This is a genomic window from Secundilactobacillus pentosiphilus, from assembly GCF_002217985.1.
Classification (GTDB): domain Bacteria; phylum Bacillota; class Bacilli; order Lactobacillales; family Lactobacillaceae; genus Secundilactobacillus; species Secundilactobacillus pentosiphilus.
In genome coordinates this window covers 1-57,671 of the sequence record NZ_BCMI01000010.1, presented here as the reverse complement: position 1 = coordinate 57,671, position 57,671 = coordinate 1, and the positions used below count along the sequence as shown (strand labels likewise).

60 protein-coding genes (1 of these 60 running past the window's edge) are annotated in these 57,671 nt (G+C 45.1%); 18 read left to right on the top strand and 42 right to left on the bottom strand.

The genetic code is table 11. The annotated features are described in order from the left end of the window. From nusA to rpsB, 12 genes are all read right to left on the bottom strand, one after another. Window positions 1-776, bottom strand: partial view of a transcription termination factor NusA gene (gene nusA / locus CES81_RS06490; RefSeq protein ID WP_089121135.1) — the 5' portion only. It extends 442 nt beyond the left edge of the window; only the first 776 of its 1,218 coding nucleotides appear in the window; it begins with the start codon at window positions 774-776; its stop codon lies beyond the left edge, outside the window. Between the two features lie 22 nt (window positions 777-798). Continuing rightward, window positions 799-1,272, bottom strand: coding sequence for a ribosome maturation factor RimP (gene rimP, locus CES81_RS06485; protein WP_089087964.1), 474 nt, complete (start codon window positions 1,270-1,272; stop codon window positions 799-801). Between the two features lie 150 nt (window positions 1,273-1,422). Continuing rightward, window positions 1,423-5,751 (bottom strand): PolC-type DNA polymerase III, encoded by a 4,329-nt coding sequence (locus tag CES81_RS06480; protein WP_089121134.1) that lies wholly within the window; start codon window positions 5,749-5,751, stop codon window positions 1,423-1,425. A gap of 109 nt (window positions 5,752-5,860) precedes the next feature. Beyond that, window positions 5,861-7,603: a proline--tRNA ligase gene (locus tag CES81_RS06475; RefSeq protein ID WP_089087966.1), complete on the bottom strand. Its 1,743-nt coding sequence runs from the start codon at window positions 7,601-7,603 to the stop codon at window positions 5,861-5,863. Between the two features lie 37 nt (window positions 7,604-7,640). Further along, window positions 7,641-8,915: an RIP metalloprotease RseP gene (gene rseP / locus CES81_RS06470; RefSeq protein ID WP_089121133.1), complete on the bottom strand. Its 1,275-nt coding sequence runs from the start codon at window positions 8,913-8,915 to the stop codon at window positions 7,641-7,643. Between the two features lie 39 nt (window positions 8,916-8,954). Further along, window positions 8,955-9,743, bottom strand: a complete 789-nt coding sequence (locus tag CES81_RS06465; protein ID WP_089121132.1) for a phosphatidate cytidylyltransferase — start codon at window positions 9,741-9,743, stop codon at window positions 8,955-8,957. Window positions 9,744-9,766: 23 nt separating this feature from the next. After that, complete coding sequence (gene uppS / locus CES81_RS06460; RefSeq protein WP_089087969.1) at window positions 9,767-10,543, bottom strand: undecaprenyl pyrophosphate synthase; 777 nt, start codon at window positions 10,541-10,543, stop codon at window positions 9,767-9,769. Window positions 10,544-10,648: 105 nt separating this feature from the next. Then, window positions 10,649-11,059, bottom strand: coding sequence for a hypothetical protein (locus CES81_RS06455; protein ID WP_089087970.1), 411 nt, complete (start codon window positions 11,057-11,059; stop codon window positions 10,649-10,651). 27 nt (window positions 11,060-11,086) lie between these two features. Beyond that, complete coding sequence (gene frr, locus CES81_RS06450) at window positions 11,087-11,608, bottom strand: ribosome recycling factor (RefSeq protein WP_439951281.1); 522 nt, start codon at window positions 11,606-11,608, stop codon at window positions 11,087-11,089. 38 nt (window positions 11,609-11,646) lie between these two features. Beyond that, window positions 11,647-12,369 (bottom strand): UMP kinase, encoded by a 723-nt coding sequence (gene pyrH, locus CES81_RS06445; protein WP_089087972.1) that lies wholly within the window; start codon window positions 12,367-12,369, stop codon window positions 11,647-11,649. 125 nt (window positions 12,370-12,494) lie between these two features. Beyond that, complete coding sequence (gene tsf, locus CES81_RS06440; protein WP_089121131.1) at window positions 12,495-13,376, bottom strand: translation elongation factor Ts; 882 nt, start codon at window positions 13,374-13,376, stop codon at window positions 12,495-12,497. A gap of 127 nt (window positions 13,377-13,503) precedes the next feature. Next, window positions 13,504-14,268 carry a 30S ribosomal protein S2 gene (gene rpsB / locus CES81_RS06435; RefSeq protein ID WP_089121130.1) on the bottom strand — a complete coding sequence of 255 codons (765 nt, stop codon included), beginning with the start codon at window positions 14,266-14,268 and terminating at the stop codon, window positions 13,504-13,506. Window positions 14,269-14,504: 236 nt separating this feature from the next. Here rpsB and CES81_RS06430 point away from each other — a divergent pair, with 236 nt between their 5' ends. Next, window positions 14,505-15,215, top strand: a complete 711-nt coding sequence (locus tag CES81_RS06430; RefSeq protein WP_179211592.1) for an HAD family hydrolase — start codon at window positions 14,505-14,507, stop codon at window positions 15,213-15,215. A 282-nt stretch (window positions 15,216-15,497) separates the two neighbouring features. Here the strand turns inward: CES81_RS06430 and CES81_RS13515 are convergent, their stop codons facing one another. Continuing rightward, the gene (locus tag CES81_RS13515; protein WP_089087976.1) at window positions 15,498-15,659 is read right to left on the bottom strand and encodes a hypothetical protein; all 162 of its coding nucleotides are present in this window, start codon (window positions 15,657-15,659) and stop codon (window positions 15,498-15,500) included. A gap of 128 nt (window positions 15,660-15,787) precedes the next feature. Between CES81_RS13515 and CES81_RS06420 the strand changes: the two genes are divergently transcribed. Beyond that, complete coding sequence (locus CES81_RS06420; RefSeq protein ID WP_089121129.1) at window positions 15,788-17,326, top strand: multicopper oxidase family protein; 1,539 nt, start codon at window positions 15,788-15,790, stop codon at window positions 17,324-17,326. A 72-nt stretch (window positions 17,327-17,398) separates the two neighbouring features. Here the strand turns inward: CES81_RS06420 and CES81_RS06415 are convergent, their stop codons facing one another. The 5 genes from CES81_RS06415 to CES81_RS06390 form a co-directional block, all read right to left on the bottom strand. Next, window positions 17,399-18,007: a sugar O-acetyltransferase gene (locus tag CES81_RS06415; protein WP_089121128.1), complete on the bottom strand. Its 609-nt coding sequence runs from the start codon at window positions 18,005-18,007 to the stop codon at window positions 17,399-17,401. 248 nt (window positions 18,008-18,255) lie between these two features. Next, window positions 18,256-18,882: a GNAT family N-acetyltransferase gene (locus CES81_RS06410; protein WP_180949747.1), complete on the bottom strand. Its 627-nt coding sequence runs from the start codon at window positions 18,880-18,882 to the stop codon at window positions 18,256-18,258. Between the two features lie 287 nt (window positions 18,883-19,169). Then, window positions 19,170-20,978 (bottom strand): ABC transporter ATP-binding protein, encoded by a 1,809-nt coding sequence (locus tag CES81_RS06400; protein ID WP_089121125.1) that lies wholly within the window; start codon window positions 20,976-20,978, stop codon window positions 19,170-19,172. Further along, window positions 20,978-22,711, bottom strand: coding sequence for an ABC transporter ATP-binding protein (locus CES81_RS06395; protein WP_089121124.1), 1,734 nt, complete (start codon window positions 22,709-22,711; stop codon window positions 20,978-20,980). The genes CES81_RS06400 and CES81_RS06395 overlap by 1 nt, the downstream gene beginning before the upstream one ends. 30 nt (window positions 22,712-22,741) lie before the next feature. After that, window positions 22,742-23,194: a MarR family winged helix-turn-helix transcriptional regulator gene (locus CES81_RS06390; protein ID WP_089121123.1), complete on the bottom strand. Its 453-nt coding sequence runs from the start codon at window positions 23,192-23,194 to the stop codon at window positions 22,742-22,744. 138 nt (window positions 23,195-23,332) lie between these two features. On the opposite strand from CES81_RS06390, the gene CES81_RS06385 reads away from it, so the two are divergent. Further along, the gene (locus CES81_RS06385; RefSeq protein ID WP_089121122.1) at window positions 23,333-24,379 is read left to right on the top strand and encodes an AI-2E family transporter; all 1,047 of its coding nucleotides are present in this window, start codon (window positions 23,333-23,335) and stop codon (window positions 24,377-24,379) included. A gap of 89 nt (window positions 24,380-24,468) precedes the next feature. Here the strand turns inward: CES81_RS06385 and CES81_RS06380 are convergent, their stop codons facing one another. The 6 genes from CES81_RS06380 to sufC all read right to left on the bottom strand — a co-directional run bounded on the left by CES81_RS06380 (window position 24,469) and on the right by sufC (window position 30,304). Then, the gene (locus CES81_RS06380) at window positions 24,469-24,768 is read right to left on the bottom strand and encodes a cupin domain-containing protein (protein ID WP_089121121.1); all 300 of its coding nucleotides are present in this window, start codon (window positions 24,766-24,768) and stop codon (window positions 24,469-24,471) included. 315 nt (window positions 24,769-25,083) lie between these two features. After that, the gene (gene sufB / locus CES81_RS06375) at window positions 25,084-26,508 is read right to left on the bottom strand and encodes a Fe-S cluster assembly protein SufB (RefSeq protein WP_089121120.1); all 1,425 of its coding nucleotides are present in this window, start codon (window positions 26,506-26,508) and stop codon (window positions 25,084-25,086) included. A 2-nt stretch (window positions 26,509-26,510) separates the two neighbouring features. Beyond that, entirely contained in the window at window positions 26,511-26,984 is a 474-nt protein-coding gene (gene sufU, locus CES81_RS06370; RefSeq protein ID WP_089087987.1) for a Fe-S cluster assembly sulfur transfer protein SufU, read from the bottom strand. Further along, window positions 26,962-28,209 carry a cysteine desulfurase gene (locus CES81_RS06365; RefSeq protein ID WP_089121119.1) on the bottom strand — a complete coding sequence of 416 codons (1,248 nt, stop codon included), beginning with the start codon at window positions 28,207-28,209 and terminating at the stop codon, window positions 26,962-26,964. The genes sufU and CES81_RS06365 overlap by 23 nt, the downstream gene beginning before the upstream one ends. Next, a complete protein-coding gene (sufD, locus tag CES81_RS06360; protein WP_089121118.1) occupies window positions 28,190-29,494 on the bottom strand; it encodes a Fe-S cluster assembly protein SufD in 1,305 nt (434 codons plus the stop codon). Before sufD ends, CES81_RS06365 begins: the two co-directional genes overlap by 20 nt. A gap of 15 nt (window positions 29,495-29,509) precedes the next feature. Continuing rightward, window positions 29,510-30,304, bottom strand: a complete 795-nt coding sequence (sufC, locus tag CES81_RS06355) for a Fe-S cluster assembly ATPase SufC (protein WP_089121117.1) — start codon at window positions 30,302-30,304, stop codon at window positions 29,510-29,512. 248 nt (window positions 30,305-30,552) lie between these two features. Between sufC and CES81_RS06350 the strand changes: the two genes are divergently transcribed. From CES81_RS06350 to CES81_RS06330, 5 genes are all read left to right on the top strand, one after another. Next, window positions 30,553-30,765 (top strand): FeoA family protein, encoded by a 213-nt coding sequence (locus CES81_RS06350; protein ID WP_089087991.1) that lies wholly within the window; start codon window positions 30,553-30,555, stop codon window positions 30,763-30,765. Beyond that, on the top strand, window positions 30,762-32,756 hold the full coding sequence (feoB, locus tag CES81_RS06345; RefSeq protein WP_089121116.1) for a ferrous iron transport protein B: 1,995 nt from the start codon (window positions 30,762-30,764) through the stop codon (window positions 32,754-32,756). Before CES81_RS06350 ends, feoB begins: the two co-directional genes overlap by 4 nt. Before the next feature lie 15 nt (window positions 32,757-32,771). Next, window positions 32,772-32,936: a FeoB-associated Cys-rich membrane protein gene (locus CES81_RS06340; protein ID WP_089121115.1), complete on the top strand. Its 165-nt coding sequence runs from the start codon at window positions 32,772-32,774 to the stop codon at window positions 32,934-32,936. 127 nt (window positions 32,937-33,063) lie between these two features. After that, the gene (locus CES81_RS06335) at window positions 33,064-33,597 is read left to right on the top strand and encodes a TetR/AcrR family transcriptional regulator (protein ID WP_089121114.1); all 534 of its coding nucleotides are present in this window, start codon (window positions 33,064-33,066) and stop codon (window positions 33,595-33,597) included. An 89-nt stretch (window positions 33,598-33,686) separates the two neighbouring features. Beyond that, entirely contained in the window at window positions 33,687-34,715 is a 1,029-nt protein-coding gene (locus CES81_RS06330) for an amidohydrolase family protein (RefSeq protein WP_089121113.1), read from the top strand. A gap of 112 nt (window positions 34,716-34,827) precedes the next feature. Here the strand turns inward: CES81_RS06330 and CES81_RS06325 are convergent, their stop codons facing one another. The 3 genes from CES81_RS06325 to CES81_RS06315 all read right to left on the bottom strand — a co-directional run bounded on the left by CES81_RS06325 (window position 34,828) and on the right by CES81_RS06315 (window position 37,010). Next, window positions 34,828-35,823, bottom strand: coding sequence for a D-2-hydroxyacid dehydrogenase (locus tag CES81_RS06325; RefSeq protein WP_089087996.1), 996 nt, complete (start codon window positions 35,821-35,823; stop codon window positions 34,828-34,830). A 142-nt stretch (window positions 35,824-35,965) separates the two neighbouring features. Then, window positions 35,966-36,256, bottom strand: a complete 291-nt coding sequence (locus CES81_RS06320) for a GIY-YIG nuclease family protein (protein ID WP_089121112.1) — start codon at window positions 36,254-36,256, stop codon at window positions 35,966-35,968. Beyond that, complete coding sequence (locus CES81_RS06315; protein WP_089121111.1) at window positions 36,246-37,010, bottom strand: tRNA1(Val) (adenine(37)-N6)-methyltransferase; 765 nt, start codon at window positions 37,008-37,010, stop codon at window positions 36,246-36,248. The genes CES81_RS06320 and CES81_RS06315 overlap by 11 nt, the downstream gene beginning before the upstream one ends. A 258-nt stretch (window positions 37,011-37,268) precedes the next feature. On the opposite strand from CES81_RS06315, the gene CES81_RS06310 reads away from it, so the two are divergent. Beyond that, complete coding sequence (locus CES81_RS06310) at window positions 37,269-37,901, top strand: lysophospholipid acyltransferase family protein (protein ID WP_089121110.1); 633 nt, start codon at window positions 37,269-37,271, stop codon at window positions 37,899-37,901. Between the two features lie 96 nt (window positions 37,902-37,997). On the opposite strand, the gene CES81_RS06305 is transcribed toward CES81_RS06310, so the two are convergent. The 4 genes from CES81_RS06305 to CES81_RS06290 all read right to left on the bottom strand — a co-directional run bounded on the left by CES81_RS06305 (window position 37,998) and on the right by CES81_RS06290 (window position 42,188). Beyond that, window positions 37,998-39,734: an ABC transporter ATP-binding protein gene (locus CES81_RS06305; protein WP_089121162.1), complete on the bottom strand. Its 1,737-nt coding sequence runs from the start codon at window positions 39,732-39,734 to the stop codon at window positions 37,998-38,000. A 43-nt stretch (window positions 39,735-39,777) separates the two neighbouring features. After that, window positions 39,778-41,538: an ABC transporter ATP-binding protein gene (locus CES81_RS06300; RefSeq protein ID WP_089121109.1), complete on the bottom strand. Its 1,761-nt coding sequence runs from the start codon at window positions 41,536-41,538 to the stop codon at window positions 39,778-39,780. Window positions 41,539-41,624: 86 nt separating this feature from the next. Then, complete coding sequence (locus CES81_RS06295; protein ID WP_089089568.1) at window positions 41,625-41,852, bottom strand: YneF family protein; 228 nt, start codon at window positions 41,850-41,852, stop codon at window positions 41,625-41,627. A gap of 93 nt (window positions 41,853-41,945) precedes the next feature. Then, window positions 41,946-42,188, bottom strand: coding sequence for a DUF896 domain-containing protein (locus CES81_RS06290; RefSeq protein ID WP_089089569.1), 243 nt, complete (start codon window positions 42,186-42,188; stop codon window positions 41,946-41,948). A 217-nt stretch (window positions 42,189-42,405) separates the two neighbouring features. Here CES81_RS06290 and lexA point away from each other — a divergent pair, with 217 nt between their 5' ends. After that, entirely contained in the window at window positions 42,406-43,035 is a 630-nt protein-coding gene (gene lexA / locus CES81_RS06285; protein WP_089089570.1) for a transcriptional repressor LexA, read from the top strand. An 86-nt stretch (window positions 43,036-43,121) separates the two neighbouring features. On the opposite strand, the gene CES81_RS06280 is transcribed toward lexA, so the two are convergent. From CES81_RS06280 to CES81_RS06270, 3 genes are all read right to left on the bottom strand, one after another. Further along, a complete protein-coding gene (locus tag CES81_RS06280) occupies window positions 43,122-44,288 on the bottom strand; it encodes a hydroxymethylglutaryl-CoA synthase (RefSeq protein ID WP_089121108.1) in 1,167 nt (388 codons plus the stop codon). 150 nt (window positions 44,289-44,438) lie between these two features. Further along, window positions 44,439-45,617 carry an RNA-guided endonuclease InsQ/TnpB family protein gene (locus tag CES81_RS06275; RefSeq protein ID WP_225356358.1) on the bottom strand — a complete coding sequence of 393 codons (1,179 nt, stop codon included), beginning with the start codon at window positions 45,615-45,617 and terminating at the stop codon, window positions 44,439-44,441. 279 nt (window positions 45,618-45,896) lie between these two features. Further along, a complete protein-coding gene (locus CES81_RS06270; protein WP_089121107.1) occupies window positions 45,897-46,286 on the bottom strand; it encodes a hypothetical protein in 390 nt (129 codons plus the stop codon). A 187-nt stretch (window positions 46,287-46,473) separates the two neighbouring features. On the opposite strand from CES81_RS06270, the gene CES81_RS06265 reads away from it, so the two are divergent. From CES81_RS06265 to CES81_RS06250, 4 genes are all read left to right on the top strand, one after another. Further along, complete coding sequence (locus CES81_RS06265) at window positions 46,474-46,740, top strand: HPr family phosphocarrier protein (protein WP_089121106.1); 267 nt, start codon at window positions 46,474-46,476, stop codon at window positions 46,738-46,740. A 138-nt stretch (window positions 46,741-46,878) separates the two neighbouring features. Beyond that, a complete protein-coding gene (locus CES81_RS06260; RefSeq protein ID WP_089121105.1) occupies window positions 46,879-47,973 on the top strand; it encodes a GH25 family lysozyme in 1,095 nt (364 codons plus the stop codon). 188 nt (window positions 47,974-48,161) lie between these two features. Next, entirely contained in the window at window positions 48,162-48,323 is a 162-nt protein-coding gene (locus CES81_RS06255; RefSeq protein ID WP_089121104.1) for a 50S ribosomal protein L4, read from the top strand. A gap of 17 nt (window positions 48,324-48,340) precedes the next feature. Next, window positions 48,341-48,727: a DUF805 domain-containing protein gene (locus CES81_RS06250; protein WP_089121103.1), complete on the top strand. Its 387-nt coding sequence runs from the start codon at window positions 48,341-48,343 to the stop codon at window positions 48,725-48,727. Window positions 48,728-48,848: 121 nt separating this feature from the next. Here the strand turns inward: CES81_RS06250 and CES81_RS06245 are convergent, their stop codons facing one another. From CES81_RS06245 to CES81_RS06230, 4 genes are all read right to left on the bottom strand, one after another. After that, window positions 48,849-49,289 (bottom strand): universal stress protein, encoded by a 441-nt coding sequence (locus CES81_RS06245; RefSeq protein WP_089089577.1) that lies wholly within the window; start codon window positions 49,287-49,289, stop codon window positions 48,849-48,851. A 120-nt stretch (window positions 49,290-49,409) separates the two neighbouring features. Beyond that, the gene (locus tag CES81_RS06240; RefSeq protein WP_089089578.1) at window positions 49,410-49,820 is read right to left on the bottom strand and encodes a hypothetical protein; all 411 of its coding nucleotides are present in this window, start codon (window positions 49,818-49,820) and stop codon (window positions 49,410-49,412) included. Between the two features lie 272 nt (window positions 49,821-50,092). After that, window positions 50,093-50,440, bottom strand: coding sequence for an ArsR/SmtB family transcription factor (locus CES81_RS06235; protein WP_089121102.1), 348 nt, complete (start codon window positions 50,438-50,440; stop codon window positions 50,093-50,095). A gap of 46 nt (window positions 50,441-50,486) precedes the next feature. Then, the gene (locus CES81_RS06230; RefSeq protein ID WP_089121101.1) at window positions 50,487-51,044 is read right to left on the bottom strand and encodes a cadmium resistance transporter; all 558 of its coding nucleotides are present in this window, start codon (window positions 51,042-51,044) and stop codon (window positions 50,487-50,489) included. A 161-nt stretch (window positions 51,045-51,205) separates the two neighbouring features. Here CES81_RS06230 and CES81_RS13780 point away from each other — a divergent pair, with 161 nt between their 5' ends. Together CES81_RS13780 and CES81_RS06225 are read left to right on the top strand one after the other, a co-directional pair. Then, entirely contained in the window at window positions 51,206-51,340 is a 135-nt protein-coding gene (locus CES81_RS13780; protein WP_369688588.1) for a hypothetical protein, read from the top strand. 50 nt (window positions 51,341-51,390) lie between these two features. Continuing rightward, window positions 51,391-52,149 carry an aldo/keto reductase gene (locus tag CES81_RS06225; RefSeq protein WP_369688587.1) on the top strand — a complete coding sequence of 253 codons (759 nt, stop codon included), beginning with the start codon at window positions 51,391-51,393 and terminating at the stop codon, window positions 52,147-52,149. 71 nt (window positions 52,150-52,220) lie between these two features. On the opposite strand, the gene CES81_RS06220 is transcribed toward CES81_RS06225, so the two are convergent. Together CES81_RS06220 and CES81_RS06215 are read right to left on the bottom strand one after the other, a co-directional pair. Beyond that, a complete protein-coding gene (locus CES81_RS06220) occupies window positions 52,221-52,829 on the bottom strand; it encodes a TetR/AcrR family transcriptional regulator (protein WP_089121100.1) in 609 nt (202 codons plus the stop codon). 258 nt (window positions 52,830-53,087) lie between these two features. Further along, entirely contained in the window at window positions 53,088-54,125 is a 1,038-nt protein-coding gene (locus CES81_RS06215; RefSeq protein WP_089121099.1) for a zinc-dependent alcohol dehydrogenase family protein, read from the bottom strand. A gap of 165 nt (window positions 54,126-54,290) precedes the next feature. On the opposite strand from CES81_RS06215, the gene CES81_RS06210 reads away from it, so the two are divergent. Then, window positions 54,291-55,025, top strand: a complete 735-nt coding sequence (locus tag CES81_RS06210; RefSeq protein WP_089121098.1) for an SDR family oxidoreductase — start codon at window positions 54,291-54,293, stop codon at window positions 55,023-55,025. A 463-nt stretch (window positions 55,026-55,488) separates the two neighbouring features. On the opposite strand, the gene CES81_RS06205 is transcribed toward CES81_RS06210, so the two are convergent. Then, on the bottom strand, window positions 55,489-55,785 hold the full coding sequence (locus CES81_RS06205) for a terminase small subunit (RefSeq protein ID WP_089121097.1): 297 nt from the start codon (window positions 55,783-55,785) through the stop codon (window positions 55,489-55,491). Between the two features lie 63 nt (window positions 55,786-55,848). Continuing rightward, window positions 55,849-56,394, bottom strand: a complete 546-nt coding sequence (locus CES81_RS06200) for a hypothetical protein (RefSeq protein ID WP_089121096.1) — start codon at window positions 56,392-56,394, stop codon at window positions 55,849-55,851. A gap of 671 nt (window positions 56,395-57,065) precedes the next feature. On the opposite strand from CES81_RS06200, the gene CES81_RS13510 reads away from it, so the two are divergent. Continuing rightward, window positions 57,066-57,236 carry a hypothetical protein gene (locus CES81_RS13510; protein ID WP_180949746.1) on the top strand — a complete coding sequence of 57 codons (171 nt, stop codon included), beginning with the start codon at window positions 57,066-57,068 and terminating at the stop codon, window positions 57,234-57,236. Window positions 57,237-57,671 lie beyond the last annotated feature (435 nt).

Below are 57,671 nucleotides of genomic sequence, written 5' to 3'. Positions count from 1 at the left end.
TGAACTCGCTGACCACGGGGACCTACTGAGGTGCCGACCGGGTCAACATCGGGATTATTTGAACGAACAGCTACCTTGGCACGGTCACCCGCTTCTCTGGCAATCGACATGATTTCAACGGTGCCATCGTAGATTTCCGGAATTTCTTCTTCAAATAACCGCTTCAGCAGCCCTGAATCAGTCCGGCTAACGAACACTTGCGGGCCCTTAGCAGCGTTTTCAACCCGAGTCACGTAAACCTTAATTCGGTCGTGCATATGGTAAGTTTCGTTAGGCATTTGATCCTGACGGCTCATAACAGCTTCTACGTTACCTAAGTTAACGTAAACGAACCGGTTATCTTGACGCTCAACCTCACCAGTAATAATTTCATTTTCGTACTGGCTGTACTGGTCAAAGATCAATGACCGTTCAGCTTCACGGACCCGTTGCATGATAACCTGTTTAGCGGTTTGTGCCGCGATTCGGCCAAAGTTTTTAGGGGTAACTTCAAACTTGATGTCATCACCAATTTCATAGCCTCGACTGACCTGTAAGGCATCGTCTAAGCTGACTTCCAACCGGGAGTCGTAAACCTGATCGACAATTTTTTTAACCGCGAAAACGTGAACATCACCCTTTTTTTGGTCAAAGTTTACCTCAACGTTTTGGGCCTGACCGTAGTTCCGCTTGTAAGCAGAGGTCAATGCCGCTTCAATGGCATCAATCACAATTTCCTTTTTGATACCCTTTTCGGTTTCTAGTTGATCCAGAGCACCTATTAGTTCTTTACTCATTACGTATAGTCTCCTTTAGCTGTTAAAACTTAATTGCTAATCTTGCTTTGGCAACGTTTTTTCTTGGAATGACCAGTTCTTTCATCCGACCCTTTAGGTTGATTTTCAAGCCTAATTCGTCGTCACTCACAGAGGTCAATGTCCCTTCAAATGCTTTTTCACCGTTCATCTTTTGGTAAAGCGAAATGTGAACATAGTGATCGACCGCCCGTTTGTAGTCAGCTTCTTTTTTCAGCGGCCGTTCCGCACCTGGAGAGGATACTTCCAAGAAATACGCTTGGGGAATTGGATCAGGATCGATATTATCCAGCTTTTCACTTAACTCATCACTCACTAATGCACATTCATCAATCGTAATGCCACCAGGTTTGTCGATGAAGAGCCGCAAATACCAACTTTTACCCTCGCGAACAAACTCAACGTCCACCAGTTCAAAGTGATGGGCAGCCACAATCGGTTTCGCCAGAGCCGAAACAATGTCTACGACGTTATCCAATCTTTTACCTCCAATACCATTTTTCCAATAAAAAGAGCGAGCATCGCTGCTCACTCCTTTCCGAAATATCTACAACTCGTATGATAGCACAAAGGTGACACAATAGCAAACTTGAAAGCGCGCCGTTATGCCAACTCTGACGAATCCTGGTTACATCATGTCAAACAAACTCAGTTGATTCTCATCCGGCAAACCATCCAGAACCCCGTTATCAGTCATAAATTCAATCAGAGTTTTGGAAACTTTTCCGCGTTTAGCCAAGTCTTCCTTGGAGAGAAACGGTTTGTCTTCACGAGCGGCCACAATCTGCTTAGCCACGTTTAAGCCCAAGCCGGGCGCAGCATTGAACGGTGCAATTAACGAGTCACCATCAATCAGCCATTCACTGGCAGCCGACTTATTGATATCGATCATCTTAAAGTTAAAACCACGTTCCAGCATCTCGTTCGCCAGTTCCAGAACCGTCAGCAGGTTTTTCTCCTTAGCTGACGCGTCCATTCCCTCGTCGTTGATTTCCTTCATTTTGGCTTTAACGGAATCTTTTCCCCGAGACATTGCGACAACGTCAAAGTCATCAGCCCGCACGGAGAAGTATGCTGCGTAATAAACCAGTGGGAAGTACACCTTGAAGTACGCCACCCGCAGCGCCATCAAAATATAGGCGGCCGCGTGGGCCCGTGGGAACATGTACTTGATCTTCAAGCAAGACTGAATGTACCAGTCCGGTACGTCCGCTTCCTTCATCTTGTCCTGCCACTCGTCTGGAATACCGCGACCGTGACGGACGGATTCCATAATCTGAAATGAGGTTTCAGAATCCATCCCCCAGTTGATCAAGTCGGTCATGATGTTATCCCGACAACCGATAACGTTGGCGATAGTGGCAGTCCCGTTTTTGATCAGTTCTTCGGCGTTGCCCAACCACACGTCGGTCCCGTGAGACAGCCCAGAAATTTGCAGCAGCTGTGAATAGTTCTTCGGGTGAGTTTCTTCCAGCATCCCCCGAACGAACCGGGTCCCAAATTCAGGGACACCCAGCGTTCCGGTCTTGGACTGGATCTGTTCCGGGGTCACGTGTAAGGAATCGGTGCCGGAAAACAGCGCCATCACGCCCGGATCATCCATTGGAATCGTCTTTGGATCGACCCCGCTCAAATCTTGCAGCGTCCGGATCATGGTGGGATCATCATGCCCCAGAATATCGATCTTCAAAATATTGTCATGGATCGAATGGAAATCAAAGTGGGTCGTTTGCCACGCGGCGTTTTGATCGTCAGCGGGATACTGGATCGGCGTGAAATCATAGATGTCCATGTAATCGGGCACAACGATGATCCCGGCCGGATGTTGTCCGGTAGTTCGTTTCACACCAGTGGCACCCTTGGCTAACCGGTCGATCTCAGCGTTTCGTAAATGCAATTCTTTATCGCGTTCGTAAGCCTTCACGTAGCCGTAAGCGGTTTTGTCCGCCACGGTACCGATCGTTCCGGCCCGGTACACGTTTTTTTCACCGAACAACACCTTGGTGTAGTTATGAGCAATCGGTTGATAGTCCCCGGAGAAGTTCAAATCAATATCGGGGACCTTGTTTCCAGTAAACCCTAAGAAGGTTTCAAAGGGAATGTTATGGCCGTCACCGATCATCAAAGTCCCGCACTTTGGACAGTTCTTTTCGGGTAAGTCAAACCCGGAACTGTATTCACCCTTGGTATAGAAGTGAGAATACTGACAGTTAGGGCAGCGATAATGTGGCGGTAACGGGTTCACCTCGGTGATTCCGGTCATGGTCGCCACCAGACTGGAACCAACGGAACCCCGGGAACCAACCAAGTACCCGTCTTTATTACTCTTCGCCACCAGTCGTTGGGCAATTAAATAAATCACTGAGAACCCGTTACCAATGATACTTTTCAGTTCACGGTCAAGCCGGTGCTGAACCAGTTCTGGCAGCGGATCGCCGTACCATTCGTGGGCGGTATTCATGGTCCGCTCACGGATCTCGTCTTCGGCGCCCTCCATCCGCGGCGTATACAGTTTGTCCTTTAACGGGTGAACATCGTCAATTTTATCGGCAATCGCGTTGGTGTTCGTCACCACAATTTCTTTGGCCTTATCCTCGCCTAAGAAGCTGTAGTCATCTAATAATTCGTCAGTGGTTCGGAAATGCACGTCTGGCAGTTCTTGACGGTTTAACGGGTTGGCCCCGCCTTGCGAGTTGATCAAAATCTTCCGGTAAATGGCGTCTTCCGGATTCAAATAATGGGCATCACCAGTTACCGCAACAGGCTTATCTAATTCTTCACCCAGCTTGACCATGTTGGTTAAAATTTCCTCTAAGTTTTTCCGGTTTTGAATCAAACCAGAATCGATCAGCGGCTTGTAGGCGGCTAACGGCTGAACTTCGAGGTAATCGTAAAACTTCGCTTTGCTGCGGGCTTCAGCGTACCCCTTCTGCATCATCGCGGTGAAAACTTCACCGGAATCACAGGCAGAACCGATCAGCAGACCGTCCCGCAACTTCTCAATTTGACTCCGCGGCATCCGCGGCACCCGATAGAAGTAATCCACGTTAGACTTGGAAACTAATTTAAATAAGTTCTTCAAACCAGCCTGCGTCTGAGCCAAAATGATCGCGTGGGATGGCCGAGCGTGTTTATACGCATCGTTTTCGCTCATATGATCATTTAACTGATCGTGATACTGGATGTTGTAACGGTCTTCAGCGTCCTTTAAAAAGAGGTAGTTCAAATGTCCAGTTGACTCAGCATCATAAATGGCCCGGTGATGGTGTTCCAGTGAAACGTGGAACTTCTTGGCCAACGTGTTCAACCGGTAACCCTTTAGATTCGGGTACAGGAATCGCGCTAGCGTTAACGTGTCAATGATGGGGTTGGTAATGTCCGGTAAGTCGTGACGCTGGTAGCCGGCATTCATGAACCCGATATCGAAGGTCACGTTATGGCCGACAATGATTGCGTCGCCGTAAAATTGCCTGAATAGTTCAAACACTTCTTTTTCGGACTTTGAGCCGTGGACCATATCATCGGTAATACTGGTCAAATTAGTCGTTTGATCCGACAAATGAAATCCCGGATCAATAAACTCTTCAAACTGATCAATCACTTCTTTACCCTGCATCTTAACGGCGGATAATTCAATGACCCGGTCGTAAATGGCAGATAAACCCGTAGTTTCTGTATCAAAAACCACGTACGTTGCATCTTTAAGCGGTCGGTGTTCATTGTTATAACCAATCGGCACACCGTCATCAACGAGGTTAGCTTCAACCCCGTAGATCATCTTAATCTCGTTTTTAGAGGCCGCCCGAAAGGCTTCTGGAAAGCCTTGAACCCCGGCATGGTCAGTGATTGCAATGGCTTTATGACCCCACTTTTTAGCTTGCTTGACGTAGTCGGTGATTGAGTTAGTGGCATCCATGGTACTCATATTGGTGTGCAGGTGTAATTCCACCCGTTTTTCACCGTCAGGCGCTTTATCCTGTCTGCTTGGCACCGTAACTTGGTTAATGTCATAGGCGTTTAAGACCAAATCCCGCATGAAATTATCTTCTTGAACGCTGCCGCGGACCCTGATCCAGTCACCTTCGTTTAAACCTTCGAACTGGGCTTCATCGCCTTCATCACGGGAAAATTTTTTCACCGCAATCGAGGAACTGTAATCCGTAATTTCCAGGATCATCAGCTTCCGGCCAGAACGCAGATCACGAATCTCTTTGTTAAAAACATAACCTTGAACGATCACTGACTTTTCTTCATCTTCAATTGAAGACAATTGAACCGGTTCTTCATCAGCCTTGATTTTCCGGCCGATTACTGTAGGTCCGCTAGCAGCCGCTACGCCCTGTTTTTCACGCTTCTCGTTGGCCACTTTGATAGCAGCCACCGCTTTTTGCGCCAGTTCGGCATCCGACTGGGCCTTTTTTTGCTTGAACTCCTGTATCTTCGCCTGGGAAGCTGACTCGTCGATCATGGTATGAATCGCAAACTTCGGAAAACCGACCGATTCATACCGGTTTTCAATTGGACCCAATGCTTGGTCAACCAAGAAGTTCTTCACAACCTCGTTTTCGGCCATAAAGATCACCCGGTTATCCTCAAGTTTTGGCACTTGATCGCGACAAAGTTCCTGTATCAACGGCGACGTCACACCGCTATGCTGAACAACCCAATTCCAATAATCACCAATCAAACGATTATCTAACTCGTTTTGATCCGTATGAATTTCAAAGTCAACTTTAACAATTGACTGAAAAGCCTTTTCCAGTTGTCCCTGAAACGTGGTAAACGTTTCATACGGTAATACCGTTGGTAATTTAAAGTTAAAGTGCCAACGTTTAGACTTTTCGTGTACGGTTAATTTTTCCAGGGCTGCCCCCTTAAAGAATGGCTGGTCGGCCAAATCAGATAATTGCAGTTGCTGTAATAGTTTTTCAAATAATGCCTGATGATCTAAGGCCACACCAAACTGCCCCCTTTATTTTTGCTTAATGCCATTATTTTAACGTAAAACGGACTCGAGACAAAACAAAAATTGTTTTGTTTTCTCGAGTCCGTCCCACACATCATTATTAATCGTTAGCAGATTCAGAATCTGCTGGTTTTGGATCCGTTTCCTTCAATAAAATACCGACTGTATTGTCAACTTCATCAGCCTTGACTTCAACGGTTTCACCAGACTTGCGGATTTTAATCTCAACAATCCCGTCACTGGCTTTCTTCCCGACGGTAATCCGGATTGGAATCCCAATTAAGTCGGAATCAGCAAATTTAACACCAGCCCGTTCCTTACGGTCATCGATCAAAACCCGGTAACCAGCAGCCGTCAAGCTGTCCGTTAACTTGTTGGCTAAATCAACCTGCGTGTCGTTCTTCACGTTCACTGGAATGACGTGCAAGTCATATGGCGCAATTGCTCGTGGCCAAACTAAGCCGTGTTCGTCCGACTGCTGCTCGCTGATAGCGGATAACAGCCGGCTAACACCAATGCCGTACGAGCCCATAATGACGGGTACCGAACGCCCATTTTCGTCCAAAACTTTAGCGTCAAGGGCTTCGGAATAACGCGTCCCCAGTTTAAAGATGTGACCAATTTCAATGCCACGGGTAAACTTCAGTTTACCAGCACCATCAGGTGAAATATCGCCCTCTTTAACGGTACGGATATCGGTGAACTCATCAACTCGGAAATCACGTTCAACGTTGGCATTCATGTAGTGATAGCCATCTTCATCAGCGCCCACTACCGCATTGACCATATCCTGGACGTAACGGTCAGCCACAATCGTCACGTCTTCGCCAACGCCCACTGGACCTAAGGCGCCAAATGATGCCCCCAGGTATTTTTCAGCATCGTCATTGGTTGCTGGTGCCAAGAAGTCCGCGTGCAAGAAGTTCTTTAACTTGGTTTCGTTCAACTCATCATCACCGCGGAGTAAGGCCAATACTGGCTTTTCGTCAGCAATGTAAAGCATGCTCTTAATCAAATTATCAGCGTCTAAGTCTAACTTGGCAGCCACGTCATCAATGGTCTTAGCCTCACCAGTGGCCACCTTTTCCAGATCTTTTTGCGCAGCGTGTGACTTTTTAGGTGTATACAGGTTCGTTGCCATTTCAAGGTTTGCAGCATAATCAGATTCGTCAACGTAGACAATGGTATCTTCACCAATTGGTGCAATCGCAGAGAATTCCTTAGAGTCCTTGCCGCCCATGGCACCGGCGTCACCAATAATTGTCCGGTACTTCAAACCGATCCGATCAAAGATCCGCTTGTAGGCACCTTCCATTTGATGGTAAACCTGATCCAGGTCATCGTAGTTAGTCGAAAACGAATAAGCGTCTTTCATGATAAATTCCCGTCCACGCAGCAAACCATAACGAGGACGCTCTTCGTCACGGTACTTAGCCTGAATTTGATAGAGGGTCAGCGGTAATCGTTTATACGATTTAATGCTGTCACGAATCAATGTCGTGAACGTTTCTTCATGAGTTGGCCCGAGAATAAAGTCCGTATTGTGACGGTTCTTAAACTTGAACAAGGTCGGGCCGTATGTATCGTAACGACCTGAATCTTTCCAGAGCTGTGCTGGCAAAACAGTTGGAACCACCATTTCAACCGCATCAATCTTGTCCATTTCCTCCCGAATAATTTTTTCAATGTTGGTCAGAACTTGGAATGCGAGTGGTAAATAAGCATACATTCCTGCAGTCACTTGGCGAATGTAGCCGGCTCTAAGCATCATCTGATGGCTCAGTGCTTCTGCATCACTCGGCACCTCTTTCAGTGTTGGAATCAGCAATTTTGACTGTTTCATACTCAATTGAACTCCTTTTTAACCGATTTTATTTGATTTATTTAATGAAGTAACGCTCAATATCATTCCACGTTACTAACAGCATTAACACCACTAAGAAGGCCACTCCAGCGAGAGTGATAACCGTCTCGACGTTTTCTGAGAGCGGTTTTCGCCGAATACCCTCAATCACGTTAAGTAATATTTTACCACCATCAAGTGCCGGAATTGGCAATAAATTCACAATTCCCAAGTTAAGTGATAGAAATGCCAAGAAGCTTAGCACACCCAGGATCCCCTCAGAGGCTGCGGTGGATGTCGTCGCAAAGATTGCCACGGGACCGCCCAAATCATTCAGACTAAAGTGTCCGGAAACCATTGACCAGATTGCCTGCATTAAGCGCACCGTCATCTGCCAAGTTTGTGTGAAACCCGAAACCAGCATGGCGGAAATATCGTGGTTCCGATACTGAGTAATACCGATAGCGCCGATCGTCTTGTTGTTGATCTTAGTGGCCTCAGGAACCATCTGGATGGTCTTAGTCTGATCACCGCGCTTCACTTTAAAAGTGGTTTGTTTGTGTGCACGATTCTGAATTTGAAGCGCAATTTGGTTCCAATCCCTAACTTTTTTACCGTTTACAGCCGTAATATAATCGCCGTTCTTGATCCCTGCTGAACGGGCAACCGTTACGTCCGAGGTCGTGGGACTGACTCGGTTACTATTATTAGTCACACCACCGGCTACAAACGTTAAAATCGTGTAGACAATGATGGCTAAGAAAAAGTTATTCATCGGTCCCGCAAAGTTAGTCATCAAACGATGACCTAAACTAGCAGACTGAAACTGAACGTCTCGTGGCGCAATGCGAACTTCGGTACCATCACTTTCGATGATCGTGGCATCTTGTGCCACGTTATACCGTTTAACTGCACTTTCATCGCCGTTTTCGTAACCTTCGATCCAAAGCTCATCCTCTAGATCGGTAGCTGTCACCGCCATGGGAATCCCGTTAAACAGCGTGGATTTTTTGCTGGTATTAATCCGGGTCACCTGATCATTATCACCCACATACAGGCTTACGGGTGTCCCCGGTTTTAATTCATCTTCATCATCTTCAGCACCGGCCATCCGAACGTACCCGCCAACCGGCAGCAGCCGAATCGTGTAGGTGGTATCAGTAGTGCGGTAATTGAACAGTTTAGGACCCATGCCGATTGAAAATTCACGCACGAGGATCCCCGCCCGCTTGGCGAAGAAGAAGTGACCAAACTCGTGAATAAACACAATCAGGCCAAACACGATAATGAAGGTAATAATGGTCGTAATCACAGACGTCGATCCTTTCGTAATAGACTAGATTTACTGATGCTACATGAAGCCCAGCAAATGCAAAGCAGGTAATACTAACAAGAGGCTATCGAAACGGTCTAAAATACCGCCGTGTCCAGGCAGGATACGGCCAGAATCTTTAACACCGTAGTAACGCTTTAAAGCCGATTCTACTAAATCACCAATTTGACCGATTACTGACAGCACAACCGTAAATAAGACTGTTACTAACCAGCTGTAATCACCTTGGGGATAAAAATGCACGTAAATCGCAACGATGATCGTGGCAGCCACAGTACCGCCGACCGATCCCTCCCAAGTCTTGTTAGGACTAATGTGCGGTGCTAATTTATGCCGGCCTAATTTACGGCCAATCATGTAGGCACCACTATCCGTGATCCAAACAATAAACAAGGCGAAGAAAATCATCCAAACACTGGCTGCACGTGCCATGACGAAGTAGTGAAAGCCAAAGCCGATATAGATCGCACCAGTGGTCAAAACAGCTGCATCGTCAAATGAGAAACGGTTCTTCGAGAAAACCGTATACATTAACAGCAAGACAATGACCCCGTACACCACAAAGTTGATGTCGAGGTGTGCTGGTAAAATAGCCCGCCAAAAATCAGGCAGAATAATCAGTAACACGGCGATTCCAGATAACAATGCTTCCCAAGAGACGATCAACTTTTTACGCATCACTAAAATTTCGGAAAGTGCAATTAATCCAAGAACTGCAGCGGCAATGTCAACCCAGATGCCACCAGCAATAATAATTGGAATGAAGATAATTAAGGCGATCACCGCCGTAATAACCCTTTGTCTCATTTATAAACTCCTTTTCCCCTCAACTATTTCGATAATCCGCCGAAACGGCGTTTACGATGTTGGTATTCATAAACCGCCTGAACCAATAACTCAGCATTAAATTCAGGCCAGTGCGGTGCCATGAACACAAATTCTGAATAAGCAATCTGCCACAGCAAAAAGTTGGAAATCCGTTTTTCGCCTGAAGTTCTGATCACCACGTCCGGATCCTGATACTGTCCCAGCGACGCCGTCATGAGATGGGCGCTGATCATTTCTGGTGAAATCTCTTCAGGCTTTACGTTACCCCGTTGAACCGACTGGGCAATTTCTTGCACCGCGGTCGTAATTTCAGCGCGACTGCCGTAATTCAAAGCAAAGTTTAGAACCATGCCGTCACAGTCTTTAGTATCTTCAACCGCATCTTTGACGGCTTTTTGCGTTTTTTGCGGCAGTTGATCCGTATAGCCCATCACGTTGACCCGAACATTATTTTGAATTAATTCCGGAACAAATTTATCAAAAAAATCCACCGGCAACTTCATCAAATAGTTCACTTCATCCGCCGGCCGTTTCCAGTTTTCAGTTGAAAACGCATATAAGGTGAGGACTTTAATCCCCAGGTCACTCGCCGCTTTCGTAATGGTCTTAACCGTCTCCATACCTTGCTTGTGACCGGCTACTCTCGGCAAATGACGCTTTTGCGCCCAACGGCCATTACCATCCATGATAATGGCAACGTGAGCTGGAATATTATTAGGATCTAGTTCTATTTTGTCAGGGATTTCTGACTGATGGTTATTGTTGAGCCAAGAAAACAATGTGGCACCTCCAAATTAGCTTTCAAACCCTAATCATACCAAAAAACAGAGTTGTCGACTATCCCAACTCTGCTTAAAGCGATTATTTAACATAATCTAAATAAGCTACTGAAGTAAGCGCCATTCACCGCGGTTAGCGTCAGATAACGTATTAAAATACTGCAGTAAATTATTAGCATCATCCGGGCTCACTTCGCCAAGCTTATTTAATCCCTCGCCAGTTGGAATGGGTTCGCTTAGATCTGTGATTTCAGACCCGTTTTCGATGGTCGCCTTTGAAAAAGCAATGATCCAATCTTCTTCAATCAACTGAGTAATTACAAAGAATAAATTGAAGTCATCTTTTACAAAAGCTGGCTGAGCATAAACACCATCATCGATTTGAGTTAACTCATTGCCGTTATAATTTAAAACCGCTAGATTTTCGTCGGTCACTGCATCATTCAGTTTAAAAACCATTTTGGCAAATTGTGGTGTGCCAGGTGTGATTTCAACTGTTTCATCGTCACTTGCCATGTTTAACTTCCTTTCGTACAACCAAGACTAGCCAGAAATAATTTCCTGTTCTTTGTCGTCGGTCAGCTTATCAATTTGTTTAACAGCATCATCCGTCACGCTTTGAACCTGTTTTTCAAGGTCGTGAAGGTCATCATCAGTGAAATCACCATTTTTGTGGCCCTTTTTGACGGCGTCCATTGCTTCACGCCGAACGTTTCTAACGGCAACTTTACCTTCTTCGGAAACCGCCTTAACTTGCTTGGCAAGCTCTTTACGACGTTCTTCAGTTAACTGAGGAACCACCAAACGAAGTGCTGAACCGTCGTTTGCTGGTGTAATGCCAAGATCCGATTCCAAAATACCCTTTTCAACGTCTTCCAAGGAAGACTTATCGAACGGTGTTACCAAAATAACCCGTGGCTCCGGAACGGAGATCGATGCGACCTGATTGATCGGTGTTTCCACACCGTAATACTGAACCGTTACCCGGCTTAATAGACTAGCGTTAGCACGGCCGGCACGAATCGTACCGAACTCCCGGCTTAACGCATCTTCCGCCTTTTTCATTTTATCTTTTGCTTCATCAATAATTGGGTTTGCCAAAACTATTTCCCCCTTACCGTTGTCCCGATATTTTCACCAAGAACAACCTTCTTAATGTTACCTGGATGATTCAGATTAAAGACAACCAGCGGAATATCATTATCCATTGATAATGTGCTGGCCGTAGAATCCATGACATGGAGGCCCTTATTAATAATATCCATGTGGGTCAAGTGATCAAACTTAACCGCTTTAGGATCAATGTTAGGATCAGCAGAGTAAACACCGTCGACCCCGTTTTTAGCCATTAAAATAGCGTCAGCATTGATTTCCGCTGCCCGTAAAGCCGCGGTCGTATCAGTTGAAAAGTACGGGCTGCCAGTGCCACCAGCGAAGATAACGACCCGGTCTTTTTCCAAGTGACGGATTGCCTTCCGCCGAATATAAGGCTCTGCAATAGCCCGCATTTCAATCGAAGTTTGAACCCGAGTCGGCACACCGATGTCTTCGAGGTTATCCTGAAGGGCAAGGCCATTCATGATGGTTGCAAGCATGCCGATATAGTCGGCTTGCGCGCGTTCCATGCCCATCTGAGCACCTGATTCGCCTCGCCACATGTTACCGCCGCCAACGACGATCCCGATCTGAAGACCCAAATCAAAGACTTCTTTTACTTCTTTTGCCACCGTTCTAATAACTGGTGGGTGGATACCAAAACCTTGATCGCCTGCCAAAGCTTCACCACTCAGCTTCAAAACGACGCGTTTATACTTTAAATCCGACATCATGAGCCTCCTATTAGTTTCCTTTTGTAATTCTATCATAAACCGGTATCGACCAACAGTCGTATCCCGGCTAAATTGCATAAAAAAAGATGTACGCCACACGTACATCCCCTTTTAAAGTCAGTTTAGCCGTTAATTTGACTATTTACTTCATCTTCAAAGTTCTTCTTTTCAACTTCGATACCTTCACCGACTTCATAACGAACAAAGCTCTTCAATTTGCCGCCCTTTGAGGCAACGTATTGACTAACCGTTTGGTCAGAATCCATGATGAACTCTTGATCAGCAAGGCTGACTTCAGACAGGAACTTGCGGAGACGGCCTTCGACCATTTTTTCAACGATCTTTTCAGGCTTGCCTTCGTTTAATGCTTCCTTCTTCAAAACTTCCCGTTCGTGGTCCAACCGGTCGGCAGGAATTTCTTCACGAGACGTAAATTCTGGGTTAATGGCCGCAACGTGCATGGCAACGTTCTTGGCAACACTAGCGTCAGCACCATCAAGAACGACTAAAGCACCAATTTGACCACCATTATGCAAGTATGCGCCAAAGACTTCGTTATCAGACTTTTCAACAACTTTAAAGCGACGCAGTGTGGTGTGCTCTGAAGTAACTTGAGTCTGTTCGATGATCAGGTCCTTGATAGATTGGCCATCAGCATTCTTTAAAGCTAAAGCAGCATCCATATCAGCTGGTTTGTTAGCAGCAATCAGATCAGTGATGGTTTTAACCAAGTTTTTAAACCGATCGTTAGAAGCAACAAAGTCAGTTTCAGAGTTAACTTCAGCGATTGCAGCCACGTTGCCGTTTTCAGAAATGTGAGCTAAACCGTTAGCAGCCACGTTGCCGCTCTTCTTTTCCGCTTTAGCAATTCCCTTTTCACGCAGAAAATCGATTGCTTTGTCCATGTCGCCTTCAGTAGCAACAAGGGCTTTCTTTGCGTCCATCATACCAACGCTAGTCTTATCACGCAGTTCTTTAACCATTTTTGCAGTAATGCTTGCCATTATATGGCCTCCTTATAATTAAAAATGAGTCGCATAACACCAACACAAAAAGCTGGCCCGAAAATAATCAGGCCTCGCGGGTCCACATTTTCAAGCCAGCCTAAGCACTGATGGTTTTTAACAAATATTATTCAGCAGCGTTTTCTGAAGCGTCCTTGCTGTCAGCAGCATCTTTGCTAGCATCTGCTTTAGCAACTTCGGCTTCGTCTTGACCTTGACGGCCTTCGATGACGGCATCCGCCATCTTGCTGGTAATCAAGCGAACGGCACGAATGGCATCATCGTTAGAAGGAATGATAACGTCAACGTCGTCTGGGTCGGTGTTAGTATCAACCATAGCAACGATCGGAATGTTCAGCTTTTGAGCTTCCTTAACGGCAATCTGTTCCTTACGAGGGTCGACAACAAACATCACGTCAGGCAACTTAGGCATATCTTCGATACCGCCTAAGAAACGTTCCAACTTGTCAGTTGACTTCTTCAGTAAAGAAACTTCCTTCTTTGGCAGACGATCAAAAGTACCGTCAGTAGCCATCTTCTTAAGGTCTTTCAAACGCTTGATACGGGTTTGAATGGTTTCCCAGTTGGTTAAAGTTCCACCCAACCAACGGTGGTTAACGTAAAATTGACCAGCGCGGGTAGCTTCTTCTTCAATAGAATCTTGGGCTTGCTTCTTAGTACCAACGAAAAGCACTACGGCACCCTTAGATGCTTCATCCTTAACGAAGTTGTAGGCAACGTCGATTAATTTAACCGTCTTTTGTAAGTCGATAATGTAGATCCCGTTACGTTCAGTGAAGATGTAGTTCTTCATCTTTGGGTTCCAGCGACGAGTTTGGTGACCAAAGTGGACACCTGCTTCAAGTAATTGTTTCATTGTAATAACAGCCATGAAATAGCCTCCATCAAAGTTTTTTTCCTCCCCTGAGGTCGTTTATACTAAGAACTCTCGCGAGCACTGCTCAGTATATTGCTCAGAGTGTGAATTGTGGCAATCAGCCGAAAACTAGTATACCCGTATTGGGCTTTTATAGCAACCCTTTGGCGGCTTGAAAATAAAAAATATTTGAAATAATTGTTACATTCATGTTACACTACACTTCGCAGAACTTCGAGGAGGAACCGATTATGCTCAAAGCTATCGTTTTTGATCTTGACGATACACTATATGATCAACAACGACCGTTTCAGCAGGCACTATTTTCAGTCTGGAACGACCCCGCGGTTTCCGGTCACGTGCTGACAGACCTTTTTAAGGTCTTCAAGCACATGAATGATCGAGTCGCAAAATTAGAAACACTGACAATGAACCATGTCTTCAGCTGTCTGAATGACGTGCTGGTCAAACATGATTTGCCAACATTGACGAACTCGGTTTGGCTCGCTTTTTGCGATCGTTACCACGCTGAGGCGGAAAAAATCAGTTTATTCGCTGATATTCAGGCACAACTACCCCTTTTGAAGGATCACTATGAATTAGGTGTCATCACTAATGGTGAAAGTAATACGCAAACCGAAAAGTTATCACATCTAGACATTCAACGTTGGGTCAAAAAAGAAAATGTTGTCATCTCTGATGAAGTCGGCTTACGCAAACCAGACCCCAGAATTTTTACCCACTTTAACCGGCAAATGAACATTCAGCCGAAAGAAGTTGTTTATATCGGTGATAATTTTGAAAAGGATATGGTCGGTGCTAAGCAGGCCGGTTGGCACGCTTTTTGGTTTAACCATCGTCATTTAGATATGCCGCAATCTGATTTCATTCCTGATCAAACAGTGGAATCACCAAGTGAATTGGCCGAACTGTTACAAGCCATGTCCGTGACCAACTACTAGTTGAGCAACTATTTTATAAGAGACTGCAACTCAACTCGGTAGATTCCGGCATATAACACCCAAAAGCACTATTCCGATAGTTTTTATCGGGATGGTGCTTTTGGGTGTTATATGCTGGAATCTGAACTGCAAAACAGGCTAAAACTGTATTCAAGTCGTGAACTAAAGCACATTCTGGCTGTGTCTTAGTCAAGAAATCAACTGGCATCCCTATCGATATCAACTTAAATCACAGTTTCTTTTTAGCCAAAATTAACTATTTTATATTTAAAATGAACGGTTTCACCGCCGATAAACAGCGACCAATGAACCAATTGAATCAAGCAACATAATGATAGCCATCATCCACATGGCAGCCATGTTGTTCATACTAAGCAAGAAACCGATCAAAATCACATTTAAAATCAATAATAGCCATAAAAACCACTTCGACATCGAACTCATCTAATCATCTCTCTTTCTTTCATTATTATACTACTATAATACAAATTATTTAGGCATTCCTTAAAAACCATTATAATTTTAAAAATACCTGGTATATAATAGAACTAAACATGAGAGGAGAAAATTTAATGAGTGAAGAAATTTATCATAATTACTTTTTTGACGAACCGGCTTTTAATACTCATGATGGCGGTTATGTTCCGCTTGAAGTTGCCGATGCACCCGAAAAACCGTTGGCGATCCCAGCGTTATTAAAACCTGATAAAGAAACCGATACTGATATCTGGTACACAGTAACGGCTCAAACCGGTGAAACCCCAATTTTACCGGGTAAAAAAACAAAAACCTGGGGCTATAATGCCAGTATTCTCGGCCAGACGATCGTCTACCCAGTTGGCAAACACATTCACGTGGCTTTGGAGAACCACCTGTCCGAATTGACCACTTTCCACTGGCACGGACTAATTGTTTCCGGTCCCTACGTCGATGGTGGCTGTCACGCCCCCGTTTATCCGGGTGAAACCAAACACATCGATTTCACTTTGAATCAGCCCGCAGCAACAACTTGGCTGCACGCTCACCCGTGCCCATCAACTGCTGAACAAGTTTGGCACGGTCTGGCAACCATGGTACTGGTCACTGATGACCACATCAACAGTCTGCCCTTACCGCATCATTATGGTGTGGATGATATTCCGTTGGTTCTTCAAGACCGTCGTTTCCACGAAGATAATCAATTAGATTACCATGCTGACTACGATCCAGATGGCGTTCAAGGCCCAACTGCCCTCATTAACGGGACCGTTAACCCCTTCTTTGACGTCACCACCCAAAAAGTTCGCTTCCGCATTCTGGACGGTGCTAACCGCAGGGAATGGCGCCTGCACTTCTCCGATAACCTTAAATTTGCTCAGGTAGCGGGCGATTCCAGCTTGTTGCCCGAACCCGTTTACATGGATCATCTGATGCTCACCTGTGCTGAACGGGCCGAGATCGTAGTTGATTTCTCCGGTTATCATGAAGGCCAAATTGTCACGCTGTTTAGTGATGATGTGCCGATCGTTGAATTTAGAATTCATCAGTTTGCACCTGACAAGACCACTTTGCCGGAGCATCTGCTGGCCATTAAAAAACCTGAAGTTGATCCTAAAACACCCATTCGTAAGATTGTAATGAGCGGCATGGACGAAAGTGTCATGATGGACAATAAAAAGTTCAGTATGCAACGCATCGATGCCACCCAGCCAATTGGTGAAAGTCAGTACTGGGACATTACCAATGCCAACTCAAAGGAATCCGGCATGGTTCACCCCTTCCACGTCCACGGTACTGAATTTTTGGTCATTTCACGCAATGGCCATGAACCGTATCCAAACGAACACGGCTTTAAGGATACGGTTGGTGTCAACCCAGGCGAAACCGTTCGCGTGCTGGTCCGTTTCGACTTACCCGGCGTTTACATGTATCACTGCCACATTATCGAACATGAAGATGGCGGCATGATGGCTCAGATACAAACCTATGATCCAAACAAACCTAAGCCAACATATAAGTTAATGGATATGGATACTTTGATGAACGCGTTTGCCAAAGAACGCGGCATTGATCCTAAAGACTTATGGATGGCCGGTATGGATTCCTACCGTAAAATGGGTATGAAGATGTAATCTGCTGCATTCATAAAATACAAAGGGCGTTCAATCACACGATTGAACGTCTTTTTGTATCCCCGTTTCTTCCTACTGAATTTTCGACCAATCAATTTTTCGCTGCCGGTCGTAATACTGCTGGTCACGTGCATTAATTGCCCGCATGACCCGACACGGATTGCCGACTGCCACAACGTTTGCCGGCACATCCTGCGTCACAACGCTGCCGGCACCGATCACCGTATTATCGCCAATGGTCACTCCTGGCAGTACGATTGCGCCGGCACCTAACCAGCAATTACGACCAATTTTGATCGGTAAATTATACTGGTACTCTTTTTCGCGTAACGCCGGCAAAACCGGGTGGGTCCCTGAAGCTAAGATCACGTTCGGACCAAACATGGTGTGATCACCAACGTAGATACTGGTGTCATCTACCGCAGTTAAATTATAGTTAGCAAAAATGTGGTTGCCAAAATGCATAAAGTGACCGCCCCAATTAGCGTGCAGTGGCGGTTCAATATAAGTTTCTTCACCGATTTCAGCAAACATCCGTTTAAGCAGCTTGCCACGCTTTTCGTGGTCACTCGGCCGGGTTTGATTATAGTCGTATTGCAGTTCTTGAGCCGCTTCTTGGACTTTTAAGATGGCCTTATCCATTGGTAAGTAAAGGTTCCCATTGTGCATATCATCGGTCATATAACCGCCTCCTGGTCTTCTACGTTTCATTATAGCAAGCTTGAAAGCGCTTCACACCTAATGAACGTGTCTCCGCCATTGATGATGGCTGACAAGTACTCACCACCTCATTTAAAAGTTCAAGTTGCTACTTTGAGACAGCAAGACCGTTATACACATCAAAACGGGAAACTGCTAGTCTTTTGTTTCCCGTTTTACTGAGTCGTATTTTGGTTGATTGACAACATACGTAAAGTCTCGATAAGCTATCAATTGTTCAGTTCACCGGTATACAGAAAAAAAGTCAATTTGAATTGCTGGTCAAATCTGACCAAAAGCTTCCGTTCTTCCATTAGGCCCATCAGCTGATAAAACTGGTAATTACAAGCCGTGTCGGCAAACAGATAATAATGCGATACGGGAACCTGTTTCCAGTGACTGGCAACTGATCCTAACAATTGCCTCCCGATACCTAGATTCTGGTAGGCTGGGTCCACCACTAGCAAAACGATTTCCCCGGTGTATTCGCGTTGATTGAAGTTGGTCAGCAACCGCTTATCGATCTCCCGGTTCTTTTTGAGCAGACTTAAACTTTGTCGCCCTTCAGTGCTGAATGACAAAGGTAATTGGGCTAAACCTAATCTCAAGAAATCACCAATTTGCCACTTCTTTAAATACTTCGTTTCAGCCAGAATAACGCCAACGACCTCGTCATTCCACAACGCCACCTGTGCATAATTCTGCCGCACTAAACAAGCCTTTAAAAAAACGTTAGTAAGCCGGTGGTTTTCTTTAATGTCACGGTCGCCGCTAAAATCCCAAACCCGTTCAACAATTGTCACTAGCTTAGCAACATCACGTCTTTCTAACGGTCTCATTGTCAGCTTCCGAATCATATTCATCCTCCTAATACTAGTTACTTAACAATTTCTGGCTGCCATTTTTTGGCAACATAGGCATTGTTCATTCGATAATCACCTGCCTGTTTTTCATAGCTTTGATCCGCTTGCCTTTCAACCGGCTTCTAAAGGTAATTATCGATCTGAAATGGATTAGAAGTGGTACTTCTTCAACCAATTCGACCAGCTCAGACTTCATGTAGAACTTTAAGCCCTCCTCGTCCTCTACTAGCAAAATCGTCACTTTCAATCTACCAACTCCTTCACTTCCAAATGATTAGGTTCTAAGCCCCCGTTGTCTTAACTGCAAACTGACTTCGATAAAGGTCAGCATAAAAACCGTTTTGTTGCAACAAGCTTTGATGCGTTCCCTGTTCGATGATGGTGCCTTCGTTCATCACTAAAATGAGATCTGCATCTTTGATGGTTGAGAGCCGGTGGGCAATCACAAAACTGGTTCTGCCCTGCATCAGTTTATCCATTGCTTTTTGAATTTCAATCTCCGTTCTGGTATCAACACTGGAAGTGGCTTCATCCAAAATCAAAATTTTGGGATCTGCCAGAATCGTTCTGGCAATCGTCAAGAGTTGTTTTTGACCAACGGAAACAGCAGTCTGATCACCGTTTAAAATCGTATCGTAGCCTTGAGACAAAGTATTGATAAAATGATCCACCCGTGCTGCTTTAGCAGCAGCTTTAATTTCCGCTAAGGTAGCGTCAGGTCTGCCATAGGCGATATTATCAGCGATGGACCCGTTAAATAACCAGGTTTCCTGCAAAACCATTCCAAATAAACTGTGCAGTTCACTGCGCCTCATGGTTTTAATATCAACACCGTCAATGGTGATTTGGCCGCCCTGGAGTTCGTAAAACCGCATCAGTAAATTAATCAAGGTCGTTTTCCCTGCACCAGTCGGTCCTACAATGGCGATTTTGCTGCCGACTTTAGCGGTAAAGTTAATGTCTTGCATCAGAATCTGGCCTTCCTCGTAACCGAAACGAACGTGCTTAAAGGCCACGTTCCCGCTTACTGGACGGTGAACAGAAACGGGTGTTTTATCATCCGCGCTTTCTTCCAGTGCGTCTTCAATTTCATAAACCCGTTCCGCCGAAGCCACCGCCCCTTGCAACGTATTCATCGTATAAGCGAGCTCAGTTACTGGCTCTGACACTTGATTAACGTATTGAAAAACGGCTTGAATGTCCCCAATGGTGATCCGGCCATCGATAACTAATAGTGCACCACGTACGGCAATCACTACGTAACCCAACGTGCTCATGAACCGAATTAGCGGATTGATGGCATAGGTCACAAACTGTGCTTTAGTGGCTGCTTTTTGCAGTCGCGCGTTCAATTCATTATTTGTTTGAATAACTTCGGGCTGTAAATTAAAGGCTTTGATGACTTGATCACCAGTAAAGGCTTCTTCAATGTTGGCGTTTAATTTCCCCAAAGCCGCTTGATTATCAGCATAGTAACGGTTCGTTTTGCTGGAAACGATGGTCGCGGCCACAATGCTGGCAATGATGGTGAGCAACGCAATCAGCGTCAAACTAGGACTGATCATGAACATTAGCCCAAAAGCACCAATAATCATGATGATTGAGGTAAAGGCCTGTTCCAGCGATTCCTGTAAAGTGTCCGCAATTCTTTCCAAGTCGTTGGTGACCCGGCTTAAAGTGTCACCCGTTTGATGGTTATCGTAATAGTTGAGCGGCAACCGGTTTAATTTATCGCTGATTCGTTTTCGCAGCATCAAGGTTAGCCGTTGGGCAACACTGGCTAAAATAAGCTGCGAAAAATAACTAAATAGCGCGCTCAATAAGTATGCCGCCAACAGTGCAAGCACAATTGTCCCGAGTGTTTTTACGCTGACTGAAAAGTGAGCGCCCGTTTTAGCGGCACGTGAAATACCTGTAGCAATTTGATCAATTGCCTGCCCCATCAGCATTGGGCTTGCCAGGGTACACACGGTTGATAACGTTAAGCAAATAATCACGGTAATTAACTGCCATTTTTGCCTCAAAAGGTCCTTAAGGAAACGGCGCGTCGTTGCTTTGATCTGACGTGGTTTTGAAATAATCGTTTCCATTAGGCAAGCTCCTCCTCACTAAATTGTGACCGGGCAATCTGCTGATAAACCTGACACGTCTGCATCAACTCGCTATGAGTCCCAATTCCCACGATGCGTCCTTCGTCCAGCACAATAATCTGGTCAGCATCAATAATGGTACTGATTCGCTGAGCAATGATCAGCGTGGCGCTGTCATGAACTTCGGCTTTCAATGCCGCCCGTAACTTGGCATCTGTTTTAAAGTCCAGTGCGGAAAAGCTGTCGTCAAAGACGTAGATTTCAGGGTGTTTGATAATCGCCCGCGCAATCGCCAACCGTTGCCGCTGTCCGCCAGAAAAATTAGTACCGCCCTTATCAACTGGCTGATCTAACCCTCTCGGATCAGCCCGAATAAAGTCGTCGATTTGTGCTACGGCAGCGGCATGATGCATGTCTTCGACACTTGCGACCGGATTGCCGTGTTTCAAATTAGTAGCAATCGTACCGCTGAACAAGAATGCCTTTTGCGGCACGACCCCCAGTTTGGTGCGCAGATCTGATAACTCGTAAGACTGCACGTCACGGCCATCCACCAGGATTCGCCCCGATTGTGCATCGTACAGCCGCATCAGTAAGTGAATAAGCGTTGATTTACCAGCACCAGTACTCCCAATGATGGCAGTGGTCTGGCCCTTCTTCAGGGTAAAATTAACGTCCTGCAAAACCGGCTGTTCAGCGCCTTTATAACTAAAAGTTACGTGGTCAAACACAACTTTTGCCTGCTTATTCTCAGCTGAGATCTGTGGCTGGAGCGCTTGCTCCGTTAATTCCGGTTGTACGGAGAGTACGGCGTGGATTCGCTTCGCACAGGTTTGCGCCCGTGGAATAAATAAGAACACCGCCACGCCCATCAGTAAATACATCAACGTCAGCACAGCGTATTCGATCATTGCCATGATGTCGCCGATCGCCATGTTGCCGGAAACCACTTGCTGACCGCCAAACCAGATGAACAACACCGTTAACAGATTCATCATCAGCATCACCAAAGGCAGTAAAATGGCAAAGATTTTGTTGGCTTTAATGGCTGTTGAACCGTAAACCTCAAACGTTTGGTTAGTTTTCTTAGTTTCAGCCTGCGTTTGGTTGAACGCCCGAATGACCCGCACCCCAATGATGCGCTCCCGCACCGTTTGGTTGATTTTATCGAGCTGTTTTTGCAGCCGTTCAAACAGCGGCCCGATCTTCTTGGCGACTAACGCCATGGCAACCAAGATCACGATCATGAAACCCAGCAGCATAAAAGCTAATAGCCGGTCCTTCGAAAAGGCCAGGATCAGCCCAGCCACCGTCATAAAGGGTGCTGGCAATAGCATTTGGACGATGATGGAAAACGCCTGCTGAACCTGCGTAACGTCGTTGGTGCTTCTGGTGATCAACGACGCGGCCCCAAACCGGTTGAAATCGTTGGTGGAAAACGATTGAACCCGGCGAAACAACCGGCTGCGAATATCTTGCCCCAAGTGCGTCGCCACAGTGGTTGACAAGTAGGTTCCCCACACTGCTGCCACAGCTGCAATAAAGGCCACCACTAACATCATGCCGCCAGTCATCCAGACCACGTTCAACTTACCTTTAATGATGCCGGAGTTGATAATGTCAGCTGTTAAGGTCGGTAAATATAGCGTCCCCAAAGTCTGCGCGAAGAGCAGCATCAGCATCACCGTGATTCGCGTGCGGTACGGCTTTAAAAACGTGATTAATTTGGTCATCGGCATTCTCCTTATCGTGAAATATTCCTATTACTTATCAGCACCCAGCATCTGTTGCTGTTCTTCATCAAAGTGCGTGTTCATCACTTTGAACAGGTCGATAAACTGATCCAGCTTTTCAGAACTGAGATGGGAATAAGCGTGCTGTTCGATCTGACGAGTGGTGCCAATTGCTTTTTCACAAAGTTCACGACCAGCCTCAGTAAGATGAATCGCCTTACTTTTGCGAGAGTCCGGTAGTAAATCTAAGGTAACCCAGCCCCGCTTGACCATGGTTGACGTGGACGAGTTCACGGTCTGCTTTGAATAGGACCATTTCTGGCTCAAATCAGATTGCGTGATTTCTCCCTCACTGCTGTAGATGATGTAAAAAATCCAGAAAATGTTGTCTGATAGTTTAAAATGCTGCGCGATATTATGGTAAGTTTGATCGATTTCTCGTGATAGTTGATTAATGGCGCCAATTTGCTCGTCTAAAGTCATCGGTATTTCTCCTTTTTGTCCGTTTTCGGACTATTTGCTTTATCTTAGTCTGATTTCGTACTAAAATCAAGATATTCTTTTCTGCCAAGTTGTGTTATCTTTACTGTTGTGAAATTTTAGTGACATTAGGGGGAGCTTATGACTTATAAAAAATTTACTGACAACATCGTTTTACGCCGGACGACCGTTTTACTGGCATTGATCTTATTGCTTTGGCTGGTCCGCAGCGTTATGAGTACCATTTTGCTGACGTTTATCTTTTCGTTTCTCGTGATCAAGGCGATTCAATTTGTGAGACGTCATTTTTCAGTCAAGCCAATCATCGTGGTGGCGCCGATCTACCTCTTAATTTTCGGATTGATCGGCTACGGCATCATTCACTTTGTACCGGAAATCGCCAAGCAGTCGATCTCACTGGTTAAGTCCGTCACGTCCTTTTATGACAGCAAGTCCGCTGCTAGCAATGCTGACATTAACTGGCTGATGACCAATCTCAAGCAGATGCACGTCTCCACCCAGATTGAATCAGGTGTCAGCGCCCTATTCACCTATGTCGGCAGCATCACCACCATGGGGATCACCTTCGTGCTGTCGCTCATCCTGAGTTTCTTTTACACCTCGGAATTTGATGAATTAAACGCTTTTGGCCGCAATTTCTTAAGCTCGCCACTTGGTTGGCTGTTTGGTGATATCAAGTTCTTTGCCGAAAAATTCATTAATACCTTTGGTGTTGTCATTGAAGCGCAAATTTTCATTGCCTTAGTTAACACCGCCATCACCAGTGTAACGTTGCTGTTCATGAAGATTCCCAACGTCCCAGGGCTCGCAATCATGGTCTTCTTACTCTCTTTGATTCCCGTGGCAGGAGCGTTGATTTCCGTCGTGCCATTATCAATGGTTGCCTATGCCGTTGGCGGCTGGCAAAGCGTGATTGCCATTATCATCATGATCATCTGTATCCACGCACTGGAAGCTTACGTGTTAAACCCCCGCTTTATGTCCAGCAAAACGCATCTCCCCGCCTTCTTTACCTTCATCGTGCTGCTTGCCAGCGAGAAGTTATTTGGGACTTGGGGATTGATCGTCGGCTTGCCGATTTTTACCTTCTTCTTAGATATCCTGCAGATCAAAACGTTGACGAAGGATAAAACTCAGGGCAAAAAGAAGGTTGTAACCAACAATTAAAAACGTTAGCAACACAAAAAGACTCAGACAACCTTAACCATTGCCTGAGTCTTTTTGCTGTGCATTTAACCTGCTTTTTAACACTATTACTACTGTGCGAGTACGCCGTGAACCACCATCACTTGACCAGCCTCATCGGGTGCTTCTAACCAGTGAAACTCACCCGGCTGCATCACAACGGCTTTTCCTGGCACTAGCGTAGTGACGTCATCGTCAGTATGGAACTGAATCTTTCCCTTGATTGCCACGACCGTTACCGTCATCATTGATCGGTGCCGTTTAATAGTAAACCCCTTGGGTAAAACCAATCGCACGATCGACAAATGATGTTCAACCATCATCCGGTCTGGACCCTCTGAAATTGTTGTATCTGGTGTTAAGATCTTCATCTTCGCATTGCCTCCAGTTTGTATGTAAATAGCGGCAGGTCGAAACCAGCTGCTACTATTAAGTTTAAATCATTTTGATGGTTACCTCTATTGCCCAATCGGGCTCCTAGAAGGCAGCGACCTGCACATAAGGGACTCCCGCCACAAACCCAAGACCGGGGTTTATGAGTTGTCCACTTTTTTATAGCCTAATCGGGCTCCTAGAAGGCAGCGACCTGCACATAAGGGACTCCCGCCATAAACCCAAGACCGGGGTTTATGGCGGGAGTCCCTTATGCTCCGGTCGCTAAACGCCTTCTTTGCGCACCTTGCACCTTAACCTATTGACCCCTCCATCTCAAAACTAATCAACCGGTTCAGTTCAACCGCGTATTCCATTGGTAACTGCTTCGTAAAGGGTTCCACAAAGCCCATGATAATCATTTCAGTGGCCTTTGATTCCGAGATTCCTCGAGACATCAAATAATACAGCTGTTCTTCTGAAATCTTCGACACCTTAGCTTCGTGTTCCATCGCCACGTTGCCGTTATAAATTTCGTTATACGGAATCGTGTTCGACGAGGACTGGTCATCCATGATGATCGTGTCACATTCTACGTGGGCTTTTGAGCCATCCGCCTTTTTCGTGAAGCGAACTGTCCCACGGTAATCCGTAGAGCCACCCGTCTTCGCAATTGACTTGGAAACAATCGAACTAGACGTATTCGGTGCGTTATGAATCATCCGCGCACCGGAGTCCTGGTGAATGCCATTTGACGCAACGGCAATTGAAAGCATCGTCCCACGCGCATTTTTACCATCTAAGTAAACACTGGGATACTTCATCGTTACTTTCGACCCCAAGTTACCGTCGACCCATTCCATCGTGGCGTTTTCCTGTGCACAAGCCCGCTTTGTTTCTAGACTGTAGACGTTGTTCGACCAGTTTTGAATGGTGGTGTACCGGCAGTAAGCGTCCTTTTGAACGTTCACTTCAACCACCGCAGCGTGCAGGCTATCCGATGAATAGTTCGGTGCGGTACAGCCTTCCACGTAGTCCACACGGGCACCTTCATCAACGATGATCAGTGTCCGCTCGAACTGACCGGAATTTTCCGCATTCAACCGGAAGTAAGACTGAATTGGCGTCTTGGTTTGAACGCCTTTCGGTACGTAAATGAACGACCCGCCGGACCAGACAGCACCGTTCAGTGCCGCAAACTTATTGTCCGTAGGCTTCACTAACTTGCCAAACCACTTTTTGAACAGTTCTGGGTATTCCCGTAATGCCGTATCGGTATCAGTAAAAATGATCCCCAGTTTTTCAAAGTCGTTTCGCATGTTGTGATAAACCACTTCGGATTCATACTGGGCCGACGATCCGGCCAGGTAACTGCGCTCCGCTTCAGGAACTCCCAGTCGATCAAAGGTCTTTTTCAGATCTTCAGGCACGTCATTCCAATCCCGGTACTTTTTATCCGTCATTTTTTGATAGTACAGCATATTTTTTAAATCCAGTTCGCTTAAATCGGGACCGTAATCCGGCATCGGCAGCTTCTTATAGGCTTCATAGGACTTCAGCCGATAATCCAGCATCCATTTGGGTTCCTTTTTTTCAGCCGAAATTTTACGAACCGTTTCTTCGGTCAGTCCACGACCAGTTGAATATGCCGGCTTCACGTCGTCGTGAAACCCGTATTCATAATCTTTATCGTTAGCAACGATGTCTGGGACACCTTCTGCACCTGTTCCTTTTGCCATCGCTATTCCTCCTTTTCGGAATCATTACCGTCGTCGGGTTGCTTTAACAGTGCTCGCTGTAAGGCCCACCAAGAAAGTGTCGCGCACTTGATGCGGGCTGGAAACGTCATCACGTTACTTAAAATAGCAGCATCTTGGAGCTCATCCAAATCAGCCTGAGGATGCTTCTTACCCATGACCATATCAGAAAAGGTCTTGGCCATGTGCAAGGCTTCGTCCTTGGACTTACCCATTACGGCATCCGTCATCATACTGGCACTGGATTGACTAATGGTACAGCCCTCACCGGTAAACCCGATATCTTTGATATGATCCTGATCATCCAGCTCAATATCCAAATTGATCACGTCACCGCAAGTCGGATTCTTCAGCGTGATTTTATGAGTGGCATCCGGCAGCGCATGTTTGTGATGCGGATGGTCTGAGTGGTCCAAGATCACTTCTCGGTATAAATTATTTAGTTTCTCTAGACCCATGATTGAAGAACTCCTTTGTTTCTTGAAGTGCCACAAGCAAACGATCCGCATCTGCTTGGGTGTTATACAAGTACAGACTGGCACGAGCGGTGGCCGTTAATCCAAGGTATGCCATCAATGGCTGTGCACAGTGATGTCCGGCACGAACCGCCACCCCTTCCATGTCTAACGCGGTGGCCACATCGTGAGGGTGCAGGTTTTCGAGGTTAAACGCAATGACTCCGGTATGCTTGGCCGGATCCTGTGGCCCATAAACTTGCACGCCATCCATGGCTTCCATCTTTGGTAGCAGGTAATTTACTAATTCCTGTTCATGTGCTTGAACAGTTGACATGCCGATCTTAGTGAGGTAGTCAACCGCGGCACCTAAACCCACCGCACCGGCAATGTTTTGGGTGCCGGCTTCAAACTTATAGGGCAGCTCAGCCCAGGTAGCTTCCTGCTCATGGACAAAGCCGATCATTTCACCGCCATACTGATAGGGTGACATGGCTTCCAGCAGTTGCCGCTTCCCGTACAAAATACCGATCCCAGTGGGGCCCATCATTTTATGACCGGAAAAAGCGTAGAAATCAACGTCTAAGTCCTGCACATCAACTGGCATATGAGGTACAGCTTGAGCACCATCACCAACCAAAACTGCCCCGTGCTGATGTGCTATTTTTGCTAATTCCTTGATTGGATTAACGGTCCCCATAACGTTTGAAGCATGGGCCACCGCAACAATTTTCGTCTTATCGGTAATCAGCTGCTTCGCTTCATCTAAATCCAGTTCGCCGTCATCCGTTAAATGGATGTACTTTAACGTCGCACCCTTGCGAATCGCTAACTGCTGCCAAGGAATGAGATTACTATGATGTTCCATGATGGAAATCACGATTTCATCACCAGCGGAAATATTGGCTTCACCATAGGTGCTGGCAACCAGGTTCAATCCATCCGTGCAACCCTTGGTAAAGATCACTTCTTCGGGCTCTGGCGCGTTAATAAACTGCTGCACTTTCCGGCGAGCTGCTTCATAATCGGCAGTCGCCCGCTCAGCTAAGGTATGAACACCCCGGTGAACGTTCGCGTTATCCGTCTGATAGAAGTGTGTTAGCGCTTTAATAACCTGGTTTGGCCGTTGAGCAGTGGCAGCGTTGTCCAAATAAACGAGCCGTTCATCGTTGACCTTTTGATCCAAAATTGGAAAATCACTCAGTAACTTATTCAAAGTGCTGTCCATCTTTTAGCTTCCTTTCAATCACGCCAATCATTTCTCGACGTACTTCCTTTAACGGAATCTCTTCCAGCACGGGTCCTAAGAACCCACGAATGACTAACCGTTGGGCTAACTCTTTATCAATGCCCCGGCTCATCAAGTAGTACAGCTGATTTTGATCAACTTGCCCAGCACTAGCCGCGTGTCCGGCAATGACGTCGTCTTCGTCGATCAGCAAGATTGGGTTAGCGTCTCCGTGTGCCTCATGTGACATCATCAATACCCGGTTTTCCTGTTCGGCGTTGGCACCAGAAGCACCGTGGATAATGTTGCCGATACCATTGAAAACCAGTTCGGATTTTTCCAGCAGCACACCGCGTTGTGAGATATTGGCTGTGGTGTGCTTGCCCCGGTTTACCACCCGGTTATTTAATCCATTGCTTTGTTTACCGGTAGTAATCGCAACGACCTTTGATTCAGAATGGGAACCTTCACCAATCAATTCGCTAGTGATATCACCAAGCGTGTTTTGGTCGTTGGCGATCCCAATGGCCCAGTCGAAACGGGCATCATTGGCGAGGTTTGCGCGACGGTGCAAGAACGAGTAGGTGTTCGCACCTAATTCGTCTACACTGGAAAAGTGAACGTGACTATTCGTGCCGCTGACCACTTCGACCATGCAGTGCGCGGCATTCGCCTCATCACCCCTGGTAGTTAAATGCTGAATGAACGAGAACTGACTGTTCTCTTCAGCGATGATCAAAACGTGCGATACCATCGCTTGTTTAACCGTACTATCCTGAATCAAATAAGCTTCAATCGGCTGTTTGATTTCAACACCCTTCGGCACGTACAAAAAGATACCGGCATTTAAGAACGCTTGTTGATAAGCAGTCAATTTATTTTCATTATATTGCGTCACTTGAGTCATAAAATACTTTTTAGCCAAATCCGCGTGATTACGGAAAGCGCTGAAAATATCGGTTAAGATAACCCCTTGATCTGCCAAGTCAGCTGGCAGGTTGACAGCAACCGTCGTTTGGCCGACCTGAACAAAACGAATCTGGTTAGTCGCTTTAGGCAAACCATCCGCGAGATGTTTGTCGCTATCTCTAAAACTCAGTTCCACGTTGCCCATTAACGGCCAGCGGTGAAAATCATAACGCTGCATTTCTGGCAGTGCGAGCTCTTGCATTGCATCAATCGCTGCAAGGCGACGGTCCACGAACCACTGCGGCTCGCCGTGCGCGTTAGCAGCAGTTCTGACTGCGGTTTTTATTGCTTCATAATCCTGAACGGCACTTTTCAAAACGACCTCTCCTCCCTAGCGATTGTCATCAACCAAGTTGACCTTTAAGCCCAATTCATCGCGCAAACCGGCGTAGCCTTCATTTTCCAGCTTCTTAGCCAGTTCTGCGTCACCGCTTTTAACGATACGGCCATCCATCATCACGTGAACAACATCCGGCACAATATAGTTCAACAGCCGTTGGTAGTGGGTAATGATCAGTGAGCCAAAATCATCGCCACGCATGGAATTGACACCTTTAGCAACCACCTGCAACGCATCAATATCAAGGCCGGAATCAATTTCATCAAGTAAGGCGAAGGATGGCTTGATCATTAATAGTTGAAGAATTTCGTTACGCTTTTTTTCACCGCCGGAGAAATCCTCATTCAAATAACGTTCGGTCATTTCTTTACTCATATCAAGTAAATCCAAGTTCTTGTCCAGTTCCTTCAAGAAAGCCATCACCGAAATTTGGTCGTCTTCCGGCCGGCGTGCATTGATTGCCGCCCGCAGGAATTCGGCGTTGGTGACACCCTTGATCTCCGCTGGGTACTGCATACCGAGAAACAAGCCCTTACGTGCCCGTTCATCAACCGGCATTTCTAAAAGGCTTTCGCCATTCAAAAGGATGTCGCCTTGGGTGACGTGATAAGCGCTATTGCCCATAATGGTTTGGGCCAAGGTCGACTTACCAGTTCCGTTAGGCCCCATGATCGCGTGAATTTCACCGGTCTTCATCGACAGATTGACACCCTTCAAGATTTCGCGGGTTTGACTTTTTTCTTCTTTGACCGAAACGTGCAGATCCTTTACTTCAAGTGTCGCCATATAAATCATCCTCCACAGATTATTATCGCCGGAATATGACCCGAACCGATACCACCAATTATTCCAGTGCGAATATTGTTCATTACATCTCAGATTATAGTAGTTTTCTCAGACTATTCAAACAAAGCATGACCAATCTACATAAAAAAATCATATTTTGTGCTACTATAGGGGACAAGATATTCTTTATTGAATAAAAATGGCTAACTAATCGTCGGCTATCACCGGAATGAATGGAAAGTAGGTTGATGATCATGAAGCACTTTATGATTAAGCAGTTCAACGGTCTTGACTACGCAACAACACAACGCTTGCACAGCCTGGGATTACAGGTGGGCAGCGAAATTTTAGCTGTCCGCTTCTACCCCTTTCATGGCCCGGTAATCATTCAGGCCGATCACCAGCGAATTGGTATTCGCTACCAGGTCTTTCAGCAGCTTACGGGAGGTGACGCCTCTTGACGACTGTCGCCTTACTGGGCAACCCCAATACGGGTAAAACGACCCTCTTTAATGAACTGACCGACAAGTACGCCTACGTGGGTAACTGGACGGGCGTGACCGTGGAAAAAAAGGTCGGCCAAATTCGCCATTCTCACACGCAGGTGATTGACCTGCCGGGCGTTTACTCCTTAAACCCGATCACCAAAGATGAATCCGTGGTGACTAACTACTTGCTGCAAAATTCTCCTGATCTAATTCTAAACGTGACTAATGCCAGTCAGTTAAAGCGCAATCTGCTGCTATCGGTGGAAGTTTTGGAATTAGGTGTTCCCGTGATCATCACCCTGAATATGATCGATGATTTGAAACGCAGCGGCCACTTTTATGACCTTAAAACCCTTTCAGATAAACTGGGCTGTCCCGTTCGAACCAGCAATGCCCGGAATAAAGAGGGCCTGACACAATTAAAAGCGGATCTCGTTTGCGACCAGAGTGAAATTCAACCCGATTCACCGCTGAAATTAGCTTATCCTATGATGGTCAAGCAGGCCATTCGCCAGGCGGCTGAATCATTAACAAACGATTATAAAATTGATAACAAGTTTGCTCACTGGCTAGCAATCCAATACATTAATAACAATAAAGTCGTCCGAAAATACGCCTTGAAGCACCAACTAAAACCGCTTTTATCACAAAAAGCCTACTACGATGCTCAAAAATTTGCTGACCAGATTTTCGAAACCCGGCTTTCCTTTATTGAAGCTACGTTATCAGCCGCTACGGAACAGCTGCAGTCAACCAAACACGTTGCGCTGACTTCTAAGATCGATAAGGTGGTCACCCACCCGATTTTCGGCCTGCCGATCTTCGTAGGCATCTTCTATTTGATGTTTAAGCTCTCCTTCGACTGGGTCGGTACGCCGATTTCGACACAGTTGGATAAACTGTTGTCCGGGCCAATTTCCCACTGGGCTAACCAGTTTCTGACCCAGGTCGGTGCGCTGCCGATGCTGCGTTCGCTGATTGTTAACGGCTTAATTGCCGGCGTCGGCGGCGTACTGGTGTTTATCCCCCAGATTTTTGTGCTGTTTGCCTGTATTTCCATTTTGGAGGACTCCGGTTACATGGCCCGGGCGGCGTTAGTCACCGACCGGATCATGGAGATGATCGGTCTAAACGGTAAGGCCTTTATTCCACTGATCATCGGCTTCGGCTGCAACGTGACCGGCATCATGGCGGCACGGACCATTGAACAGCCCAAGGAACGCCTGATCACCACGCTGATTTCTCCGTTCATGAGCTGTTCTGCCCGGCTGCCGATCTATAGTTTATTCGTTGCCGCGCTGTTTCCACGCCACCAAGCACTGATTGTGCTGTCGCTCTACTTCTTAGGAATTGTGGTGGCCTTATTGATGGCAAAGTTTTACCACGTCATGTTTAAGGCTAAGGAGCACTCCGTTTTCATCGTGGAGCTGCCGCAGTATCACATTCCCCGGTTAGACATTGTCTGGCACGGGACTTGGGATAAGGGTAAGGGCTTCATCAAAAAGGCCGGGACGATCATTTTTGCCGGCACCGTCCTGATCTGGCTGCTTTCTAACTTCGGCACGCGCGGCTACGTCACCCAAATTGACCAAAGCTTTGCTGCTAATTTGGGCAAGGTCTTACTGCCCGTCTTTAAGCCGATCGGCATTTCAACTTGGCAGCCAATCAGCGCGCTGCTGACCGGTGTCTTGGCCAAAGAAGTGATCAGCTCCAGTATGATGGTTTTGTTCCACACCAGTAATCAGGGTGCTTTGATCGCCATGATCGGCGGCAGTTTTACCGCGCTTTCCGCGTATGCCCTACTAGTGTTTATTTTGCTCTACATCCCCTGCTTCGCTACGATCGGCACCATTAAATCCGAAACGGGGTCAGCAAAATGGGCCGCGTATTCCGTTGTTTCCAGTCTATTTATCAGCTACAGCCTGGCCTTTTTGATTTTTCAAATTGGGTCGCTATTAACATGAAAAGGGGTCATGAATATGGGACTTTTAGTTAATATCATCATCTTCGCCGCGATTTTCGGCTTTGCCGGCTACCAAATCTTTCGGGCGGTCAAGCGCTCAAAACAAGGAAAATGTGCCGCTTGTGATTATGACTGCGAAGCCAAAAAACTGCTGAATCAATCTAAGAAACGTTCACTTTAAGAATGGTGCCTTGAACCCTACATTAGCGTTCAAGGCATTTTTTTCTATCCCCTTATCTAAACTAGCTCAGCTACCAGCTTCCGCGCTATAATCAAAGTACTGAATTTAAACTAACGAGGCGATCGGCATGACTCATATTGACAAGCGAACCTTACAGACCAGAAGTAAAATCGAATCCGCGATGGTCACACTGTGTCAAAATCACGAGGCTTTTGCACGTCTGACCGGCCCCAAAATTGCCAGTGCAGCCGGCATCTCACGGCAGACCTTTTACCGCTACTACCTAACACCGAAACAAGTCATTACCAGTCTGATTGAGCGCCATCTAAGCGAATTTTTAAAAACCTTTCGACTGCAAAATTTAACCGCCCGAAAAATGGTGCTGCAGCTGATGACGATTTGGCAGGACCGGACCACCGTTCTGGAATTAGTTGAATGGTCTGATTCACGTTACGAGTTTATTCGTGCGCTGGCACAATTCAACCAACGGATTGCCAGCCAAAACCAAGTTCATTTAATCAACGAACAAACCGTCTGCAACGTCTATGCTGCTGCAACTTACATGTTCCTGCGTGACTACGTGCTCAAGGGTCAATGGTCTCAGGAACAAGCTACCGACCTGCTGCTCCATTTGACGAACAACATGGATCAAATTTTTTAACTTCTGTAACAAACCGCCCCAATCCGTCCATAACTTAACGTCATTATCCGTTAGACTATGGTTATTCAATCAAGGAGAGGTGCTTAAACATGAAATTAATTACAGCCGAAGAACACATCAGTACGGATTACGCCCACCAGGCCATCAGCGATTATCTTAAAACCCTGCCCAACGATCCCAAAGAAATGCAAGCCTTTGGTAAATCATTTGCGGAAGGCCTAGTTGCCTACGCGGTCGATCCAGAAGTGATGAGCGATATCGATGAAAAACGGCTCAATTACATGGACGCTAACGGCATTGACATGCAGATCCTATCTTACGGGGACGCTAGTACTAACCCTGACATGCTGCCTGCAGAACAAGCCATTGCGCTTAGTCAAAAAATTAACGAGACGATTGTTAATGCCGTCAAGCGTCACCCCGACCGCTATTTAGGCTTTGCAACCCTGCCCGTTTCCGAACCCGCAGCTGCCGCGAAAGAACTGAAACGTGCCGTTGAAAAGCTGGGTTTAAAGGGCGCACTGATTTTAGGAACCGACCGTGATAACCAGTTCTTGGATGCACCTAAATTCATGCCGATTTTTGAAATGGCCGCCCAGCTAGATGTGCCGCTGTACATCCACCCCTCAATGCCATCAAAGACCATTCGTGATAATTACTACAGCAACATGAATCCCATTGGGTTTAACGCCATCATGTCAACTCCCGGCTGGGGCTGGCACATGGAAGCCGGCCTGCACGTTACCCGCCTCATCTTATCCGGCTTATTTGATAAACTGCCGAACCTTAAACTGATTTCCGGTCACTGGGGTGAATTCGTCCCTTACTTCCTCGAACGGTTAGATGAAGCCACCACACCAGTAGTCGGCAATCCTTTAAAGCACCCCGTTTCTTACTACTATAAGAAAAACATTTACGTCACCCCAAGCGGAATGTTTACTTGGCCGCAAATGCAGTTAGTCCTGACGGAAATGGGTGCTGACCACGTCATCTGGGCACAGGATTACCCATACGTGACTGGTAATGCTGCTGATTTTCTCAGCGGTACACCAATTAGTGATAAAGACAAAGAAAAGATTGCTCACGGGAACATCGAAAAACTACTTAAACTAAAATAATTAAACCTTAAGTCAATGAAAAAGCCAGTTGTGTCTAAAACCTCGCAACTGGCTTTTTCAAATGAGACAAAAAAACGACCCTTACAGGTCGTTTTCGGTTGTTCTGTTTGATTTAGAATTTAACTTCGCTATCGTCAGAACCCTTTTCAATCAAGTTAACGTTACTGTTCAATGCGTACTGAACCATGTTCTTAACGGCAGTACTTGTATAGAAAGCAATGTGTGGCGTGATCAAGACGTTTTCACGCTTCATCAAGTTCTTCAAACGTTCGTCTGGAATAGCATCAAAGCTACCAAAGTCCTTGTTGAAAATACCAACTTCGTCTTCGTAAACGTCAAGAGCAGCTCCGCCAACTTTGCCTGAGTCAAGGGCACGGATCAAAGCATCCGTATCAACTAAAATACCACGGGCAGGGTTGATGATAATAACGCCATCCTTCATCTTGCTGAAGGCTTCGTCGTTAAACATATGCTCGTTTTCCTTAGTTGCTGGTGAATGTAATGAAATAACATCAGCCTTAGCATATAGTTCATCTAAGCTGTCAACGTAGATGCCTTGTTTCTTTAATTCTGGGTTAGGATAAATGTCATAGGCAATGATCTTAGCACCAAAGCCGCGGTAAATTTCAATTGCTTTACGGCCGATACGACCAGTAGCAATCACACCGACAGTTAACTTGTCCAATTCGCCAGCAACATCTGGTGCCCAACGAAGGTCACCATGTGCCATCTTGCGATCAAACGTGTTGGTCCGACGAAGTAAACGCATCAACTGGGTAGCTGCTAATTCAGCAATCGCACTTGGTGAATATGCAGGAACGTTAGTAACCTTGATACCATTACGCTTAACGGCGTCAGCATCAACGTTATCAACACCAACGTTACGTAATGAAAGTGACTTGATACCGAAGCTGGCTAACTTATCCAAGACAGCAGCGGTATAAGGCTTTTGTTGATACACAACGGCACCATCATAACCCTTAGCCTGATCAACAGTAGAATCGTCTAATAATTCTTTAACTGCCTTAACCTCGATGCCCTTATCCTTTGACCATTGATCAAGGTAAGGCTTTTCATCGTCACGAATACCATATGCAATAATTTTCACAATTGTTTCCTCCATTCACTAAACTACATCTTATTTTAGCATTTTTTCATCAGCTTGATAAGTAGTTCATCAATTAATGATGAAAAGGCGCTCCCAGTAATTTCATACAATTAAATTTTCTGAAAGTTAAAACTGCTGCACGTCATTTTGACGGGACCTGAACCCCGTGTGCTAACAGGTAAGCCAGCTTTGCTTTTCGGGATTGATGCTTAAACGCGTACTCCGCTTTTAGGGCGGCCGATTTCGTCTCAAAAGTCTCAAAGTAGATCAGTTTTAACGGGTGCCGGCTTTTCACTTTAGTATACTTCGCGCCCTTGCCTGCTTGGTGAGCGGCAAACCGCTTGTAGACATCGGTTGAATAGCCGCCGTACAAACTGTTATCCGCACAGAGTAAAACGTAGAAGTAGTAATGAGCCGTTTTTTTAGTCACCATAAAGCATCTTCTTTACTGGCGCGGAATATTCACCAGCTTCATCATAGGTCATTAATGACGGTAACACCTTCAGGCCCGTCATGCGGCCATCCTTGATAGCTTCAACCAGCACAATATTGGCATCACGGCCGGGCTTGGGGTAAACAAATTGCAGCCGCTTAACGGCTAAGCGGTGTTTGGCCATCATCGACGTCAGGTCAAGGAGTCGGTCGGGCCGGTAGACAAAAAAGGCTTTCCCGGTTGTTTTCAGTAAACCACTGGTAACTTCAACAACGGTCTCTAACGAGGTCGCAATTTCGTGCCTGGCAATGGCTAAATACTGATTAGGATTTTTCTTACTATCCGGCAGATCCGCGAAGTACGGCGGGTTGCAGACGACTGTTGCCACCGAATCCTTCCGAATTTGATCAAAAATAGTGGCTAGATCCTGTTCGTAAACCGTAATTTTTTCTTCCAGCTGGTTTAAAGCGACCGATCTGCGCGCCATGTCAGCCAAGCGCGGCTGGATTTCAACCATTGCAATTTGTCCTTTTACCCGTGGTGACATAAATAACCCAACCGCGCCGTTGCCAGCGCATAGATCCACTAGCTTTCCCGACTGTTTAAGCGGCGGCTTGGCAAAATTAGCCAGTAAAACCGCATCTAGTGAAAAGGAAAAGACCTGTGGACTCTGAATAATTTTAATATCCTGACTGTAAAGCTGGTCAACACGTTCACCAGGAAGTAACTCTGGAGCTGTCAAATAATCACCCATTCCGTTGATGTTTCGGCTATTTTTCCTTATAATAGCCACTATTGTAGTCACTTGTTTCATATCACCCACCAGTCTTAACCTGATAGATCAATGCTTAACTATCTTACTATTTTATTAAAACATATCAAGTCTCAAAAAGACGCTTTTAGTTCGGTGAGCAGCAGCGAAAATGCAATTGCGTTACTGCCCAAGACATTTACCAGTGACTGGTTTATAATAATTACTACGATAATAACTTAATGTAAGAGAGGTTACACCATGTTTTATTCTTTTATCCGTGTTCTTGTTCGCGTACTGGTTTACATTATTAATGGAAAACCCCGTTTCGAACATACCGACAGGTTGCCTCAGGGTAACTATATTTTGGTTGGGCCGCACCGAACCTGGTTTGATCCAATCTACTATGCATTGGCCGGCAGTCCTAAAAAGTTTAGTTTCATGGCTAAAATTGAGTTATTCAAGAACCCTATTCTGCGCTGGATACTCAAACATGCCAATGCTTTTCCAGTGGACCGAAAGCATCCGGGACCATCCGCGATTAAAACGCCCATTCGGCAGTTGCGCAACAGCAATCTGTCCTTGATCATGTTTCCTTCCGGTACGCGCCACTCCCAAGATTTGAAGGGTGGCGTTGCGGTTATTGCGAAGCTTTCAAAGACCCCGATTGTCCCAACTGTCTACCAAGGTCCGCTAACCTTTAAACAGCTCTTCAGTCGCCAAAAGATTACCGTCTCGTTTGGGGAACCCTTTACAGTTGATCCTAAAATGAAACTGGATGAAGACGGCTTTAAAGTAATTGAAACTAAAATGCAACAGGGCTTTGACCATCTGGATCAAGAAATTGACCCTAATTTCCACTATGTGGATCCAAAAGCTAAATCACATGCCTAACTGACCGAATACGTGAGTGACTCACATCAAAATAGGGATCAAAATTCGCCGTTAAGGACGAGTTTTGATCCCTGTTTTGTTGCTGTTTACTAATTACTAATCAAGGTGCGCCGTATTCTGTAGTTGAATCATATCGTAGTAAGCACCCTTTTTGGCCATTAACTCATCATTTGTCCCGCGTTCAATAATTTTTCCTTGGTGCAAAACAAGGATCAAATCAGCGTTTTGAATCGTCGATAGCCGATGAGCAATCGCAATGGTCGTCCGACCAGATTGCAGCTTAGCTAAACTCTTTTGAATCTCCTGTTCCGTTTCCGTATCGATATTGGCAGTCGCTTCGTCCAAAATCAGCACCTTCGGATCGGTGACAACGGTTCGTGCAAAGGAAATCAGCTGTTTTTGGCCACTGGAATAACCGTTCCCGCGCTCGATCACTTTGGAATCATAGCCGTTTGGCAGTGATTCAATCATCTGATCCGCATCCACAAAAGCAGCGGCGTCGCGCACTTGCTGGTCGGAAATCGACCGGTCAAACATTCTGATATTGGACGCCACGGTGCCGTAAAATAGAAACGGCTCCTGCAGCACCAATCCCATTTTCTGGCGTAAAGCAGTGTAATCGTATTCGCGAATATCATGATCATCGATCAAAACCTGACCAGACTGAAAGTCATAAAAACGCATCAAAACGTTGATGATCGACGATTTGCCGCTCCCCGTTTCGCCAACTAGCGCCACCGTTTGACCCGGCTGGGCAACAAAGGAGATATCGTCTAAGATCGGTGTTTCGCCATCGTACGAAAAGCTGACGTGTTTAAATTCAATTTTACCAGTCGTAATTTCTCTGCCAGCAACTGGTTTTTGCTGGGGTATCGACGTCTTATCAGCCATTAATTTCATGACCCGGGACCCCGAAACGATTCCTTCTTGGAAATCACTCAAATTATCCATCATGCTCGTCATTGGGTTAAACAGATTATCCAGATACGTTACGAAGGCGTAAATCATCCCAGCTGGTACAAACCCATTCAGTCCACGAACACCCAGGAGCGTCAGCACGAAAATAACGCCCAACGCATAAAAAAGATCGATCAGCGGACTCAACAACAGTGAATTGACCCGAATCATAGCTTGCCGCGACTTGAAATAAGCCCCGTTAGTTTCATCAAATTCCTGGTTCATCCGCTTTTCCTGCCGAAACTGCTGAATAATGCTGATCCCGATGATGGCTTCAGACAGCTTGGCGTTAAGTTCGCTTAACCGCTCTCGCATCCGGCGATAAACCTTTGAACTGTAACGCTGGTAATACCAAATCGTGATTCCTAAAAACGGTAGTAAAATCAACAGCCAAACGGCCACTTGGGCATCTAACAGAAACATGGCGATCACCGACGAAATAACTGAAAACAGCGCTACAATCAAGCTGCTAAATAACTGCCAAAAAGTGCTGAACGACATTGTATCGTTCGTTAACCGCGACAGGATCGAACCGCTTGGGACCTGATCATAGAACCGCATACCGAGGTGATGCAATTTTTCAAACAACTGACGCCGAACACTTTCCAGCATGTATTCAGCACCCATGCTATAGAGGTAGGTTTGGCAAAACTGCATCACGGCTCGCGTGACCATTGCAAAAAAGTAAAGGCCAGCAAACAGCCACATGATTTTCAAATCAGCACGGCCTACTTTTAGGTAGTTATCCATGTAATCTTTCAGAATCATCGGCAGCAAAATATTAACGACACTGACAAGGGCTGCTAACACGATGGCCACAACAAAATGCCGCCAGTAAGGTTTGGCATAGCCGATCAAACGAGAAACGATGCCCATTTGTTCCTTCACTGGGATACTTTTCGCCCAGGCGGATTCGTGCTCATTGTTTTTCACTGTTAGCCCCCCTTACCCGCATTTCAAGTTCTTGACGTTCAAACATCTGGTGATACCAGCCATCTTGGGCCATCAGCTGGTCGTGATTGCCGCGCTCGGTGATGGTGCCATGATCCATGACAATGATCTCATCAGCCCGCATGACCGAACTCAGCCGATGAGCAGCAATGATCGTTGTTTTACCGGCCCGTTCATGTTTGAGATTGATTAAAATTTTACTTTCGGTCTCGGCATCTACGGCCGATAACGCATCGTCTAAGATCAATAGTTCCGGTTTAATCAAAAGTGCGCGGGCAATCGCTACCCGCTGACGCTGGCCGCCAGACAGTGAAACGCCCTCTTCACCAACTAAGGTGTCATAGCCGTTTTCAAACTGTTCAATTTGATCAGCTAAGTCTGCTTCTGTCACCACTGCTTCAACTTCCGCTTGGGTAGCAGCCGGTTTCGCGAAAGCAATGTTGTCCCGGACCGATTCCGAGAACAGAAAGCTGTCCTGCGGCACGTAGCCGATAGCAGGCAGATAACTGTCTAACTGATAAGCTAAAATATTCGTACCGCCATAACTGATCTGGCCTTGATACTGTTCAAACTGGCGTAATAATAACCGCATGACTGTGGTCTTACCAGCACCGACCCGGCCAACGATTCCCAATGTTTTGCCCGCAGGAATCGAAAACGACACGTGCTTGAGTGCCACCTGCGGATCGTCAGGATAGTTAAATTGGGTGACGTTAAACCTCAAATTACCCGCCGGCCGTTCACTGCGACCGTCCGTACGATCAATGACCTGTGATTTTTCATTGATCAGGTTCATGACCCGATCATAGCTGGCATTGCCGCGTTCCATGGTATTAAACAGCATACCGACAGCAAAAATCGGCCAAATCATCATGGAAAGGTAAGTGATAAACGACACTAAATTACCGATCGTGATGACGTGTTCGACCACTAATGAACCGCCCATGACGATCGTGGCAACGTAAGCCAAAGCAATAATCAAAGTGGTAATGGGATCAAACATCGCATCCAACCGGTTGACCCGGCGATTGACTTTGATGGTCTGGTCAACTTGCCGGTTAAAATCATCAATGTCCTCTTGTTCCTGGCCCAAACTTTTGATGACCTTAACGCCACTGATGCTTTCTTGTGCTTTATTATTTAACCGTGAAAAGGCTGCTTGAGAATCCCGAAACGCAATGTTGATCTTTTGGCCTAAATAGTAAGCCATGACTGCCAGCAGCGGAAATGGCAGTACCGCGATCAGCGTTAACCGCCAATTAACCAGCGTCATCATGGCGATCAACGTGGTGCCGCCGGTAATAATTGAATCCGCGAATTGCAGGATACCCCCACCGGCAACACGTTGAATCGCCTGCAGGTCATTGGTTGCTCGCGCCATTAAATCACCAGTCCGGTATTTCTGATAGAAGGTTTGATCCATTGTCATATAGTGTCCGAACAGCCGTTGCCGTAACGTTTTTTCCAACTTAGCGGCAGCTCCCCAAATGGCGGTTCGCCACATGTAGCGTGCCCCGTATTGACCGGCAGCCGCGCCTATCAGAATCAGCAGATCGATCACTAACAAACGGACGGTCAGTCGATGACCGTGGATCAAATCAACAATATCGCCGATCATCCTTGGTGGAATCACGGCTAACAAAGCGGTTATCAATAACCCCAATAGGCCAAATAGATACGTTCTCCACTCCGCCTTAAAGTACCAGCCTAATTTTTTAAAGATGCTCATGTGGTCGCCTCCTCCACTGACTGATAAACCCTGACAAAATCAAAAAAGACTCGGGATTACCCAAGCCTTCGTTTCAAGAACGCGAATTAACGCTTTTCTGATTGTTGCTGTCTCATGCTGTTCATCATCTGATGCAACTTCTTTTCTGAAGGACGTTGTCCCATTTGCATCATCATCATGCGCATTTGGTCTTCACTGATCGGCGGATTTTCGCGAATATACTTTTCCATATACCGTCGAGCTGCAAAGAAACCAAGTGCAAGACCGGCTAATAAAGCAACGATCACAATTAGAATCCAAATTCCAGTGCTCAAGTGGATGTGCCTCCTTTTCAGTAGCTTCCAATAAACAATATTACACAAGTTTAGCCCATTTTAAAAGGGATTCTGAAGGAATCGGTCAAACGATTACCGTAACCCCTTCTTTTTTTGAATTTCCTGAACCTTTTTGGGTGTAATTTCCTTACCAGATTTATCAAAGACACGTAACATTTCAATATCGTTTTTAAAACCCGCGCGAAACTTCTTCAAATACTTCTGACGAAGATCCTTGCGTTCAACTTTTTCAAGTTCAGTTAAGCCCTCTGACTTCGCTTTTTTTGCTAATTCATTAATGCGGGCGATTAAGTCTTTCATCTCGGTGTCAGCCATTAATATCACTCCCTTGCACAAACATGCTCTAATATGATAACTCGAAACCCTTATTGGTTCAAGAAAGAAAGCTTATCTCGAGTACGAAAAACAGCTACTTGGAACATGCTGTATCACGGCGTTATCAAATTAAGCGGAAAAGCGAACACTTGTTTGAAATGACAGGCTAACTATGCTATCATTACGGTAAATATAGCGACCTTAAAGGGGTGAAACTATGACAAAAGCTTCAGATTCAAAACAACTGGCGATCCTGCGATTTATTTATGACCAGACACAATCGCATGGTTATCCGCCAACGGTCCGCGAAATCGGTGAAAAAGTCGGTTTAAGTTCAACTTCAACCGTCCATGGACATATTGCCAGATTGGCTAAGAAGGGCTTCTTGATTAAGGACCCAACCAAACCGCGCGCATTGGAAGTAACTGATCTGGGAATTGACGCCTTAGGGATCGTTAAAACGCCTACTAAGATTCCCGTTTTAGGAACCGTTGCTGCCGGTGAACCAATTTTAGCGGTTCAGGAAGCCACTGACTACTTCCCGATTCCAGACCAGCTAATGGATGAAGCCAGCGATTTATTTATGCTCAAAATTCGCGGTGAAAGTATGATTAATGCCGGTATCTTGAATGGTGATAAAGTCATCGTTAAAAAACAGCATTCAGCTGAAAACGGTGAAATTGTGATCGCCATGACTCAGGAAAACGAAGCCACCTGCAAACGGTTCTATAAGGAAGATCATTACTACCGTCTGCAACCAGAAAACGACACCATGGCACCAATCATTCTTAACCAAGTGACTATTTTGGGTAAGGTCATTGGCCTCTATCGAGACGAAATTTTCTAAACACGGCTGGTGTCACTGAATTAAATCATGACTAAAAAAGCAGCTGATTTCCGGCATGGAAATCAGCTGCTTTTTTTCGTCAACGTTTAGGCTTTATTCCGATCCAGATACTGCCGCTGGTCATGCTTGATGCCGGCCAGCACGAACCGGGCATCATCATGAGTCACGTCAAGCAGAACGTCATGATCCGGTAACTGCTGCGAAAAAAGCCGCTCGTATTGGGCCATGGTCAGCTGCTGACGGCTGCTGAAAAACTCACTAAACCGTTGCCGTGATTGCTGAGCGTCGAATTGCTCGCTGATCGTACCACTAAAGAACTCACCCTCTGCACCCGAGCCGTAACTGAATAAGCCGATCCGCTGACCCGGCTTGAGTACCGCGTTGTCAAACAGTGAACGCAAGCTGAGGTACAAAGAACCCGTGTACAAATTCCCTACCCGCCGATTATACTGCCGGCTGGCTTCAAAGTTCGTTTTCAACTGTTTTTGCTGCTCTGCATCCGCTTCCGGCAGTACTGCCCGCAGTGCTTTAAGTCCCATTTTAGTAAACGGTAAATGAAACGCAAACGCCGTGAAGTCCGCAATCGTTCGGTTGGTCTGCCGTTGATAATCTAACCAAACGGTTTTAAAGAAATCGATGTAGACGTTCTCTGAAAATCGGCCGTCTACCAAGGCTTCCGTCCGGTATAGCGGGCGCCAAAAATCCATGATGTCTTCAGATCTAAACGCCGTTTCATTATCCAAATTGAGCAGTTTAGGCGCTGCACTAATGGTCATAGCCACTGCGCCGCCCCCCTGTGTCACTTCACCGGGGGTGTTCAACCCGTAGCGCGCAATGTCGGCGCCAATGACCAGCACCTGCTTATCGGGATGAAGCCGGACGTAATCGTGGGCAAATTGCAAACCGGCTGTCGCACCGTAGCAGGCCTGTTTGATTTCCACCGCCCGAAGATTATCCGGTAAATTCAGCAGCCGTTTGAGGTAAATTGCTGCCGACTTCGAATGATCGATCCCGGATTCCGTCCCGAACAGGATCATAGCAATCTGGTCACGGTTCGTTTCATTGACCACTTTAACGGCGGCATTGGCTGCCAGTGTGACAACGTCTTGAGTGACCGGAATAACTGCCTGTTCATACTGGCCAATCCCGATCCGGTACTTATCGGGTTCCTCCCCCCTAGCGTGTGCGAGATCCACAAGATCCAAGTATGTTTTCGGCGTATAAAACGCCAACTGATCAATTCCAATTTGCATAATGTTCTGCTACTGATAACTTATAAAAAGTTACAGATTATTCTTGCTTCTTCCTATCCTGCCTCGCACAAAGCTCGCTAATGCAGTTGATATGATAGTCCACAAGCGTTAATTCCCGGCTAGCCACCGGTACATACTTTGAAACCTATGTTAGTAGGCTAATTCAAAGTTTTCAGTATCCCTGATATTCAGGGCCGCATTAATATCCTGATCTTCAGTATAATTACAATTCTGGCACTCATACACCCGGTCTTTGAGTTTTAAATCAACTTTCTTATGGCCACATTGGTGACACACTTTTGAAGTTGGTTCAAAACGATTGGTTAAGTGTACGGGAATGCCTAATTGCTGGCATTTAGCGATTAGTTTGATTCTGAAATTGTAGAAGCCCTGGTAACTAATGGCTTTGGCTAAATGCCGATTTTTCAGCATACCTTTAACATTCAAATCTTCTAAGGCTACCCACTGGGGCTTGGTTCTCACCACAGCAGCAATAATCTTATTTTGATAATCCAACTGAATGTTAGTTAATCGTTGATATAAGCGTTGCACTTTCCGCTGAGTTTTGGCTAGATTCAAATCAGTAGCAGATTTTCCTTCTTTCTGTCTTCTAGCTTTCAGTGCTTGATACTGGCGGGACATTTTTCTTTGCAGCCTGCGCAGACGTTTTCTGATGCGCCTTATACGACTGCTTTTGTTTTGAATATGATACAAAGTACCATCATTTAAGATGGCAAATTCTTTTAGGCCAAGATCAATGCCAATTGGTTCACCGGTTAATTCTAGCTTTGGTAGTTCAGCCTGTTCCACTAAACAGGTCAGGTAATACCGACCGGCCTTAAATTTGATCCGGCCTTGTTTAATAACGAAGTGGTCTGAGTCTGTAAGAATGTAGCCAAACTCTTTCAAACGTACCCAGCCAAGCTTGGGTAGCTTAATACGATGACGTTCGCAGGCAATCATTTGCGTTTTGCTGTTCTTCACAAAGTAATAACTACCTTGACCATGTTTGAAGGAACGCCAATGCGGAAAACCACTTTGTTTCTTGAAAAAACGTTTCATGGCCCTATCCGCATCAATAAAAGCCTGTTTAACCGACTTAGCGTATAGTGTCTTGATCCAATCATCATGGGGATTAGCTTCAAGGTACTCATGGTTAAACCACTTACCGAACTCATAAGCACCCATATAGTGATAACCGCATTCATAACGCTGCCGATTGATGTCTAAAAATAAATTATAGGCCCAGCGACTACCGCCAATATGACAATCAATCTGCCAGGCTTGTTTTTCTGTCGGCTTAATTTCAACTTTATAGGTGAGTAGCATCAGTTGTTCCGCCTTATTGAATTTAATCACCAAGGTGAGGTGTCCCTCATATTATACCGAATGGCTTTATCCCAAACGGCCTTTTAATGAAATTCATATAAATCACTACTTATATGCTATCAGCTAATACGTAAAATTTAACTTTTGAGTTTAACCTGGTTATATCTTTACCAGACTTATAAGAATACGGAATAGTATAAGCATCACTTTGCAAAGATTGATATTCTTTTACAGCAAAACAGTTACTGTTCATTCCTCCTTATTATTACTCCACAACGATTATTTTCCTAAATAATGATAATTATAATCCATACCTTCTTTATACAGCTGGTATGATGCTTCGGTTTCATCCGCAAAAATAACGGCTATCGCCGGCGTGCCCCACGAGGAGTAGCCCCAAAAGACGGTATCATCGTAATCATAGCTGTCATTTGGCTTCCGGTAAAATCCCCGGGTGCGGTCCCAGACGGTACCATGAGTCCGTACCCAATCTTCAGCAATTCCGGCTTTGACCTCGTCAAGCCGTTCACTGTTATCTAAGATCAGCTGCCGCAGCCGTTCCCAGTCGATCTGCCAATCGTGCTCCTTAGGCCGGGGCTTCCCCGGTTGATAAACTGTTGACGATTCAATCACGTTTAATTCAATCGGCACGAGGTCTTGAAAACGCATTTCAGCCACTCCTTATCTTTAAATAAAATCCACTAAATACTGCGTCTGCTTTTGATTTATTCCCATACCATGCTATCATAGTAATAACCGCTTACCAAGTAGGGTTGACCTGAAGGCCTCGTTTTTGATCATAGATCCTAACGGAACCCGAAACGTAAACTAATTTATCTAAAATGGGGTGTTGAGATTGGTAAGTACTACATTGAAAGTTGTTGCGCCGGATGGATTAACGGGTGATGCTGTTAACCAACTGACAAACGAATTATCAAAATATCAATTTAAGATTATGCTCAAGTACCAGGGAACCACTACGGTAGCCACCAGCTCGCTTGGTGTCATGAGTTTAGGTGTCCCAAGCGGTGCCAATTTCGAATTAAGTGTTGATGGTACAACGGATCAACTGGAAAAAATTGTTCAAACCCTAGTTGACAGCAAAATGGTTGAAAGACTTTAAAATTTTTAAATCGTTAAAGCTTATAGCTTATTAAATTAACCGGCTACTTAATCAGTAGTCGGTTAATTTTAATAAAAAATTAAACCGGTTTCGGGGTATACTGTTACTGCAACTAGAATACTTAAGGGGACTTTAACAATGCAATTATCAAAAAAACAATTATTAACGGGTTTAGCCACGGCCGGTGCCGTTTTATTAGTCGGCGCGCGTTCCGCTAGTGCTGCCCTTAACCCTAGCAGTTCACAGCCAAGAACTGATATGGTCGACCTCTCCAGCTGGCAGTCCAATCTGGGTGCCAGTGACTACCAAAAGCTTCATGATGCAGGCGTTAAAGCGGTTGCCATTAAAGCAACTGAGGGAACTTCCTATACCAGTCCCGTACTGAAACAGCAGGTACAAGACGCACAAGGTGCCGGGCTAGCGGTCAACTACTATCACTTTGCTCGTTTTACTTCTGTGGACAGTGCTAAGGCTGAAGCCCAAAACTTTATCAAAGCTGTTCAATCTATCACGAGTTCAAAGGACATGGTGATGGTGGTTGATTTTGAGGCCCCCGAGCTTTCGCACCTGTCAAAGAGTCAAAATGATGCTGATTTAGCTGCATTTGACAGCGTTTTAAACGCAGCCGGTTATAACAAGACCGATCTGTACACGATGTCCAGCTGGCTTGGCAGCCACATCGATACCAACGCCAGCAACAAGGGCTGGATCGCACAGTGGCCTTCAAATCCAACCGGTACTCAGTACCCTTCAGCCAACGCTTGGCAATGGGCTTCTGACTACCGGTTCAGCGGCGAATCACAGAATTTGGACGTTAGTCAGTTGAACAATGACTTCTACGTTAACGGTAATGCCAACGTTGCCGTTCATACCAGTTCAAGCAGTTCAACACCTAAGACGACCTTGGTTAAGGTGCCAGCACCCGCACCAACTTCAACGTCCAACTACTCCGCAACGCGTTCTAACTCAGTCAAACTCGTTTGGCGAGCTTCAATGCACCGCCACGCCTACTGGACACTTTCGGGTGCGCGTTACTCGAAACACTTAGGCATTAAATATGCTGAAATGAAGAACTTGGCACATACCACTTGGTATACTGACGGCCACGAAAAGTTATACCGTAAAGCTTCTCATAACTCCGCCATCTACTATCACGTCAGAAGCGGTAACGGTAAACACGCTGGTTGGATCTGGCGCGGTTATCTCCATGCCGGCGTTAATCCAAACGCTTAATTTGAAGCCGTAACATCACTCAGATTCCAGCATTTAATACAAAAATAATGAGACCAGGTCATCATTTGGTCTCATTATTTTTTTGCGTTGAAAAGTTTTTTTGAATTTTAGTAAGGTGGTCCAATATCACTATTAAAGTTATTCTAGCTTGAAAATGCTATACTAAGGGTGTCAAAGGAGTGACAAACATGACCGATAAGCCTGAAAAACCAAAAACCACTTTTAAAAAAATCCGTCGCGGAATGCGCGGCAGCTGTCCGCAATGTCACCATGAAATGACCATTTACTATGGCATGAACCACTGCCCGACCTGCGGTTACCTCTTCAAATCTAACTTCATTGTTAAATAACGTTAAGGAGGCGCCTGATGATTCAAGACTATACGGCATACTGGTCGAAAATGACCGTCTTCAATGCGACTGCCACCCGGAAACAATATTGGACCGCTTACATCGTGAACGCCCTGGTAATTTGGCTTTATGCAGCGTTGACCCATCAAACGCAATACTTAGTCAACGGTCATTATGAAATCGCTGGTCATTTAAGTTCCGCCATCTTTGGCCTTATTTTAGTCTTAGTGTGGCTTGCCAACTTCACTATTAGGGCGCGCCGACTACACGATTCGAATCACAGCAACTGGTGGCTGCTGATTTCGATGATACCAATCATTGGCACTGTTTGGCTCTTTATTCTGTTAGTAATGCCCACCGTTGTTAATCAACGCTGGCCTTTAAACCAATCTCAAGTCCAGTAAAGACGTTTAACCATCAATTCGTTACAACCCAAAAAGCGTTCTCCCGATCAAAACCATCGGAAGAACGCTTTTGAGTGTTAAATTCTGGAATCTGAGCGATGTCACGGCTTCGCTCTTTTAATTATTTATGCTTTTCTTCTGCGTTAACAACTAATACTTGAACGTTAGCATGCCGCACGACATACGCGGTGGTAGACCCGATCAATAACCGGTTAAAAGCATCTACACCAGATTTGCCGATGACGACTAAATCAAAATCCTTCTTATTAGCGGTATCCACAATAACATTCTTTGGCGCACCGTCCTCAACAATGGTTTTGGCATCAATTCCAGCTTCTTCAGCCATCTTTTTGCCTTCGTCAATGATTGAAGCGGCACGTTCTCTCATTTCACTTTGAATATCCATTGGCACATTCCCAGCGGCTAACGTCATTCGGGTGCGATCGATTACCGCAATTAACGTTAGCGTCGAACCAAAGTACCGACTAATTCTGATTGCAACCTTCAATGCTGACTTGGAATTATCACTGCCATCAAGTGGCACTAAAATATGTGAAAACATAGTCACGGCTCCTTTCGAAAATTCATCAAGAAATCTACTGACAACTTCGACTTTCCACCATTTTTAGTATGACTGATAATTTCCGTGAAAGCAATAAAAGTGCCCTTAATTTGTGATGAATTAAACAAAGTGTGGCTGATTAGACGTTGAAAGACCGCCAGAGAAACTGACCTGCTTTTGCTGGCGATATACTCGTAACGAATAGTTGCCCGGCTTAGCCTTGATCACACGGGTAGTATGACCGTTAGAAACCCAACCCGTTTTAGCCACCTTGCCATTCCGGAACAGCCGGTATGAATAAGTTTGACGACTGATTTTTTGATTCTGATCATACGCGGTAACGACCATGTGCAATTTATGCGCAGGTGCTAAAACCACCCGTCGTGTTGATAGTGAGGTATTGCTCCCTGACTGCAACGCTGAAGTTTTGCGACTCGATGCAGCAGAAGACTGACTTTGAGTGAATATCAACCCCATGGTGCCACAAATTAACACCCCTGTTGCCATCAAAACCTTAAATGATTTATTCATGCTGGCCTCCTTTAATGCCTAATCCAATGACTACTAGGATAACGGAGACGGATTAACACACAATAACGAGAAAATCACATTTACGTGACGAATCATTTCAAAATTATCGTTAATTGAAATCTTTTGCTGATAATTAGTTATAGGCTAGACTTTAAACTCAGATATGTATCCCCTTTTAACACCGTCATCCAAATTACCCAATGGCGTCTATCACAAACCATTCAACTTAAAACGCAGTTGAACGAACATGCCAGCTCAACTGCGTTTAGATTCTAAAACTCATCTTTTTTTACCCGCACTGTCTTTCGGTAAGGGTGCGGTTCCCCTTTAATTTCATGTGAAACGTGTCCCAGCATGGCATCCACCATTTCCAAAATATGTGGATCATCCAAACAGTAAAAAACGTGGGTACCCTGCTTACTCCTTGTCACTAACTGATAGCGGTATAAAATGGCTAGTTGATGTGAAACCATCGGTTGCGGCAAGTCGACATTGTTAACAATCGTCGAAACATCCGCTTCATTATCTTCCAAGAAATACAGAATTTTGATTCGGTTAGTATTGCTCAAAACCTTGTAGATCTTAGCGGCTTCCTCTAAAAGCGCGTTACTCACTTTCAAACCGATCACCTCATGTCTATTCACTATCCCTATTATGATACAATTTCTAGAAGAAAGCTATGATATGATTAATTAAGCCGCTATCCCAAAAGACCCATAAACCAATCAAAACATAACAAACTTTCATTAGTCGTTCGCCATACTTTGCCATGAGACTGGTGACAATGGGAAGTTGTGCGATTAATTTAATGACAACTACCACTAGTATCGTTAACGAACCAATGAACATTAACGTGATGAGAAAATGAGCAGCACTCTCACCCACCAGCACCGGCAGAAAAATCGACAAATTGCACCCCGCACACACCGATAGGTACGTCAGTGTTACACTCAGAATTTGCGAACGGTGATGCCGATCTTGATTATCATCGTCATGGAAAGCTAAGTAGATCGGTAAAATACCTAAAATTCCCAGTACCCATTCCGGCAAGAAAATCAGCAGCGCCTTACCTACGGCGTAACTTACGCCCAGCATAATCAGGTTCCCTAGTAAATAACCAATCATCACTTTAACAACATCATATTTCTTTAGCAAAAAAAGCAGCATAAAGAAAAAATCGAGATTAACACTTAAAAACGTTAGCGTTAGCAGCCAGTAATTCAAAACAATTCCTTCTCTCTTGATCTTAAATATATTATATGTCACATATTACATATTTAAAAGACCTTTTTCTTAGTTGTGCAAACAAGTCAGTTGCAATCGGGACTTATTTTTACCATAATTAATGGTGATCATAAATTTTAATTTTAAAAAGAAGGCTTTTTATGTTTGATGCAAAAGTTGCACTGGGTACCTGGTCTTGGGGATCAGGTAAAAACGGCGGCGACCAAGTTTTCGGTAATCATTTAACTCAAAAAGATCTGCAGGCCGTCGTTGATTCCGCAATGGCAATGGCCTGAATCTTTGGGACACTGCCGCTGCATACGGCCAGGGTTCTTCAGAAACCTTATTGGGAGATTGTTTGAAGCCTTACGATCGAAAGGACTATTTTCTCTCCACAAAGTTCACCCCGGTGTTTGCTGACTCCGGTGATGATCCCGTCAGAGACATGCTTGCTGGCAGTCTGAAGCGTCTGCACACCGATTATATTGATCTGTACTGGATTCATAATTCAGATGACGTTGAAAAGTGGACGCCTGAACTGATCCCACTGGTCAAAAAGGGCCTGGTCAAACACGTTGGGGTTTCTAACCATAATCTCGCCCAAGTGAAACGGGCCAATGAAATTTTAAACGCGGGCGGCGTGGAATTGGCTGCGGTGCAAAACCATTACAGTCTGCTCTACCGTCAATCCGAAACGACTGGTTTATTAGACTACTGTCACCAAAACGGCATTACCTTCTTCCCTTACATGGTATTGGAACAAGGCATCCTTGCCGGCAAACATGACGCAGCTCATCCGTTTGAGGGTGAAAACGACCGGGCACGGCGATATAACCCGATGCTGCCGCAGCTCAATGAATTATTAGCAAAGATGATCGAACTAGCGGCCCAGCACCACGTCGCGGTCGCTGATATTGCAACTGCCTGGGTCATTCAAAAGGGGACCACCCCCATTATCGGTGTCACAAAACAGCATTACATTGCTGATACCAAGCATGCCATTTCACTGACTTTGACGTCAGCTGAAATGAAGGCACTGGAATCCTTAGCAGACCAGGCTAACGTGGATACGCGAGCCGTTTGGGAACAGAACATGAACCAGTAACCTACAGTTAGGATTATCGGAATAACAAAGGAATCGTCTAACACTGCACGTGTTAAACGATCCCTTTTTGTTTAATCAAGTTCCAATAAATAATGCAGCTGCTGCTGAACTTGATGATGGGTCTGTTCGGTTAATTGCCGATCGTTTCTAATCAACAGCGTATCGTAAATTGCTTTTTGAAAAATTGACACAATGACTTGCCCCAGTGATCGACAGGCTTGCTCACCCAGTTCACGACTCGCTTGACAAGTGTTAAGTGCTGCTCCAAGCCGGTTACCCAGATCCTGCCAGGGCTGAGTCACTAGGCTCACTTCTTGATTAGTCAGCAGTAGTCGTTCCCTAATAACAATCACAAATAACTGATAATTTTCCTGGACCCGAAAGACTGCGCAGACTGCTTCAAAATTAGCCATTAACGCCCTTTCCAACTCATCTTTGGTTGTCAGCTGGCTAAAATCAATCTTTAATTTACCCAATTTTTCTAACCCATTCTGCTTTAAAATACAGCCTAGGATTTCCCGTTTGCCCTTGGGAAAATAGTAGTATAGTAACCCCTTTGCGGCACCGCCAACTTGTTCAATGATTTCCCGCGTAGTGGTCCCCGTATAGCCTTGAGTGGCGAATAAGGCTTTTGAAACGGCAATAAATTGATTCTTTGAAAATGTCTTTTCCTTAGTCATTTAACTAACTGCCTCTTTAACAACGTCTCAAATTAACACGGCCAAACTTTACCGTAAGCACATCGCGCCGATGGTGCTGTGGACCGTATCATCATTTTTAAAAGTTTAAATCTAATGACATTTAAACTTTATCACTTTGATATTGTACAATATTTTTTATATTAATTAAACAGTTTGTTTGATATACCTAAAATTTGATTAGCAACATAAAAAAATGACCAGTACTGAGTGCTGATCACTTCTTTAATATTGTTTGAGTTAGATGATGATAAGCGATTTAATGGCCTCACGTCTGGCCATTGCCTGATAAGCATCATTAATGTCGTCTAGTTTGAACGTTTTAGTAAAGACTTTACCCGGATGAATATTACCGTCCAGCACCGCTTTGAGCAGCAGCTGCTTATCATAAGTTGTTACGGAGGCTGGTCCGCCTGCAATGATCGTATTCCGGTAGAAGGAATTGGTCAGGTCCACTTTAGGCTCATGGGGTAAGCCTACGCGCCCCACAACGGCCCCCGGTCGGCCAATTTTCATAGCGGTATCATTTGACTGTTCTGAGCCGACGCATTCCAAAACGGCGTCCGCACCTGCTTGATGAGTCAGTGCCATTACTTTTTCAACGGCTTCATCGCCCCGTTCTGCGACGATGTCAGTAGCGCCAAATTCAGCCGCTAATTTTTGTCGATCTTCATGCCGGCTCATCGCAATAATTCGCTTAGCACCACGCATCTTAGCTGCAATCACTGCGCAAAGGCCAACCGCACCGTCACCGACAACAGCGACAGTATCACCCGTCTTCACGTTAGCAACCCGAGCAGCATGATACCCCGTTGCCATAACATCTGCCAAACTGAGCAGCGAATTCAGCATCTCCTCGCTATAATCAGCAGGCTGCCCAGGTACTTTAACTAAGGCCCAGTCGGCGTGCTGAAACCGGAAATATTCTGATTGTACAGCAGCGCTAAAGTTATCTTGGTGGTTTTGACAATCACCGTCAAAACCAGCTAAACAAGCAGCACAATGGCCGCAGCCATGCGTAAACGGTGCAATGACAAAATCCCCTGGTTTAACCGTCGTGATATCACTGCCAATGGCATCAACGATACCGATCGCCTCATGGCCAGAATTAGCAGAATGTTCTGCCTTTTCTTCCAGTCCTCGATATGCCCATAGATCAGAACCACAGACACAGGTTCGTACCACTTTGATAATAGCATCATCACTCGCTTGAATTGTTGGCTTTTCGGTGTTTGTGATGACAACCTGACCAGGCTTTTCAAAAATTGTTGTTTTCATTAGTTAACTCCCCTTTCAGTGAAAAATCATCATGATGACTGGTGACTAATCCAGTAAAAGTATAGCAGTTAAAGTACAGCAGAAGTCAAGCTATAATCGCTGACTGGTTAAAACAGCTTAACCATAATGATGTTAAAATGAATTCATCAAAAAGGAGTTGATATTTTGACAATCAAAGACAAAGTGGTTGTCATCACAGGTGCTTCTAGCGGTATTGGCCGTGCAACAGCGGAAAAACTGGCACAATCGGGTGCTAAAGTGGTTATCGGTGCTCGCCGGGTTGAACGCTTGAAACAAATTGCAGCTGAATTTTCTTCAAATTCGGTTACCTGCCAGCAAACAGACGTTACCGATCGTGACAGTGTTTCGCGTCTCGTCAAAGTGGCAACTGATAAATTTCAGCGCGTTGACGTTCTCTACAATAATGCCGGTTTAATGCCCATCTCAAAAATGGCCGAACTGAAAGTTGACGAATGGGACCGCATGATCGACGTTAATATCAAAGGTGTCCTGTATGGGATCGCCGCGGTCCTGCCCACCATGATCCGGCAGCAAAGCGGCCAAATCATCACGACAGACTCAGTGGCCGGACACGTTGTCCATTCAGGAACCGCGGTGTATGCTGGAACCAAATACGCTATCCAAGCCATTATGGACGGTCTGCGTCAGGAACAGGCCGAAAATCACATTAAAACGACTATGATTTCACCTGGTGTGGTCAACACGGAACTATACAGTACGATCAGTGACCCTAAGCAACGGGCTCAAACCGAAAAACAGGAACAAGAAACCGGCTTAAACGCCAGTGACGTTGCTAACGCAGTTGCTTACGCCATTAATCAACCCGCGGACGTGGCCATCAACGAAGTTTTGATGCGGCCTTCCTCACAAATTATCTAAACATTGTGTGAGCTGACAGTTAGGCTTGCATCTTTACCACAAAAAAGGTGATAACCGTCTCCGTTATGGAAGAGATCGGCTATCACCTTTTTTAGATGTCGGGTGTAGTGGACCGACATCAATAAATGTAGTTGAGAAATGTATTTCGAAAGAAAGTACAACTATGAGTCTACTAAATAAAGCAATTAAAAACAAGCCTTTTTTGTAAATTTGTTTAAAAATAAGAAAGATTTTTTAAAATATATGCGTTTAACCAGCTTTGTTGTGATTTATAATACAAAAGGATTTCAAGATAAGTCTTCTATATTTATAAATAATTGCTTAGATTGTGAATATAATCTTCTATTACGCTTTTCCTTTATTCATTAGCTTCTAAATAACAAATATTATAAATTTTGTGGCTGTTTACTAGACCAATTAATTGTAGCAAACTAGAATAGCGCAACGTCCTTTAATGCACACTTCATAAAAGTGAAGCAATGTCTGATCCCTTAATCGCACAGAAAAAGTAAAAACACACCAATGACGTTTTAAGTTCAAATGTAAACTTAGCAAGGTTCGAATTTGCTGTCACCCACTTTGTCCATGTCTGAAATTTTGCATCATCAAACTTTACAGAATGTGGCTCTTCAGTTCTCTTTTCATGACCTTTCACAACATCAGGTGTCCTAAGACTTTTATTTCCCATTTGCACAGCAACTTTCTTAAAATAACCGGCTTCAAAGATGGCCTGTGTGGCATTACCACTGACAATAGGCAATTCATTGAAACTTCATTGCTTTTGTTAGTTTCGCTATTCTACAGAACGCCTTTCTCAATTCACTTAAAACAAGGCTATTGCGGCAATGACCGCGCCTAATACTGTAACTACGATCATGAATCTATCTGAAGAATTTTCTACGTTATTAATCACTGCATATATTCCAACTTTAACAAGCTGAATCAACAAGCAAAAGAATGAAAATTCGGAAATCCGTAGACTCCAAATTCCAATTACAAAATATCCTGATAACACAGGAATACTTAATATCATGAGACCCACGATTAACATACATATTTTGAAATCTGTATCGGTTATTAACGATGATCTTCTCAGAGACACAATAATCAAACAATAAACTATTGTTACACCACTAAATACCGACATTAAGCCCTTTATTTCACCAAAATTCAGCAAAGAAAAAGGCCTACCACCGTTCGTAATTCTTAAAATTCCTTCCAAGATCTGAACGAGCGCATAGGGCCCTAAAACATAAAGCATAAACCATAAAGCGATTAAATCTTTTCTCCATTTTTTGGAATCCTTTTTCTGAATACTTCTGATGGAAAAGTGTTCATCAGTTTTCAATGATTCTTTATTTTGTTTCATAAACGATGCGCCCCAAACATATATCAATTTATAGAAAGCATATCACAATATAAAAGCCCTATCACTTCAGCTAGGACTACAATTTCTACTTTAAAAGCCAAGCGGTAGGAATCTCATTTACTCCATACGTACCAGACTATCGCGGTAATATAAGTTGTGTGTCACCGATTACTACTTTTTTAAGATCAATGATCCCAAGTCATTCGGCACATTCCATAATAAACGCATTCCTTAAATCATATGCTTGGTTCTTTCTAATGGTTACTAACCGGTTTGTGACTAATCCTCGCAGTGTATATTGCAGATGTCGCCGAAGATAAAGTTCATAAGTAATCTTGTTAATGTCTTTGTCAGCCTCAGCACGGCATTCACCGATGATTCATTTCTTTCGAACATCTGAAATCTTTAAAATTATACAAAAACTAAAATTTTGGCCAGAATATTGCTTAATACTATATAGAATTTTTCTCAGAATATCCATCAGGTGGCATGGCTGGAGATGTATTTTTAAGTTTCAAATTCTGCTTATATTCTTCCATAAATCCATATTGTTCAAAATTAATCTTCCTTTTATGGTTACTGTATGTGGTATCAATATTAAATCTGTGATACTATATAAGGTACAAACTTATGTTCTCAGCCTGATTTCAGCCTGAAAGGGGGTGAATAAGATGGCTCGAAATGGCTCTCGTGGAAACGGACGTAAAGGCGCTGTAAAGGGACGCTCTCAGTCTTACAATCCACGCACTGGTCTCTGGACCAAATCTAATAATTCTACTGGACGTTTCATGGACGTGAAGACTTCCGGTGGTTCATTCAAAGGTGTAACTCACAAGCACTGATACCCTTTGAAACTTCTTTTTTTCTACATTGCATCCGACTCCAAACATCGGGTGCTTTTTTCTAACCAAAATTCACGAACTTCCAAACTTTTCACTGCTAACCGGATAGAAAATTGTTAAATACTTAATACACTTAAATCAGCCAACCCTCTTGCTGATTTTTTAAGAAATGCCAGAAACCTAAGTAATTTGAAGTTCTTGGTGCACAAAATGGTGCGCATTTCAAAGTGCAAAAATCAACGAATTGAGGTCATTTTGATGATTTGTGCACCATAATGCGCACCAAAGTATCATTATTAATCATTTATAATCATTTGGGGCAAAAGAAAAACCCCATCAATTCGGCGATTGATGAGGTTCGTAAATGAATCAGATATTAAATCCAAGGAGAGTACAGGATTTCGAGTGACCCTTTATAAACCGCCACGTAGAGGT

Excerpts from the sequence above, each read along its gene's own strand:
- CES81_RS06420 (WP_089121129.1), top strand. The coding sequence starts at position 15,788 with ATGAGTGAAGAAATTTATCATAATTACTTTTTTGACGAACCGGCTTTT.
- CES81_RS06270 (WP_089121107.1), bottom strand. The coding sequence starts at position 46,286 with ATGCGTTTTCAAGACCTCGTGCCGATTGAATTAAACGTGATTGAATCG.
- CES81_RS06260 (WP_089121105.1), top strand. The coding sequence starts at position 46,879 with ATGCAATTATCAAAAAAACAATTATTAACGGGTTTAGCCACGGCCGGT.
- CES81_RS06430 (WP_179211592.1), top strand. The coding sequence starts at position 14,505 with ATGCTCAAAGCTATCGTTTTTGATCTTGACGATACACTATATGATCAA.
- CES81_RS06390 (WP_089121123.1), bottom strand. The coding sequence starts at position 23,194 with ATGACTTTAGACGAGCAAATTGGCGCCATTAATCAACTATCACGAGAA.
- CES81_RS06215 (WP_089121099.1), bottom strand. The coding sequence starts at position 54,125 with ATGAAAACAACAATTTTTGAAAAGCCTGGTCAGGTTGTCATCACAAAC.
- CES81_RS06465 (WP_089121132.1), bottom strand. The coding sequence starts at position 9,743 with ATGAGACAAAGGGTTATTACGGCGGTGATCGCCTTAATTATCTTCATT.
- CES81_RS06280 (WP_089121108.1), bottom strand. The coding sequence starts at position 44,288 with ATGCAAATTGGAATTGATCAGTTGGCGTTTTATACGCCGAAAACATAC.
- CES81_RS06255 (WP_089121104.1), top strand. The coding sequence starts at position 48,162 with ATGACCGATAAGCCTGAAAAACCAAAAACCACTTTTAAAAAAATCCGT.
- CES81_RS06395 (WP_089121124.1), bottom strand. The coding sequence starts at position 22,711 with ATGACCAAATTAATCACGTTTTTAAAGCCGTACCGCACGCGAATCACG.
- CES81_RS13780 (WP_369688588.1), top strand. The coding sequence starts at position 51,206 with ATGTTTGATGCAAAAGTTGCACTGGGTACCTGGTCTTGGGGATCAGGT.
- CES81_RS06380 (WP_089121121.1), bottom strand. The coding sequence starts at position 24,768 with ATGAAGATCTTAACACCAGATACAACAATTTCAGAGGGTCCAGACCGG.
- CES81_RS06315 (WP_089121111.1), bottom strand. The coding sequence starts at position 37,010 with ATGGGTGATTATTTGACAGCTCCAGAGTTACTTCCTGGTGAACGTGTT.
- CES81_RS06350 (WP_089087991.1), top strand. The coding sequence starts at position 30,553 with ATGATCATGAAGCACTTTATGATTAAGCAGTTCAACGGTCTTGACTAC.
- pyrH (WP_089087972.1), bottom strand. The coding sequence starts at position 12,369 with ATGTCGGATTTAAAGTATAAACGCGTCGTTTTGAAGCTGAGTGGTGAA.
- CES81_RS06245 (WP_089089577.1), bottom strand. The coding sequence starts at position 49,289 with ATGTTTTCACATATTTTAGTGCCACTTGATGGCAGTGATAATTCCAAG.
- CES81_RS06410 (WP_180949747.1), bottom strand. The coding sequence starts at position 18,882 with ATGATTCGGAAGCTGACAATGAGACCGTTAGAAAGACGTGATGTTGCT.
- CES81_RS06365 (WP_089121119.1), bottom strand. The coding sequence starts at position 28,209 with ATGGACAGCACTTTGAATAAGTTACTGAGTGATTTTCCAATTTTGGAT.
- sufB (WP_089121120.1), bottom strand. The coding sequence starts at position 26,508 with ATGGCAAAAGGAACAGGTGCAGAAGGTGTCCCAGACATCGTTGCTAAC.
- CES81_RS13515 (WP_089087976.1), bottom strand. The coding sequence starts at position 15,659 with ATGAGTTCGATGTCGAAGTGGTTTTTATGGCTATTATTGATTTTAAAT.
- sufC (WP_089121117.1), bottom strand. The coding sequence starts at position 30,304 with ATGGCGACACTTGAAGTAAAGGATCTGCACGTTTCGGTCAAAGAAGAA.
- CES81_RS06340 (WP_089121115.1), top strand. The coding sequence starts at position 32,772 with ATGGGACTTTTAGTTAATATCATCATCTTCGCCGCGATTTTCGGCTTT.
- CES81_RS06330 (WP_089121113.1), top strand. The coding sequence starts at position 33,687 with ATGAAATTAATTACAGCCGAAGAACACATCAGTACGGATTACGCCCAC.
- CES81_RS06475 (WP_089087966.1), bottom strand. The coding sequence starts at position 7,603 with ATGAAACAGTCAAAATTGCTGATTCCAACACTGAAAGAGGTGCCGAGT.
- CES81_RS13510 (WP_180949746.1), top strand. The coding sequence starts at position 57,066 with ATGGCTCGAAATGGCTCTCGTGGAAACGGACGTAAAGGCGCTGTAAAG.
- CES81_RS06290 (WP_089089569.1), bottom strand. The coding sequence starts at position 42,188 with ATGGCTGACACCGAGATGAAAGACTTAATCGCCCGCATTAATGAATTA.
- CES81_RS06310 (WP_089121110.1), top strand. The coding sequence starts at position 37,269 with ATGTTTTATTCTTTTATCCGTGTTCTTGTTCGCGTACTGGTTTACATT.
- CES81_RS06250 (WP_089121103.1), top strand. The coding sequence starts at position 48,341 with ATGATTCAAGACTATACGGCATACTGGTCGAAAATGACCGTCTTCAAT.
- CES81_RS06415 (WP_089121128.1), bottom strand. The coding sequence starts at position 18,007 with ATGACCGATGATATGCACAATGGGAACCTTTACTTACCAATGGATAAG.
- CES81_RS06320 (WP_089121112.1), bottom strand. The coding sequence starts at position 36,256 with ATGGTGACTAAAAAAACGGCTCATTACTACTTCTACGTTTTACTCTGT.
- CES81_RS06385 (WP_089121122.1), top strand. The coding sequence starts at position 23,333 with ATGACTTATAAAAAATTTACTGACAACATCGTTTTACGCCGGACGACC.
- CES81_RS06305 (WP_089121162.1), bottom strand. The coding sequence starts at position 39,734 with ATGGGCATCGTTTCTCGTTTGATCGGCTATGCCAAACCTTACTGGCGG.
- CES81_RS06335 (WP_089121114.1), top strand. The coding sequence starts at position 33,064 with ATGACTCATATTGACAAGCGAACCTTACAGACCAGAAGTAAAATCGAA.
- frr (WP_439951281.1), bottom strand. The coding sequence starts at position 11,608 with ATGAAAAAGGCGGAAGATGCGTTAAGCCGGGAGTTCGGTACGATTCGT.
- sufU (WP_089087987.1), bottom strand. The coding sequence starts at position 26,984 with ATGGGTCTAGAGAAACTAAATAATTTATACCGAGAAGTGATCTTGGAC.
- CES81_RS06400 (WP_089121125.1), bottom strand. The coding sequence starts at position 20,978 with ATGGAAACGATTATTTCAAAACCACGTCAGATCAAAGCAACGACGCGC.
- CES81_RS06200 (WP_089121096.1), bottom strand. The coding sequence starts at position 56,394 with ATGAAACAAAATAAAGAATCATTGAAAACTGATGAACACTTTTCCATC.
- lexA (WP_089089570.1), top strand. The coding sequence starts at position 42,406 with ATGACAAAAGCTTCAGATTCAAAACAACTGGCGATCCTGCGATTTATT.
- rpsB (WP_089121130.1), bottom strand. The coding sequence starts at position 14,268 with ATGGCTGTTATTACAATGAAACAATTACTTGAAGCAGGTGTCCACTTT.
- CES81_RS06220 (WP_089121100.1), bottom strand. The coding sequence starts at position 52,829 with ATGACTAAGGAAAAGACATTTTCAAAGAATCAATTTATTGCCGTTTCA.
- CES81_RS06455 (WP_089087970.1), bottom strand. The coding sequence starts at position 11,059 with ATGGCAAGTGACGATGAAACAGTTGAAATCACACCTGGCACACCACAA.
- CES81_RS06300 (WP_089121109.1), bottom strand. The coding sequence starts at position 41,538 with ATGAGCATCTTTAAAAAATTAGGCTGGTACTTTAAGGCGGAGTGGAGA.
- CES81_RS06240 (WP_089089578.1), bottom strand. The coding sequence starts at position 49,820 with ATGAATAAATCATTTAAGGTTTTGATGGCAACAGGGGTGTTAATTTGT.
- CES81_RS06275 (WP_225356358.1), bottom strand. The coding sequence starts at position 45,617 with ATGCTACTCACCTATAAAGTTGAAATTAAGCCGACAGAAAAACAAGCC.
- tsf (WP_089121131.1), bottom strand. The coding sequence starts at position 13,376 with ATGGCAAGCATTACTGCAAAAATGGTTAAAGAACTGCGTGATAAGACT.